The 51,301-nt window shown below is 61.3% G+C and carries 62 protein-coding genes and 2 tRNA genes (1 of these 64 cut by a window edge); 31 read left to right on the top strand and 33 right to left on the bottom strand.

Features of this window, described 5'->3' with window-relative positions:
• From FEV16_RS11990 to pyrC, 4 genes are all read right to left on the bottom strand, one after another.
• On the bottom strand, positions 1–123 hold a 123-nt coding region (locus tag FEV16_RS11990; RefSeq protein ID WP_243080190.1), incomplete at its 3' end, for a GTP-binding protein.
• A 212-nt stretch (positions 124–335) separates the two neighbouring features.
• Positions 336–971, bottom strand: coding sequence for a hypothetical protein (locus tag FEV16_RS11985; protein ID WP_210234883.1), 636 nt, complete (start codon positions 969–971; stop codon positions 336–338).
• Between the two features lie 153 nt (positions 972–1,124).
• Positions 1,125–1,469, bottom strand: a complete 345-nt coding sequence (locus FEV16_RS11980; RefSeq protein WP_138167861.1) for a hypothetical protein — start codon at positions 1,467–1,469, stop codon at positions 1,125–1,127.
• A 306-nt stretch (positions 1,470–1,775) separates the two neighbouring features.
• Positions 1,776–3,077, bottom strand: coding sequence for a dihydroorotase (pyrC, locus tag FEV16_RS11970; RefSeq protein ID WP_138167859.1), 1,302 nt, complete (start codon positions 3,075–3,077; stop codon positions 1,776–1,778).
• A 203-nt stretch (positions 3,078–3,280) separates the two neighbouring features.
• Between pyrC and FEV16_RS11965 the strand changes: the two genes are divergently transcribed.
• The 5 genes from FEV16_RS11965 to FEV16_RS11945 all read left to right on the top strand — a co-directional run bounded on the left by FEV16_RS11965 (position 3,281) and on the right by FEV16_RS11945 (position 7,846).
• On the top strand, positions 3,281–4,372 hold the full coding sequence (locus FEV16_RS11965) for a PAS domain S-box protein (RefSeq protein WP_246657300.1): 1,092 nt from the start codon (positions 3,281–3,283) through the stop codon (positions 4,370–4,372).
• Positions 4,373–4,554: 182 nt separating this feature from the next.
• Positions 4,555–5,217: a cell division ATP-binding protein FtsE gene (gene ftsE, locus FEV16_RS11960; RefSeq protein ID WP_138167857.1), complete on the top strand. Its 663-nt coding sequence runs from the start codon at positions 4,555–4,557 to the stop codon at positions 5,215–5,217.
• Between the two features lie 16 nt (positions 5,218–5,233).
• Positions 5,234–6,193 (top strand): FtsX-like permease family protein, encoded by a 960-nt coding sequence (locus tag FEV16_RS11955; protein ID WP_138167856.1) that lies wholly within the window; start codon positions 5,234–5,236, stop codon positions 6,191–6,193.
• 112 nt (positions 6,194–6,305) lie between these two features.
• Positions 6,306–6,992 (top strand): YdcF family protein, encoded by a 687-nt coding sequence (locus FEV16_RS11950; RefSeq protein WP_246657299.1) that lies wholly within the window; start codon positions 6,306–6,308, stop codon positions 6,990–6,992.
• Positions 6,993–7,057: 65 nt separating this feature from the next.
• Positions 7,058–7,846, top strand: a complete 789-nt coding sequence (locus FEV16_RS11945) for a lysophospholipid acyltransferase family protein (RefSeq protein WP_138167854.1) — start codon at positions 7,058–7,060, stop codon at positions 7,844–7,846.
• Positions 7,847–7,932: 86 nt separating this feature from the next.
• Here FEV16_RS11945 and thpR read toward each other — a convergent pair whose 3' ends face one another.
• Complete coding sequence (gene thpR / locus FEV16_RS11940; protein ID WP_138167853.1) at positions 7,933–8,502, bottom strand: RNA 2',3'-cyclic phosphodiesterase; 570 nt, start codon at positions 8,500–8,502, stop codon at positions 7,933–7,935.
• 30 nt (positions 8,503–8,532) lie between these two features.
• Positions 8,533–9,243, bottom strand: coding sequence for an arylesterase (locus tag FEV16_RS11935; protein WP_138167852.1), 711 nt, complete (start codon positions 9,241–9,243; stop codon positions 8,533–8,535).
• 11 nt (positions 9,244–9,254) lie between these two features.
• Here FEV16_RS11935 and FEV16_RS11930 point away from each other — a divergent pair, with 11 nt between their 5' ends.
• Together FEV16_RS11930 and FEV16_RS11925 are read left to right on the top strand one after the other, a co-directional pair.
• Positions 9,255–9,944, top strand: coding sequence for an ABC transporter ATP-binding protein (locus FEV16_RS11930; RefSeq protein ID WP_138167851.1), 690 nt, complete (start codon positions 9,255–9,257; stop codon positions 9,942–9,944).
• On the top strand, positions 9,941–12,499 hold the full coding sequence (locus tag FEV16_RS11925; RefSeq protein WP_138167850.1) for an FtsX-like permease family protein: 2,559 nt from the start codon (positions 9,941–9,943) through the stop codon (positions 12,497–12,499). The genes FEV16_RS11930 and FEV16_RS11925 overlap by 4 nt, the downstream gene beginning before the upstream one ends.
• 3 nt (positions 12,500–12,502) lie before the next feature.
• On the opposite strand, the gene FEV16_RS11920 is transcribed toward FEV16_RS11925, so the two are convergent.
• Entirely contained in the window at positions 12,503–12,877 is a 375-nt protein-coding gene (locus tag FEV16_RS11920; RefSeq protein WP_138167849.1) for a copper resistance CopC family protein, read from the bottom strand.
• A gap of 249 nt (positions 12,878–13,126) precedes the next feature.
• On the opposite strand from FEV16_RS11920, the gene FEV16_RS11915 reads away from it, so the two are divergent.
• The 3 genes from FEV16_RS11915 to FEV16_RS11905 all read left to right on the top strand — a co-directional run bounded on the left by FEV16_RS11915 (position 13,127) and on the right by FEV16_RS11905 (position 16,515).
• Entirely contained in the window at positions 13,127–14,113 is a 987-nt protein-coding gene (locus FEV16_RS11915) for a DUF2232 domain-containing protein (RefSeq protein WP_138167848.1), read from the top strand.
• Positions 14,114–14,165: 52 nt separating this feature from the next.
• Complete coding sequence (rplI, locus tag FEV16_RS11910; protein ID WP_138167847.1) at positions 14,166–14,729, top strand: 50S ribosomal protein L9; 564 nt, start codon at positions 14,166–14,168, stop codon at positions 14,727–14,729.
• A gap of 280 nt (positions 14,730–15,009) precedes the next feature.
• On the top strand, positions 15,010–16,515 hold the full coding sequence (locus FEV16_RS11905) for a replicative DNA helicase (protein ID WP_138167846.1): 1,506 nt from the start codon (positions 15,010–15,012) through the stop codon (positions 16,513–16,515).
• A 55-nt stretch (positions 16,516–16,570) separates the two neighbouring features.
• On the opposite strand, the gene FEV16_RS11900 is transcribed toward FEV16_RS11905, so the two are convergent.
• The 6 genes from FEV16_RS11900 to FEV16_RS11875 form a co-directional block, all read right to left on the bottom strand.
• The gene (locus FEV16_RS11900; protein WP_138167845.1) at positions 16,571–17,059 is read right to left on the bottom strand and encodes a PRC-barrel domain-containing protein; all 489 of its coding nucleotides are present in this window, start codon (positions 17,057–17,059) and stop codon (positions 16,571–16,573) included.
• A gap of 135 nt (positions 17,060–17,194) precedes the next feature.
• Complete coding sequence (locus tag FEV16_RS11895) at positions 17,195–17,611, bottom strand: PRC-barrel domain-containing protein (RefSeq protein WP_138167844.1); 417 nt, start codon at positions 17,609–17,611, stop codon at positions 17,195–17,197.
• Between the two features lie 70 nt (positions 17,612–17,681).
• Positions 17,682–18,098 (bottom strand): PRC-barrel domain-containing protein, encoded by a 417-nt coding sequence (locus tag FEV16_RS11890; RefSeq protein ID WP_138167843.1) that lies wholly within the window; start codon positions 18,096–18,098, stop codon positions 17,682–17,684.
• A 49-nt stretch (positions 18,099–18,147) separates the two neighbouring features.
• The gene (locus FEV16_RS11885) at positions 18,148–19,206 is read right to left on the bottom strand and encodes a MaoC family dehydratase (protein WP_138167842.1); all 1,059 of its coding nucleotides are present in this window, start codon (positions 19,204–19,206) and stop codon (positions 18,148–18,150) included.
• A 10-nt stretch (positions 19,207–19,216) separates the two neighbouring features.
• Positions 19,217–19,555 carry a DUF167 family protein gene (locus FEV16_RS11880; protein ID WP_138167841.1) on the bottom strand — a complete coding sequence of 113 codons (339 nt, stop codon included), beginning with the start codon at positions 19,553–19,555 and terminating at the stop codon, positions 19,217–19,219.
• The gene (locus FEV16_RS11875; protein WP_138167840.1) at positions 19,548–19,844 is read right to left on the bottom strand and encodes a YggT family protein; all 297 of its coding nucleotides are present in this window, start codon (positions 19,842–19,844) and stop codon (positions 19,548–19,550) included. The genes FEV16_RS11880 and FEV16_RS11875 overlap by 8 nt, the downstream gene beginning before the upstream one ends.
• Positions 19,845–19,992: 148 nt before the next feature.
• Between FEV16_RS11875 and FEV16_RS11870 the strand changes: the two genes are divergently transcribed.
• A tRNA-Ala gene (locus FEV16_RS11870) sits at positions 19,993–20,068 on the top strand.
• Positions 20,069–20,123: 55 nt separating this feature from the next.
• Here the strand turns inward: FEV16_RS11870 and FEV16_RS11865 are convergent.
• Both FEV16_RS11865 and FEV16_RS11860 read right to left on the bottom strand, forming a co-directional pair.
• Positions 20,124–21,545, bottom strand: coding sequence for a carotenoid oxygenase family protein (locus tag FEV16_RS11865; RefSeq protein WP_138167839.1), 1,422 nt, complete (start codon positions 21,543–21,545; stop codon positions 20,124–20,126).
• Positions 21,545–21,982: a DUF2141 domain-containing protein gene (locus FEV16_RS11860; protein WP_138167838.1), complete on the bottom strand. Its 438-nt coding sequence runs from the start codon at positions 21,980–21,982 to the stop codon at positions 21,545–21,547. The genes FEV16_RS11865 and FEV16_RS11860 overlap by 1 nt, the downstream gene beginning before the upstream one ends.
• Positions 21,983–22,254: 272 nt before the next feature.
• On the opposite strand from FEV16_RS11860, the gene FEV16_RS11855 reads away from it, so the two are divergent.
• The 4 genes from FEV16_RS11855 to FEV16_RS11840 all read left to right on the top strand — a co-directional run bounded on the left by FEV16_RS11855 (position 22,255) and on the right by FEV16_RS11840 (position 24,850).
• Positions 22,255–22,689: a universal stress protein gene (locus FEV16_RS11855; RefSeq protein ID WP_138167837.1), complete on the top strand. Its 435-nt coding sequence runs from the start codon at positions 22,255–22,257 to the stop codon at positions 22,687–22,689.
• Positions 22,690–22,858: 169 nt separating this feature from the next.
• Positions 22,859–23,041, top strand: a complete 183-nt coding sequence (locus FEV16_RS11850; protein WP_138167836.1) for a hypothetical protein — start codon at positions 22,859–22,861, stop codon at positions 23,039–23,041.
• Positions 23,042–23,373: 332 nt separating this feature from the next.
• Positions 23,374–23,856, top strand: coding sequence for an SH3 domain-containing protein (locus tag FEV16_RS11845; RefSeq protein WP_138167835.1), 483 nt, complete (start codon positions 23,374–23,376; stop codon positions 23,854–23,856).
• Between the two features lie 94 nt (positions 23,857–23,950).
• Positions 23,951–24,850, top strand: a complete 900-nt coding sequence (locus FEV16_RS11840; RefSeq protein WP_138167834.1) for an MBL fold metallo-hydrolase — start codon at positions 23,951–23,953, stop codon at positions 24,848–24,850.
• A gap of 2 nt (positions 24,851–24,852) precedes the next feature.
• Here the strand turns inward: FEV16_RS11840 and FEV16_RS11835 are convergent, their stop codons facing one another.
• From FEV16_RS11835 to FEV16_RS11815, 5 genes are all read right to left on the bottom strand, one after another.
• On the bottom strand, positions 24,853–25,182 hold the full coding sequence (locus FEV16_RS11835; protein ID WP_138167833.1) for a septum formation initiator family protein: 330 nt from the start codon (positions 25,180–25,182) through the stop codon (positions 24,853–24,855).
• Between the two features lie 41 nt (positions 25,183–25,223).
• On the bottom strand, positions 25,224–25,865 hold the full coding sequence (locus tag FEV16_RS17460; RefSeq protein ID WP_138167832.1) for a DUF2497 domain-containing protein: 642 nt from the start codon (positions 25,863–25,865) through the stop codon (positions 25,224–25,226).
• 139 nt (positions 25,866–26,004) lie between these two features.
• Positions 26,005–27,474 carry a TolC family outer membrane protein gene (locus tag FEV16_RS11825; RefSeq protein ID WP_138167831.1) on the bottom strand — a complete coding sequence of 490 codons (1,470 nt, stop codon included), beginning with the start codon at positions 27,472–27,474 and terminating at the stop codon, positions 26,005–26,007.
• A gap of 104 nt (positions 27,475–27,578) precedes the next feature.
• Positions 27,579–28,283, bottom strand: coding sequence for a protein-L-isoaspartate O-methyltransferase (locus tag FEV16_RS11820; protein WP_138167830.1), 705 nt, complete (start codon positions 28,281–28,283; stop codon positions 27,579–27,581).
• Between the two features lie 103 nt (positions 28,284–28,386).
• Positions 28,387–28,845 carry an Rrf2 family transcriptional regulator gene (locus FEV16_RS11815; protein ID WP_138167829.1) on the bottom strand — a complete coding sequence of 153 codons (459 nt, stop codon included), beginning with the start codon at positions 28,843–28,845 and terminating at the stop codon, positions 28,387–28,389.
• Between the two features lie 176 nt (positions 28,846–29,021).
• Between FEV16_RS11815 and FEV16_RS11810 the strand changes: the two genes are divergently transcribed.
• Together FEV16_RS11810 and cysK are read left to right on the top strand one after the other, a co-directional pair.
• Positions 29,022–29,825, top strand: a complete 804-nt coding sequence (locus FEV16_RS11810) for a sulfite exporter TauE/SafE family protein (protein ID WP_138167828.1) — start codon at positions 29,022–29,024, stop codon at positions 29,823–29,825.
• Between the two features lie 27 nt (positions 29,826–29,852).
• Positions 29,853–30,836 carry a cysteine synthase A gene (cysK, locus tag FEV16_RS11805; protein ID WP_138167827.1) on the top strand — a complete coding sequence of 328 codons (984 nt, stop codon included), beginning with the start codon at positions 29,853–29,855 and terminating at the stop codon, positions 30,834–30,836.
• Between the two features lie 29 nt (positions 30,837–30,865).
• Here cysK and FEV16_RS11800 read toward each other — a convergent pair whose 3' ends face one another.
• Positions 30,866–31,279 carry a hypothetical protein gene (locus FEV16_RS11800; RefSeq protein ID WP_138167826.1) on the bottom strand — a complete coding sequence of 138 codons (414 nt, stop codon included), beginning with the start codon at positions 31,277–31,279 and terminating at the stop codon, positions 30,866–30,868.
• Positions 31,280–31,313: 34 nt separating this feature from the next.
• Positions 31,314–32,264 (bottom strand): aspartate carbamoyltransferase catalytic subunit, encoded by a 951-nt coding sequence (locus tag FEV16_RS11795; protein WP_138167825.1) that lies wholly within the window; start codon positions 32,262–32,264, stop codon positions 31,314–31,316.
• A gap of 246 nt (positions 32,265–32,510) precedes the next feature.
• Here FEV16_RS11795 and nadA point away from each other — a divergent pair, with 246 nt between their 5' ends.
• From nadA to FEV16_RS11770, 5 genes are all read left to right on the top strand, one after another.
• Positions 32,511–33,611 carry a quinolinate synthase NadA gene (nadA, locus tag FEV16_RS11790; RefSeq protein WP_138167824.1) on the top strand — a complete coding sequence of 367 codons (1,101 nt, stop codon included), beginning with the start codon at positions 32,511–32,513 and terminating at the stop codon, positions 33,609–33,611.
• 39 nt (positions 33,612–33,650) lie between these two features.
• Entirely contained in the window at positions 33,651–34,271 is a 621-nt protein-coding gene (locus tag FEV16_RS11785; protein WP_138167823.1) for a DUF4202 domain-containing protein, read from the top strand.
• Positions 34,272–34,278: 7 nt separating this feature from the next.
• Positions 34,279–35,823, top strand: a complete 1,545-nt coding sequence (locus FEV16_RS11780; RefSeq protein ID WP_138167822.1) for an L-aspartate oxidase — start codon at positions 34,279–34,281, stop codon at positions 35,821–35,823.
• Positions 35,820–36,674, top strand: a complete 855-nt coding sequence (gene nadC / locus FEV16_RS11775) for a carboxylating nicotinate-nucleotide diphosphorylase (protein WP_171015217.1) — start codon at positions 35,820–35,822, stop codon at positions 36,672–36,674. The genes FEV16_RS11780 and nadC overlap by 4 nt, the downstream gene beginning before the upstream one ends.
• Before the next feature lie 111 nt (positions 36,675–36,785).
• The gene (locus FEV16_RS11770) at positions 36,786–37,568 is read left to right on the top strand and encodes a class I SAM-dependent methyltransferase (RefSeq protein WP_138167821.1); all 783 of its coding nucleotides are present in this window, start codon (positions 36,786–36,788) and stop codon (positions 37,566–37,568) included.
• Here the strand turns inward: FEV16_RS11770 and FEV16_RS11765 are convergent.
• The gene (locus FEV16_RS11765) at positions 37,565–38,446 is read right to left on the bottom strand and encodes a ChbG/HpnK family deacetylase (protein WP_138167820.1); all 882 of its coding nucleotides are present in this window, start codon (positions 38,444–38,446) and stop codon (positions 37,565–37,567) included. The genes FEV16_RS11770 and FEV16_RS11765 overlap by 4 nt on opposite strands.
• A gap of 70 nt (positions 38,447–38,516) precedes the next feature.
• On the opposite strand from FEV16_RS11765, the gene FEV16_RS11760 reads away from it, so the two are divergent.
• The 3 genes from FEV16_RS11760 to murJ all read left to right on the top strand — a co-directional run bounded on the left by FEV16_RS11760 (position 38,517) and on the right by murJ (position 41,565).
• Positions 38,517–39,491: a glycosyltransferase family 2 protein gene (locus FEV16_RS11760; RefSeq protein ID WP_138167819.1), complete on the top strand. Its 975-nt coding sequence runs from the start codon at positions 38,517–38,519 to the stop codon at positions 39,489–39,491.
• 67 nt (positions 39,492–39,558) lie between these two features.
• Positions 39,559–39,975 (top strand): hypothetical protein, encoded by a 417-nt coding sequence (locus FEV16_RS11755; protein WP_138167818.1) that lies wholly within the window; start codon positions 39,559–39,561, stop codon positions 39,973–39,975.
• A gap of 39 nt (positions 39,976–40,014) precedes the next feature.
• A complete protein-coding gene (murJ, locus tag FEV16_RS11750) occupies positions 40,015–41,565 on the top strand; it encodes a murein biosynthesis integral membrane protein MurJ (protein WP_138167817.1) in 1,551 nt (516 codons plus the stop codon).
• Here the strand turns inward: murJ and FEV16_RS11745 are convergent.
• The 3 genes from FEV16_RS11745 to FEV16_RS11735 form a co-directional block, all read right to left on the bottom strand.
• Positions 41,548–41,928 carry a DUF2267 domain-containing protein gene (locus FEV16_RS11745; protein ID WP_138167816.1) on the bottom strand — a complete coding sequence of 127 codons (381 nt, stop codon included), beginning with the start codon at positions 41,926–41,928 and terminating at the stop codon, positions 41,548–41,550. The two genes, murJ and FEV16_RS11745, sit on opposite strands and share 18 nt — an antisense overlap.
• 156 nt (positions 41,929–42,084) lie before the next feature.
• Complete coding sequence (locus tag FEV16_RS11740) at positions 42,085–42,516, bottom strand: hypothetical protein (protein ID WP_138167815.1); 432 nt, start codon at positions 42,514–42,516, stop codon at positions 42,085–42,087.
• An 84-nt stretch (positions 42,517–42,600) separates the two neighbouring features.
• Positions 42,601–43,833, bottom strand: a complete 1,233-nt coding sequence (locus FEV16_RS11735) for an aspartate kinase (protein ID WP_138167814.1) — start codon at positions 43,831–43,833, stop codon at positions 42,601–42,603.
• Positions 43,834–43,969: 136 nt separating this feature from the next.
• Between FEV16_RS11735 and ubiG the strand changes: the two genes are divergently transcribed.
• Positions 43,970–44,740 (top strand): bifunctional 2-polyprenyl-6-hydroxyphenol methylase/3-demethylubiquinol 3-O-methyltransferase UbiG, encoded by a 771-nt coding sequence (gene ubiG / locus FEV16_RS11730; protein WP_138167813.1) that lies wholly within the window; start codon positions 43,970–43,972, stop codon positions 44,738–44,740.
• A gap of 71 nt (positions 44,741–44,811) precedes the next feature.
• Positions 44,812–45,474 (top strand): invasion associated locus B family protein, encoded by a 663-nt coding sequence (locus tag FEV16_RS11725; protein WP_138167812.1) that lies wholly within the window; start codon positions 44,812–44,814, stop codon positions 45,472–45,474.
• On the opposite strand, the gene FEV16_RS11720 is transcribed toward FEV16_RS11725, so the two are convergent.
• A complete protein-coding gene (locus FEV16_RS11720; protein WP_138167811.1) occupies positions 45,475–46,020 on the bottom strand; it encodes a cupin domain-containing protein in 546 nt (181 codons plus the stop codon).
• A gap of 538 nt (positions 46,021–46,558) precedes the next feature.
• Here FEV16_RS11720 and FEV16_RS11715 point away from each other — a divergent pair.
• The 3 genes from FEV16_RS11715 to FEV16_RS11705 all read left to right on the top strand — a co-directional run bounded on the left by FEV16_RS11715 (position 46,559) and on the right by FEV16_RS11705 (position 47,333).
• A tRNA-Gly gene (locus tag FEV16_RS11715) sits at positions 46,559–46,633 on the top strand.
• A gap of 228 nt (positions 46,634–46,861) precedes the next feature.
• Complete coding sequence (locus FEV16_RS11710; protein ID WP_138167810.1) at positions 46,862–47,050, top strand: hypothetical protein; 189 nt, start codon at positions 46,862–46,864, stop codon at positions 47,048–47,050.
• Between the two features lie 40 nt (positions 47,051–47,090).
• Positions 47,091–47,333, top strand: coding sequence for a hypothetical protein (locus FEV16_RS11705; protein ID WP_138167809.1), 243 nt, complete (start codon positions 47,091–47,093; stop codon positions 47,331–47,333).
• Positions 47,334–47,592: 259 nt separating this feature from the next.
• Here the strand turns inward: FEV16_RS11705 and FEV16_RS16940 are convergent, their stop codons facing one another.
• The gene (locus FEV16_RS16940; protein ID WP_171015216.1) at positions 47,593–47,757 is read right to left on the bottom strand and encodes a hypothetical protein; all 165 of its coding nucleotides are present in this window, start codon (positions 47,755–47,757) and stop codon (positions 47,593–47,595) included.
• Between the two features lie 455 nt (positions 47,758–48,212).
• On the bottom strand, positions 48,213–48,836 hold the full coding sequence (locus FEV16_RS11700) for a hypothetical protein (protein ID WP_138167808.1): 624 nt from the start codon (positions 48,834–48,836) through the stop codon (positions 48,213–48,215).
• Between the two features lie 62 nt (positions 48,837–48,898).
• Here FEV16_RS11700 and FEV16_RS16935 point away from each other — a divergent pair, with 62 nt between their 5' ends.
• On the top strand, positions 48,899–49,066 hold the full coding sequence (locus tag FEV16_RS16935) for a hypothetical protein (protein ID WP_171015215.1): 168 nt from the start codon (positions 48,899–48,901) through the stop codon (positions 49,064–49,066).
• Between the two features lie 501 nt (positions 49,067–49,567).
• On the opposite strand, the gene FEV16_RS11695 is transcribed toward FEV16_RS16935, so the two are convergent.
• The 4 genes from FEV16_RS11695 to FEV16_RS11680 form a co-directional block, all read right to left on the bottom strand.
• Positions 49,568–49,786, bottom strand: a complete 219-nt coding sequence (locus FEV16_RS11695; protein WP_138167807.1) for a hypothetical protein — start codon at positions 49,784–49,786, stop codon at positions 49,568–49,570.
• Positions 49,783–50,448 carry an SOS response-associated peptidase gene (locus FEV16_RS11690; protein ID WP_138167806.1) on the bottom strand — a complete coding sequence of 222 codons (666 nt, stop codon included), beginning with the start codon at positions 50,446–50,448 and terminating at the stop codon, positions 49,783–49,785. The genes FEV16_RS11695 and FEV16_RS11690 overlap by 4 nt, the downstream gene beginning before the upstream one ends.
• Before the next feature lie 66 nt (positions 50,449–50,514).
• Positions 50,515–50,742 carry a hypothetical protein gene (locus FEV16_RS11685; protein WP_138167805.1) on the bottom strand — a complete coding sequence of 76 codons (228 nt, stop codon included), beginning with the start codon at positions 50,740–50,742 and terminating at the stop codon, positions 50,515–50,517.
• Between the two features lie 153 nt (positions 50,743–50,895).
• Positions 50,896–51,301 carry the 3' end of a hypothetical protein gene (locus FEV16_RS11680; RefSeq protein WP_138167804.1) on the bottom strand. It continues 749 nt past the right edge of the window, so the window shows 406 of its 1,155 coding nt (coding positions 750–1,155); the start codon falls outside the window, past its right edge; the stop codon is at positions 50,896–50,898.

Below are 51,301 nucleotides of genomic sequence, written 5' to 3'. Positions count from 1 at the left end.
CCCGCCCGTCTCCGCCAACACTTTCGTGATCGCCGCCGTCAAAGACGTCTTGCCATGGTCGACGTGTCCAATCGTCCCAATGTTGCAGTGCGGCTTCGTGCGTGAAAACTTTTCCTTGGCCATAGTCACCGTTTCCGAGTGGTCACGAGCCCGTCGCTCGCGCGCGCGGCGAGCCTTTACGGCTATTGGCGGGATTCTTCAAGAGGCGTAACCGCTAGGCTGCTTGCTCAGCCTATCCGATGCAGTCAGGGATACGACCGCCTCCGCCGCCCTTTCGCATTGCGCAAGAGCGGCCGCCCCGCGCCAACGCATGATGGCGTTTTTATCGCCCGGCTCTATTTCGGCTGGCCGTCAGACGCGGGACTTCCTTTGGCCGGAAATTCCATGTGTCTCTTGATCTCTGATTTGGGCTCGGGCGCGGTCAAAGGCACCTCTTCGCTGAGTTTTCGCTCAGGAACCACATCGACGTCCAAGGTTTCCACTTCGCCGTCGGAGTGCCGCGCCGAATATACGCCGACCACGTCCAAAGGCTCCGGACTCTTGATCACGACGAAGCCCTCAAGGAACGCAAAATCGACGCACACGCCATTGATGGGGCAAAAGTAGCCGGCAATGTTGAAGCAATTCAATTCGGTCGCGCCGTCCGCCTGGAGTTCGGCCTTTCTAAACGGGGTGACGCTGAAGGGGCCGGGAGCTGATCCGAATTCCGTCGACAGCGCCACTTTGGCGGCGATGGTGAACTTCTTCTTCGTGGGATTATGGATGTTGACGATGGTGCGATAGACGCCCTTTGCCAAAGTCCCGTCCTGATGCGGGAACATCAGCGAGCAGACGACTTTGGCGGCGTATTGATACTCCGTCTTTATCGTTTCGTAAGATTTCACCGCCTGCGCGTGAGAAGTAGCAGGAACTCCAGCGAAAGCGAGGCCCATCGCAAGGAAAGGGCCGTTGAAAGCATATCGACGTTTCATAATCGGCGCCTCGTAAAATTTGAGAAAATGATGTTCTGACTAACGCTTAAATGCGTGGAAGCGTTCCGTTATAATTGCGCGTCGCTTATGAGCGGCGCCTCGCGCGTCCGATCAGTCGAGGGCAATGCCTGCCCCGCTCTCGCGCTTTCACTCTCAATTGCAACCGGCGTGGCAGGTCACTTCCGTAACCACCGGCTGCGTTTCGCCCACCGTATTGACGTCGACCACGACGCCTTTGCGCTTCCAACGAAAAATACAATTGGCGTTTCCCGTTCCCGCGCAAGCGACGGTCTCGGGCCGATCCTTGCAGCGCGGATCGTCCTTTTGGCAAACGAAGCCAGCCTCGGGCTCGTGAACAGGCTTCCAGCCTTTTTTCAAGAGAACCTTACGCGCCTTCGCATAAGGCTCATCTTTAGGGAAACTCGGGACCTGTGCGAGAGCGCTAGAACAGAGAGAAACTGCGAGGAAAACCGCGGTTGCGGAGAAAAGCGCTTTCATAAGGCCACTCCTCTTTCTTAAACAATCATGAATGCATCAATGGCTGCACCCGTTGCGGCGACAGCCTCGCCATCAATTCAAAACATCGTGATGTACGTGAGGCGTCCATGCGGCAGCGAATTGTCGGCTGCTGAAACCGCCAGGATGGCGCCGATCTGCGTCTTCTTCACCGCGCCTGACTCTTTCGCGACGATCGTCTCGAACGAGCTGACGCAGTCTCATGTTAATGGTGAACTTTAACTCGTTTCTTATTAATTTTATTTGATTATTTCGTTAGCCTTGGTCGTGTACGCCTTCAGCGGCTCCTCAGGTCTCGTACGCGACTGCGCCGGCGACGACCGTAGCCTTGACGACCCCCTGGAGCACAGCGCCATCGAAAGGCGTGTTCTTGCTGCGTGAATGAAGCGCGTCCGGATCGACGACGAAAGGCGCGTCGGGGTCAAAGCGCACAAGATCCGCCGGCGCGCCCTTTTGCAGCCTCCCCTGCGGCAGACCGAGAATTTCGGCCGGGCGGGAGGTCATCGCGGCGAGCAGGCGCATCAGCGCGACGTCTCCCGAATGCACCAGTCGAAGCCCTGCCGCGAGCATCGTCTCAACGCCGATCGCGCCGGAGTCGGCCTCAGAGAAGGGCAGCCGCTTCGTTTCGACGTCCTGTGGATCGTGATCGGAAACGATGACGTCGATCAGGCCTTCTGAAAGCGCGCCAACGAGCGCTTTGCGCTCATCCTCGTGGCGGAGCGGCGGTTTGAGCTTGAGGAAGGTGCGATAGTCGCCGATGTCATTCTCGTTGAGCGTCAGATGATTGATCGAGGTCCCGCAGGTGACGACCAGGCCCTCGTCCTTAGCTTTCCGTAGCGCATCCAATGACAGCGTCGTCGTGACAAGGGCGGCGTGGTAGCGCGCGCCCGTAAGCGCTACGAGCCTCATGTCACGGTCGAGCATGATCGCCTCGGCTTCACGCGGGACGCCCGACAGGCCGAGTCGATGCGCGAATTCTCCTTCGTTCATGACCCCGGACCCGAGATCGGGGTCTTCGGCGAAATGCACGACCAAAGCGTCAAAATCGCGCGCATAGGTAAGCGCCCGGCGCATTACCAGCGCGTTTTTCACCGAACGCGCGCCATCGCAGAAGGCTATCGCGCCGGCCTGCTGCAGCAAACCGAGTTCGGCGATCTCTTTGCCCTCGCAACCCTTGGTCAGCGCCGCCATCGGTAAGACGCGCACGCGCCCCGTGTCGCGCGCACGACGCAATACGAAATCGACGACTGCCGGATCGTCGACGGGCGGCAACGTCGCCGACGTCGAGACGAGAGTGGTGACCCCGCCGGCCGCGGCGGCGAGAGTAGCGCTGGCGATGGTTTCGCGATGCTCCGCGCCTGGCTCGCCCACAAAGGCCTGCATGTCGATGAGCCCCGGCGCGACGACGTCGCCCGCGCAGTCGATGGCGCGCGCGCCTTCGGGCGCGTCGCCCTCGCGAACGGTTTCGCCAACCTCCGCGATTATGCCGTCTCGCGTCACAACGCCGCCGCGCATTTCGCATCCCGAAGCGGGATCGATCAAGCGAGCGTTGAAGAACAGCAGCGGCGCAGGAGCTTGGGGCGGCGACATGGCGCTTGCTTATGCGATTTCTCTGGGGATGGAAATGCATCCGCAGGGCGCCGGGCTTGACCTCGGCTCGTAAACGCCTAGCTACCGCATTGGGAGAGCGGCGAGCGTTCATTGCGCCCCTCCCGGGAAAAAATATGGGTTTCGCCCACCTCCCCGACTCACCGGTTGCGCCGAGCTCCGCAACTGAGGAGGCTTGCGACGCCGTGAGCGTCCCCGGGCATGACTCCTATCTTGCCGCGATCATGAATGCCGCCTTGGACGGCATCATCACGATCGACGAGCGAGGCACGGTGCTTTCGATGAACCCGGCGGCGGCCAAGCTTTTCGGATTCCCGCCTTCAGAAGTCATCGGACAAAACGTCCGTATGCTGATGCCCGAGCCTGATCGCAGCAGGCATGACTCCTACATAAGCGAATATCTCCGCACCGGAACGCCAAAGATCATTGGCATTGGCCGGCAGGTCGAAGGGATGCGCAAGGACAGCTCCATCTTCACGATGGAGCTTGGCGTGAGCGTTGTCGCGACCGAGGGCAAACGCGTGTTCGTTGGACTGATTCACGACCTCAGCCGATCGCGCCAGTTCGAACGGCGACTCCATGAGCTGCAGACGAACAGGCTCGATTTAATGGAAAATATGGCGGCCGGACTGGCGCATGAACTCAAACAACCCTTGTCGGCGATCGCCGCTTATATCAATTTCGCGCACCGTCAGTTGAAGCAGAAAGACTTCTCGGTTGAGAAGGTCGAGGAGTTGTTGGACAACGCGAGCGCGCAAGTCTTTCGCGCCTCTGAAATTATGGACAATCTTCGTCAGTTTATCGCGCGCGGAGATACAGTAAGATCGCTTCAAAACTTAAATGCAGTCATTAGAACCGCCTGCGAATTTACCGACGCTCTCGCCAAAGAACACGATGTAAAAACGACGGTTAATCTCGAGGCGTCGCCGGATCAGGTCATCATCAATAAAGTTCAAATTCAGCAGGTCGTCGTCAATCTGAAACGAAATGCTATAGAGGCCATGCGGGACGTGGACAGGCGGGAGATGACCGTGTCTACCCGCCTCGTCGAAGGAGATAAGATCCAGACCGATGTCGCCGACACTGGTCCCGGGCTTCCGCATTCCATAAGGGATAGGCTCTTCGAGCAGTTTACGACGACAAAGCCGCATGGCCTCGGCGTGGGGCTGTCCATATCGCGCTCGATTATCGAAGCGCATAAGGGAAAGATCTGGGCCGAGCCCAATCCCAGAGGCGGGACCATTTTCAGCTTCGTCTTGCCTTTGGCGAAGCCCTGAGGGGAGCCGCTCATCTCCGCATGGGTGCGACGCTACTGTAATAAAACGAAAATCTCCAGACCGCTCCGAGACAAGAAATCCTTAACGCTGGCTATGGTTAAGGAGGGATCAACTGCTATTGTGCGGCCACCAGTTCGTCCTGAGAGGCGTCGTCAGGAGTCACTTTTGGGAGCGTCGGCTTCGTGTTGACTTTTGAGAATGTCGGCTTGCGCTATGGCGTCGGGGCCGAGACCCTCCGGGACGTCAATTTTCAGATCGCGCCGCGCTCCTTTCAATTTCTGACTGGCCCCTCAGGCGCAGGCAAGACTACCTTGATGCGCTTGATCATTATGGCGTTGCGGCCTACACGCGGGTTGATCAACATCTTCGGCAAGGACACGGCGGCGCTCAGCAATGAGGAAATCGCGGAGACGCGTCGTAGCATCGGCGTCGTGTTTCAGGACTTCCGCCTGCTTGACCATCTGACGCTTTACGAAAACGTCGCCCTGCCTTTGCGCGTGCTAGGGCGCGAAGAATCGAGCTATCGCGCCGAGGTGGTCGAACTATTGCGCTGGGTGGGCCTTGGCGAGCGCGCGCACGCCTTCCCGACAATTCTTTCGGGCGGCGAAAAGCAGCGGGCCGCGATCGCGCGAGCGCTAATTTCGCAACCTAAACTGCTGCTTGCGGACGAGCCGACGGGCAACGTCGACCCTACGCTCGCGCGCCGGATTCTTCGGCTGTTCATCGAGCTTCACAAATCCGGAACCGCCGTCATCATCGCGACCCATGACTTGACGCTCATGGATCAATATGACGAAGCGCGCCGGCTCGTGCTCGCGGACGGCAGGCTTCACATCTTCGAATGAGCGGACGATTGCCCTAATGCGACTCTGGTCTTCGACCCGTCTGACCGCTTCCGACGTCGGCGAAGACGCGGAAGAGATTCCGGCGCAATGCGCGCTGGTGCCCGCCGATTCTGTCGCCGGCCGCTCGCTCGTCATCGTCATCGCGATCATGACCTTCCTGGCGGCGCTCGCCGCCAACGTCGCCATTCTCGTCGCTGATGCAAGCGTCGAATGGCGCGGCGACATCGCGCGCGAAGCGACCGTGCAGGTGCGCCCCGTCATGGGCCGCGACCTCGAAGCCGACGTGAGACAAGCCGCGGAGGTGATGCGACAGACGCCTGGAGTTAGCGAGGCGCGCGTCTACGCCAAGTCGGAATCAGAGGCGCTGCTGTCGCCATGGCTTGGCCAGGGTCTCGACCTTTCGGAGCTGCCCACGCCCCGAATGATCGTTTTGAGGCTCGACCCAGACAATGGCGTGGATCTCGACAGGTTACGCATGGAGCTCGAACGCGCCGTACCCAATGCCGTGCTTGACGATCACCATGTCTTTATCGAGCGTCTCGGCGATATGGCGCGAGCGGCCGTGGCCATGGCCGCTCTCATCTTCATTTTGATCCTGGCCGCTATGGCGGTCGCTGTCGCGTCGGCGACGCGCGCGGCCGTGGCGACGAACCGCGAGATCGTCGAAGTGCTGCATATCGTTGGCGCCGCCGACTCGTTTATCGCGCGAGAATTCCAGCGCCGTTTTATGGCGCTAGGGCTCCGGGGAGCCTTGATCGGCGGCGGCGGCGCGATCGCGTTCTTCGTATTGGCGCAGTTCATCGCCGAGCGATGGCGCGCCACCGGCGGCGGCGAGCAGATGGAGGCGATGTTCGGCGATTTCACAATCGGTTGGAGCGGGTTCATCGTCATCGCGCTGCTCGCAGGGACCGTCGCCGTGCTAACCGGCTATCTGTCGCAGTTTATTGTGCTGCGCCACCTGCAACGGCTCGGTTAAACCCATCGCCGAAATCGGCCCGGGCAGATAACATCGGCTTTGAAATATGCCTATATTCACGCCCGAGTCGCGCCGCGCGCTCAGGTCAAGAAGATGGGCAAGGGACCCAAAAGTGACAATTCCCGCGCGCCAGGGAGTGGATAAGAAGTTCAGCGCTGTTCGCAAGGTCGCCATAGCAATCGTGGCGAGCGGCGGTCTTCTCGGCGCGGCCTTCGTCATGGGCTACGCCGGCTTCGCGCTGTCGCTGCCGCGCGAGGAATTCCCCATTCCGGTGCAAGCTGAAGGCGTCGTTGCGCTGACCGGCGGCTCGGATCGCGTGCTCGATGCGGCGACCCTCCTCGCGGGCGGACAGGCGCGCCGCATGCTGATTACCGGCGTCAATCGCGGCACGCGCAGCGCCGTCATCGCGAAATTATTGCCGATGTCCCGCGCGCTCTTCGACTGCTGCGTGGATCTCGGCTACCAGGCGCTCGACACCGCCGGAAACGCGAAAGAAACGCGTGATTGGGCGCGCCAGCACAACATCACCCGGACGCTCATCGTCGTCACCTCGAACTACCATATGCCGCGTGCGCTGGTCGAAATCTCAGCCGCCTTGCCGAATGTCGAGCTCTATCCGTTTCCCGTCGTCAGCGAACATATCAATGTCGCGGACTGGGCCAGCGATCCGCGCGTCGCGCGCTTTATCGGCAAGGAATATGTGAAATATCTCGGGTCGTTGTTGCGCATCAAGGTCTTGAGAGACTACGACGAGTCCGAGGCGCCGCCGCAACTTCGCAGCAGCGTCGCATATGAGTGAAATCTTGTTTCAGCGCGCCGTGGCGCCCTAAAAGGCGTGCGACGACACCTCGCCCCGGCCCGCCAATGCTCTTCCTGCGCTCGCTCGTTTTCCAGATCGTGTTCTTCCTGAACATGTTCGCCCTGATGATCGTCTGGCTGCCGGCGATGCCGATGCGCCGTCAAATCAACCAGGAGCTGGGACGCACTTGGGGACGCACGACTCTCTGGTTGCTCGAAAAAATCTGCGGCACGAAGATCGATTGGCGCGGCCTCGAGAACATCCCCAAAGGCGCGGTGATCGTCGCCTGTAAACATCAGTCGATCTGGGAGACCTTCGTTCTGCCAATCAGATTTCCCGACTTCAGCTATATTTTGAAGCACGAACTGATCTGGCTGCCTTTTTTTGGCTGGTATTTGCTGGCCGCGGAGCAAATCGCGATCGATCGATCGAAGGGCGGGAAGCTCCTGCCGCAGCTGATCGCCAAATCGAAGAAGATTTTCACGCAAGGACGGCAGCTCTTCATTTTCCCCGAAGGCACCCGCCGCCCCGCCGGCGCGCCGCCGCAATATAAGTTTGGCATCGCCAGTCTCTATGCCGCGACCGAGACGCCGGTGCTGCCCGTCGCCGTGAACTCCGGTCTTTTTTGGCCGCGCCGCTCTTTCATCGTCCGTCCGGGCACGGTCGTGATCGAATTCCTGCCGGTCATCACGCCCGGCATGGAGCCGCGCGACTTTTTCGAGAAACTCTCCACGGATATTGAAGGAGCGTCCGACCGACTAATGCAGGAAGCGTTGGCGAAGGACCCTTCGCTTGCGGAAATCATCGCAAAAGGACGCGCGAGCGCGGAGATTTCCGCGCCCGCGAAGGAATGACGAAGGCTCTATCAGCGCTCTATCTTTCACTAGTCGCGATATGAAGGTTTCCTCATCCTGAGGGCGAAGGCGTTTGCGCCTTTAGCCTAAATCCCCGCGGTTCCTGTCAGCGCCTGCGGCGCCGCCATAAAGGGATATTCAGCCTCGACGATATAGGGGCCTCCGCCAACTGAATCGCGCGACGAATAAAGCACGAAGCGCTCAGCGGTAAAGCGCAGCGGCGGGAAGTAACCTCGCGCGCCGAGATAGGCTGCGACAGCGCCGGCGCTCGCGCCGCGCAGCCGGGCAAGCGTCACATGAGGAATGAATTTGCGCGCCTCCGGCGGCGCGCCGAGCCGGCGCAGCAGCCGCTCCTGCTCCGCCTGCATTTCTATGAGCGCCGGCTCAGGCCGTGCGCGCGCGACGATAGCGCGGGGCTTGTCGCCGCCAAAGGACGTCAACTGGTCGAAGGTGACCGTGACTTCCGGACGGCGAATGAAAGAGAGCGCATGCGCGGCGTCGCGCGCGAAAGCGTCGTCGACGTCGCCGATGAAACGCAAGGTGATGTGATAATTCTCAACGTCGATCCATCGCGCGCCGGGCACGCCGCCGCGCAGCCTCGCAAGGCTTTCCGCGATCTGTCGGGGAATCTCCAAGGCCGTGAACAGTCTGGGCATGACATCCTCCCCGAACGGGATCGCGCGGCCTCATTGCGCGCGCGAGGTCTTACTCGCCCCCATCGAGACGAGCGTCTTTTCGACATAGGGCGCAAGCTTTTTGACGATCTTCGCGACGCCGGCCGCATTGGGATGAACGCCGTCTCCAATGAGTAGCGCGGGCGAACCCCAGACGCCTTCCAAGATAAAGGGCACGAGCGGCGCCTCATGTTTGGCGGCAAGATTCGGATAAATCGAATCGAAATCCCGCTTATAAGCTTGCCCGTGATTGGCGCTCGACACCATGGCCGTCAGCACCGGGCGAACGCCTTTTTGCTTCAGGGTCGCCAGAATCTGATCGAGATTGGCGCGGGTCACCTTCGGGTCGTGCCCATTCAGCATGTCGTTTGCGCCGAGCTCGACGACGGCGATGTCGAACGGACCCGCTCCCAAAGTATATTCGAGGCGCGCGAGCCCGGTCGTCGTGGTGTCGCCGGAAACGCCCCCTTGCACGACTTCAACGTCGAACCCATCCTCGCTTAGGCGTCTCTTGAGTTGCGCCGGAAGCGAGTCCTCGGCGGCGACGCCGGCGCCGGCTGTGAGACTGTCGCCGAACGCAAGGATTCGGACCGGGGCCGCCTGGGCCGGCGCAACCGCGAGCGTGAACAGCGCGAGGACGGCGGTCGCCGCGACTTGGAGCGGACGGCGGAAAGCGCAATAAAGCGACTGCACTTCGGGCGTCGAATGCGGCGCATCAATCAAGGTTTTCCTCCTTGCGGCGACAAATTATCGAGGTTGAGCGCGTCGATCTCACGCTCGGCGAAGGCGCCGCCCGCGTACATGTGCTCAAGAATGTCAGCTTGAGTGTGGCGCAGGGCGAAACGGTCGCTCTTCTTGGACCCTCCGGCTCAGGCAAATCGACTTTGCTCATGACCCTCGCCGGACTTGAGCGACCAGACGCCGGCAGCGTCAGGATCGACGGGCGCGATTTGAGCGCGCTTTCGGAAGACGCGCTGGCGCGTTTCCGAGGGGAAAACATAGGGATCGTGTTCCAGTCTTTCCAGCTGATCCCCACTATGACGGCGCTGGAGAACGTCGCCATTCCACTCGAACTGGCTGGAAAAACTGACGCTTTCGGACGGGCCGAGACGGAGCTTGCCGCAGTTGGGCTCGCCGAACGCCTGTCCCATTACCCGGCGCAACTTTCGGGAGGCGAACAGCAGCGGGTGGCGCTGGCGCGGGCGCTGGCCCCCGACCCTCTGATCCTCGCGGCGGATGAACCCACCGGCAACCTCGACTCCGAGACTGGCGCGGCCGTGATCGATCTCATTTTTGCGCAGCAAATGCGCCGCGGCGCGACGCTAATGCTCGTCACCCATGATCCGGCTTTGGCGGCGCGCTGCGGCCGGCGGGTGATGCTGCGCTCGGGCCGCGTCGAAGCGACCGAGCCGGCGACATCATGAGAGCCTTACGCTTCGCCGCCCTGCCCTTCGCGTTGCGCTTCGCCCTGCGCGATCTCGTCGGCGACCCGCGCGGCTTTGGCGTCTTCACCGCCTGCATCGTGATCGGGGTCGCTGCGATCTCCGGCGTATCCGGCCTCTCCCATTCGCTGGCGCAGGGACTCGCGCGCGAGGGCAGGACGATCTTGGGCGGCGACGCCTCCTTCAGCCTCGTTTCGCGAGATTTTTCACAAGAGCAACGCGCCTTCTTTGCGGCGCGCGGGCGGCTTTCCGAAATTTCGCTGATGCGGGCGATGGCGCGGCGCGATGACGGCGAAGCGGCGCTGGTGGAAATCAAGGCCGTCGATCCACAAACCTATCCCGCCTTTGGCGCGGTAGCGCTCGAACCTGACATGGCTTTGTCCGCTGCGCTGGAGGAGCGGCAGGGACCCCCTGGCGTCGCCGTCGATCCCATGCTGCTGGCGCGCCTCGACGCCAAGCTCGGCGACGTGGTCATGGTCGGCGCTTCGCGCTTCGTGCTGCGGGCGCTGTTGCGCAGCGAGCCCGATAAGCTCGCTGGCGGCGTGGGCTTCGGACCACGCCTGATGATGACTCGCGCCGCGCTCGTTAGCGCGGAGCTTGCGACACCGGGCTCGATCGTCAGGAATGTCGTGCGGGTCACTCTCAGAGGGGCTGCGGGCGACGCTGACGCAAGGGCCTTCGCCGCCGAAGCGGCGACCGCATTTCCGCAAGCCGGATGGGAGGCGCGCACGCGCGACGCCGTGTCGCCGCAGTTCTCGCGCAATCTCGACCGCTTCGCGCAACTGCTGACGCTCGTTGCGCTCACGGCGCTTGTCGCCGGCGGCGCCGGCGTCGCCAACGCCGTGCAAGGCTTCGTCGAGCGCAAGCGCGCGCAATTCGCGATCCTAAAGGCGCTCGGCGCAGAGGGGTCGCGCGTCTTTAGGATCGCCCTCGCCCAGGTCCTGGCGGCGGCGTCTTTCGCCATTTTGCTTGGGCTTATCGCCGGCGCGGCGATTCCATGGGCGGCGGCGGAAGCGCTGCGCGATCTCGCCGACCTCCCCGTATCCGCCTCGCTCGACGCCCGCGGCGCGCTTTACGGCGCGCTGTATGGTTTCCTCGTCGTTCTCGTCTTTGCGCTCGTTCCGCTTGGGCGCGCGCATGAAGTTCCAGTCGCGGCGTTGCTGCGCGACGATCAGCGCACTCCAAGTCTCGCGCGCTATCGAGCCGCCGCATGGGCTGCAGGCGTCGCGCTTGTCGCGCTGGTCCTGGCGACGTCCTTCGACGTCAAGCTCGGCGCGGCCTATGTCGCCGCCGCAGTCGTGGCTTTCGGATTGCTTCGCGGCGCCGCCTGGAGCGTGATGCGGCTGGCGCGCGCCCTTCCCCGCCTGCGCGACGCGCGGCTGCGCTTCGCGCTCGCCAACATTTGGCGGCCGAAAAGTCTCACGCCGGCGCTGATGATCTCTATCGGCCTGACGCAAACGCTGCTCATTGCGCTCGCGTTGGTCGAAGGCGCGATTCACAAGGAGCTCGCGCGCGCCGACGCAGGAGAGATTCCCAACTTCTTTTTCATCGATATTCCGAAGGCGCAAACTCAAACCTTTCTCGATTTCCTTTCCGCCGAAGCGCCCGGCGCGCGCATCGAGCATGTGCCGATGATGCGCGGTCGCATCGTCGCCGTGAAAGACACGCCCGTCGAAAAGATCGCGGTGGCCGACGACGCCAAATGGGCGCTCGAAGGCGACCGCGGCGTGACGTTTTCCTCCACTGTTCCGACGAATTCCGCGCTCGCCGAAGGCGAATGGTGGCCGGCCGATTACGCTGGTCCGCCGCTCGTCTCGCTGGAACAGAAGATCGCCGAAGGATTGGGTGTGGGAATCGGCGACGCTATTCGGGTCAATGTGCTCGGCAGGGAGATAATTGCGAAGGTCGCCAATCTGCGCAGAGTCGACTGGCGGAGCTACGCCATCAATTTCGTGATGGTGTTTTCGCCGAATGTTTTTTCAGGAGCGCCTTACACGGAGCTCTTCACCGTCGCTTATGGCGCGCCCACGATTGCAGCGCGCGACGCGTTGGATGCGCACCTCGCACGAGAAGCAGCCAAGCGTTTCCCAAGCGTCGTTTCGGTGCGGGTCAAGGACGCGCTGGCGGCGATCGACAAAATCGCCGGGCAATTGGCGCTGGCCGCGCGCGCTGCCGCAGGACTCGCTATCGTGACGGCGGTGCTGGCGCTGGCAAGCGCGCTCGCGAGCGGCCAGCGGGCGAGAGTGCACGACGCAGTCGTGCTGAAGACGTTAGGCGCAACTCGCCCTTGGCTCGCGACTGCCTATGCGCTGGAATTTGGACTCGTGGGCCTCGTCGCGTCCCTGATCGCCGTCGCAGCCGGCGCCGGCGCCGCCTGCGCCATGACCAGCCTGGTGATGAAGATCGATTTCGCCTTCCTGCCATGGACGGCGGCGCTCATCTCGATGGCGACGCTCGCCGTGACTATTGCGCTCGGCCTCGCCGGGACCTGGCGCGCGCTATCGCGTCGTCCAGGTCCAGAACTGCGTGAGCTTTAGGCCCTAGGCGGAGAGCGACGCTTGAATTAAGAAGGGGAAACACCCCTCCACAATCTCCCCATCGGTCGCGAGCACCCGATAGTCGACCTCGTAGAGACCGGGCCGCAAGGCCGGCGTGTCCAACAGCAACTCCCTCGACGCTTCCTTTTGCGTAGCCTTGGCGATGACCGTTCCATTCTGGCTTTTGAGCGTGATCGTCGAGATCACCGCATCCGCCTTGCCTTGGAACACCAGTTTGATCTGCCGGACTGGCCCCGCAACCACCTGTTTCGAAGCTGGAAACGACGCGACCAGAAATTGATGATGCGCCTGCGCGGGCGCTGCGATGGCCAGCCCGCCGGCCAAAACCGCGACCCAAGCATAAGACATTCGGCTCATTTCGGTTTCTCCTAAGCCGGCTAGGCTTCAAAGGCCTCGACGGTCTTAGGAAGTAACTTTTCCTCGCTCTGTTTGTTCGAGCTCGAGCGTAATGCGCTACGGGCGGCGACGGCTTATTTTCATAACCCCAGCGCCGCCTTGCCCTTTGGCTTGCGACCTCCTAAAACCCCAATGCGTCGACGGTCTGCCGAGCGGCGCCTTTCGCGTCATCCGCCAAATGCGGCGACGCGCCGTCAGCGGAATCCAATTTTGCCCGACAAGAGCGTCCTCTCCTGGCCGAATGTCGCCGTTTCGGTTCTCGGCGGCGTCGCCGCTGCGGTGATCTTCGCCGTCGTGACGCGAGGCGGGCTTGGCGGCCTCCTTTTTGCGCATCTCGCGCCGCTGCCGATCATGATCGTCGCTTTCGCCTTCGGTCTCATCCATGGCGCGACGGCGGCGATACTGGCGACGGTGATCCTTTCCTTCTGGCCGCATCCGGTGATCGGAATGGCCTATGCGCTGTTGGTGGCGGCGCCGGCGTGGTCCGCCGTCTACGCGGCGTCCGGCGCGCCGCGCGGCGGGAGGGACAGGCTGACGAGCAATCTGCCGGGCTGGGCGGCTCTCGCGCCCGCGACCTTTTTGGCGACTGCGATCATTCTCTGGCTGGTCGTCGCGACCCTCGTGTTCGGCTCGCTCGACGAAGCCTTGAACCCGATCCGGGCGCGCGCCTTCATTCTCCTCGACCTGATGGTCAAGGAACGAGACCTTGGCGATAAGATTGATCCGACGACGCTATCAGGGTCGGTGGCGCGCGCCGTTCCGGCGTTTTTCGCCGCCTATGGCCTTTTGATCCACGTCATCAATCTGTGGCTTGCCGCAAGAATTGCGCAGGCGTCCAAGCTGCTTGGCCGGCCCTGGCCGGACATCGCCAAGGAGTTCCGCGTTCCAAAGCCGGTTGGCGGCCTTTTCTTAAGCGGGATCGCGCTGGCGTTCTTCGGCGGCCTAGCCGGCCCGATCGGCCTAGTGCTCTCGACGACCACGGGAATGCTCCTGGCGTTTCAGGGCCTTGCCGTCGCGCATATTTTTCTGCGCGGTTCGCGCTCGAGCGCGCTTGTGCTCGCGATCATCTATTTCACGCTCGGACTTTTGGGTTGGCCCATCCTGTTTTTCGCGGCGCTCGGCCTCGCCGACCTCATATTCAACTATCGCGCCCGAAAGACCGACGCAGATCCGGCCGCAATGCAAAAACCGGATTGACTTTTCACCGGTTTTTCTCGACATAGCCCGCAATCCTGGAGACATAGAAAAGATGGACGTCATTCTGCTTGAACGCGTGGCCAAGCTTGGCCAGATGGGCGACACCGTGCGCGTGCGCGACGGCTACGCACGTAATTTCCTGCTGGCGCGCGGTAAGGCGCTACGCGCGACGGAAAACAACAAGAAGCATTTCGAGACCCAGCGCGCGCAGATCGAGGCCCGCAATCTCGAGGCCAAGAAGGAAGCCGAAGCCGTCGCAGAAAAGCTCAACGGCCAAAGCTTCACCATCATTCGCCAAGCGGGCGAGAGCGGCCAGCTATATGGTTCGGTTTCGGCGCGCGACGTCGCCGAGGCGGCGACCGCCGGCGGGTTCTCGGTCAATCGCAACCAGATCGTCCTGGTGCACCCGATCAAGACCTTGGGCCTTCATCCGACGCCCGTGCATCTGCACCCGGAAGTCGACGTGAGCATCACGATTAACGTCGCCCGCTCGGAAGAAGAGGCCGCGCGTCAGGCGCGCGGCGAAAGCGTCACGCTCAAGGAAGAGACGTCGATGGACGATCTCGGTCTCGAAGTCGGCGCGGCTCTGGCCCAAGCCGGCGACGTGGAACTGTAATAGCTCGCAAGCTTTTCGTGATTCATCCGGCGGCCTTCGTGGCCGCCGTTTTTGTTCGTAGGTCGATTCGAACTGCGCAAGAGCGACGCGAGCTGCAAGCGAGAAATCTTTTTTTGCGATGTGGACGAATGTGCAAAGGACTCGCAACCCGGCGTCTACGTGCGGCGACTCGAAAAGCCGGTGGCGGCGGACGCATTTTAATGTATCGTTGATCGAGCCCCAACGACTCGCGCGTCGCGTTCGGAGCTGAGGGGCGCACACTCGCAAAGTCAAAAGATCGATGCCGCCAATCGAACAATTGGCGGGCCGGCGCGCGATTCAGATCGCGCAGCCTGAAGCGCCCGCCTATCGCGCGCCGCCGCACAATATCGAAGCCGAGCAAGCGCTGCTCGGCGCCATTCTGGTTAACAACGACGCTTTCGACAGAGTCTCGGACTTCCTGAAGCCCGAGCATTTCTCGGAGGAATTACACCGCCGCATCTATGAAGTCGCCGCGCAGCTTATTCGCGCCGGCAAGCTCGCAACCGTCGTGACGCTAAAGACGTTTCTCGCCGACATCGAGCTTCCGGCTGGGGTGACGATACAGGCCTATCTTGCGCGGCTCGCCGCGGAAGCGACGACGATCATCAACGCCGAGGACTATGGCCGCACCGTGCATGATCTCGCGGTTCGCCGCGAGCTCATCGTCATCGGGCAGGATATCGTCAACACGGCCTATGACTCGCCGATCGATTCGCCGCCGCGCGCGCAAATCGAGGAAGCCGAGCGGCAGCTCTATTCGATCGCGGAAACCGGTCGCTACGACGGCGGCTTCCAGCGATTTGCGGATGCGCTCACGACTGCGCTCGACATGGCGAGCAGCGCCTATATGCGCGACGGCCATCTTTCGGGCATAGCGACGGGCCTTCTCGATCTCGACGAGAAGATGGGCGGTCTGCAGAAATCCGATCTTGTCATCGTGGCGGGGCGTCCCGGCATGGGCAAGACGGCGCTTGCGACCAACATCGCCTTCAATGTCGCGAGCGCCTATCAATTCGAAACTGAGCCCGACGGCGCGCATAAGACGATCAATGGCGGGATTGTCGGCTTCTTCTCGCTCGAAATGTCTGCCGAACAACTGGCGACGCGCGTTATTGCCGAGCAGTCGGGCGTCGCAAGCTACAAAATTCGCCGCGGCGACATCAACGAAGACGACTTTCGCCGCATCGCCGACGCCGCGAGGCAGATGCAAAGCATTCCCTTCTATATCGACCAGAGCGGCGGCATTTCGATTGCGCAGCTCACCGCGCGGGCGCGGCGACTGAAACGCCAAAAAGGCCTCGACCTGCTCGTCGTCGACTACCTGCAATTGCTCGCGGGATCGCGCACGCGCGCCGATAATCGCGTTCAAGAGCTCACGGAAATCACGACAGGCTTAAAGGCGCTGGCGAAGGAGCTCAACGTGCCGATCATCGCGCTGTCGCAGCTTTCTCGCCAGGTCGAGAATCGCGACGACAAACGTCCCCAGCTTTCGGATTTGCGCGAGTCTGGCTCTATCGAACAGGATGCGGACGTGGTCCTCTTCGTGTTCCGCGAGGAATATTATTTGCGCAACCGCGAGCCGCGCGAAGGCACTGAAGAACACATCCAATGGATGGCCGATATGGAGCGCGCGCATGGTCGCGCCGAAGCGATCATCGGCAAACAGCGTCATGGCCCGACGGGGACGATCCAGCTCGCCTTCGAGGCGGAAGTGACGCGCTTCTCCAATCTTGCCGACGAAGACAAGCTGCCAGCGCGGATGTAAAGAAGCCTCGCCGGCGGACGGCGAGACTTCTCACAATACTGAGAAGGATCGGCGGTTACTTGGCGCCGAGCGTCCACAGGCCCTTATTCTTGTCGAAGCGGAAGCCCGTCGCGTTCTTCAGCTCGTCCTTCGTGGCGTTCAGGGTGAGCCACCATCTGTTGTTACGCTCGGTGGCTTTAATGTCGCTGAACGGCACTGCGACATCCTTTTCACCGATGCCGAGGAAGCCGCCGACAGAAATGATCGCCGCGGTGACCTTGCCGCCGCGATCCATAATGAGATCCTTGATCGCGCCGAGCTTATTCTCTTGCGGATCATAAATGTTCTGCTCGTGGATATTCGAGACCAGCAGCGCGTTCTGTGGAAGCGCCGTCAGGAATTCCGGCCGTGCTCCGGTCGCGCCAGTCGTAGAGCGGTCCATAGCCCCGGTCGTGGAGCGGTCCATTGCGCCGCCAGGCCGGTCCATACGATTCATCTGTTCGGCCAAAGCCGCGCCTGACAGGGTCGCGACGAGCGCGCCAGCGAAGACGTAGGACTTAAGCATTGTACTCTCCGTGCGAGTTACGCTTCACAGCGAACGAAATGTTCCTGTGCGCCTAGAACAAGCATCGGAGACCGATGTTCCAACCTTCGCCGCAGATATCCGTACGTGACGCTGCGGCGCGGCTTGAGAGTTCAGCTAAATCGGATCCCAAAGACCGGTGGTCTTATCAAACTTATAGCCGGTGGCCTTCTTCAGCAGATCCTTCGTCGTATTGAGCGTCAGCCACGACTTGTTGTTCTTCTGCGTGATCGTGATCGACGAAACCGGAACCGCAATATGCTTCACGCCGAGGCCCAAAAAGCCGCCGACGTTCAGCATCACCGCATTGATGGAGCCGTCCGCGGAAAAGAGCATGTCGGCGATCGTGCCGAGCTTCTTTTCGTTGGGATCATAGACGGGCTGCTTATACCAAGCAGAGACCACCGAACCATAGATCGGCAGCTTCTCCATCGGAACAATGACGATGGTTTCGCCTCCGGCCTGCTGCGCCAAGGCCGGCGGGGTTGCAAGCGCGAGGGCGAGCGAAGCTGCAACAACGACATGTTTCAGCATGAGAAATTCCCTTCTGAAAGAGCGCGAATGAACGAACGCGGATTAAGCGCACTACTCGCGGCGGCGTTTCTTACATCTGCTTCCAGGCGTGTTCCTTCGCGTCGTATTTGTAGCCAGTCGCCTTCTTCACGATGTCCTTCGTCGTATTGATGGTCAGCCAGGTCTTATTGTTCTTTTCGGTGACCGTGATGTCATTGGCGGGAATGGCGACATGCTTGGCGCCGATGCCGAGGAAGCCGCCGACGTCGAGCATGATCGCGTTGACCTCGCCGCCGGAGAACAGCATATCGGTGATGACGCCGACTTTCTTCTCATTGGTGTCGTAAACCGGCTTTTTGTACCAGGCCGAAACGAGCGAGCCGTAGCGCGGCAAAGCCTCCATGGGAACGGAGAGTTTGCTTTGCGGGGCGGCGCCTTGCGCGGCGACAGGCTGCGCGATCGAAATAGCCGCGCAAAAGGAGAGCGCAACAAGAAAAGTTCTGTTCATTCGACCAATCCCCCCAAGATCGCAGATACGGCTGTTTATCATAGCCGATTCATCGCGGCAGCACGCCCCAATAATCAAGATCAAGCAGCACCGCCGGGTCGGGCTTGCCGTCGGCCCCCTGGAGCGGAAATTCCGCACAGGGTTTGTCTTTAGTGGCGACGAGCCGCAGGCGCAGCGCGCCGATATCCTTACGCCCGGGAATCTCCGCCTTATCCAGCACTTCCGACCAGGCGAAGACTGTCCCTCCCGCGAACAGCGGATTGACGTGGCGCCCGCCGTTCACAGCAGAAATATGGAAGACGTTTTCCAGTCCGTTGAAGGAGAGCGCGCGGGCGAGCGAGATGACATGGCCGCCGTAGATGATGCGTTTGCCGAAGCGGCCCTGCGACTCATAATACTGATTGAAATGGACTTTTGAGTTGTTCTGATAGAGCCGCGTCGCAAGTTGATGCTCCGCCTCCTCGACCGTCATGCCGTCGATATGATCGATCTTCTCGCCCTTATCGTAATCGCCCCAGAAATAGGGAGAGCCGGCCAGCGCCTTGTCATAGGCGCCGACATTGATCGCCGGCGTGGCCTTGCCCAGTTCTGACGGATCCACGGACTTCGGCAGATTGGGCGTGACCTCCGGCCCGACGGGAGCGTCTTTGTCGCGCTTCTTCACCATCACCCATCGCGCATAACTCAGCACGGTCTCGCCGCGCTGATTGGCGCCCGTCGTGCGCACATAGACGACGCCGGTCTCCTTGTTGGAGTTTTCCTTAAGGCCGATGACTTCGGAAGTCGCCGAGAGCGTGTCGCCCGGATAGACGGGAACGAGGAATTTGAAATCCGCGTAACCCAGATTGGCGATCGCGTTCAAAGAGACGTCCGGCACGGTCTTGCCGAGCACGAGATGAAACACGAGAAGATCGTCGATCGGCGCGCGCTCATAGCCGATGGCTTGCGCAAAAGCCGTCGACGACTGCACGGCGAAGCGCGGCAAATAAAGCGCTGTGTAGAGCGCGACCTCGCCGACCGTGACGGTGCGTGGCGCGGCGTGGCGAATGATCTGGCCGATTTTGAAGTCTTCGAAGAAATTGCCAACGTTGATCTTCGACTTGCTCATGTCCTAGCCGTTAGTTGGGCGCCAGCTTCGCCAGCGCGTCGAGATAAAGCGCGGGCGCGCCCGCAACGAAAACTGTTTTGACGCGGCTGGTCGCGCCAGCGCGGATCGAAACCGTGCTTTTAGGCGCCCGCAGCGCCGAGGCGATCAGCGCAATGAGCGCCTCGTTGGCCCTGCCATTCTCCGGAGCGGCGCGCACGCGCGCCTTTAGAACGTTGCGGCCATCGGCGAGAGCCTCGACGCCTTCGATCGCGTCGCGTCCGCCCTTTGGGGTCAGGCGCACGTGAAGCGCGACCCCTCCCGGCTCGACCGCCCAGGCGGAAGATGCTTTCCCCGCGCCTCCTTCACCCAAGCGTATAGGCGCCGGCGCTGCTGGCGATGAGATCGCGCAGGAATTGCATGAGCAGCAGCAAAATGAGCGGTGAAATGTCGAGACCGCCGACGCTTGGCAGCACCGAGCGGATCGGTCCGAGCAGCGGCTCAGTGAGGGCGTTCAGCCATTTCCAGATCGAATAGGCGACGTTCGAGCGCATGTTGATGACGTCGAAGGCGACGAGCCAGGACACAATCACCGTGGCGAGCAGAATCCACCAGTAAATATCGATGATCGTGAGAAGGAGTTTGACCACGGCGTAGGACATGAGGGGCTTCCAGCGGATGAGGTTGCCGACTGTCTAGCCTCCCCGCCCCGCCTCGGCAATCCTTAGTCGTGCGGGCGCTTCTGGCGCGTCAAAAGCGCAGCATACGATTGACAGGAAATCGCCCCCCGTGTACCCCACGCGCCGGAGCGGGGCTGTAGCTCAGATGGGAGAGCGCTGCAATCGCACTGCAGAGGTCGGGGGTTCGAATCCCCCCAGCTCCACCACGCTCCGGCCTTACGAAAACGCATGGCGTAGCCGAACGGCCCCCAACTCTTCCCCCTAGAAAAGCCTCTCGGTGAACTGCCCGTGCAGCGCGAAGGGCACGTGATGTTTGAGGCGCGCGACGAACAATGGCCGATCCGACAGGTCGCGCGCGTCGAGGCCGACAATCGCCGTGCGGCCATCGGCCGCGTCATACACGAAAGTGAGAACGACGCCCTCGTCTTCGTCGCCATCGGCGCGAGTCGGCGCGAAGACCGGTTCGCCCACATAGCCGTCGGGGCCAAAGTCATGAGAGACGGTTGCGCCGCTTTCTAGATCGACGCGCGTGATGCGCTGCTGCAGCCCGACTGTCCGGCCTGGCGCATTATCCGCCACATAAGCGTAGCGATAGGGCTTCGAGACGACGCGCGGATCGACCCTTGGAAATTCGACCGCGGGACCGGTCTCAAAGACGCGCTTTTCGACGGCGCCTGTCGCAAGATCGACGCGCAAGCGCATGAACTCCGCTAAGCCCTGCGCGCTAAAGTCAGAGCGCCAGAAATTGCGCAGCGCGTCGCCGATCGCGGCGTAGTCCGGGTAGCGCGCGAAGTCGAGAACGACAGAGTCATCCTCCTCGAAGCCGTTGGCGAAGTGAAACTGGAAGAATGGCTCCGTCTCGATGAAACGTGGCGAACTCGAACCGTCGCGCGAAACGAGCAGGATCAGGGTCGGTCGCCCGCCGTCCCAAGAAAGCGCGCCGTCGAAACTCGAAAAGCCCAACATAAACTTCAACGGGCTTACCAGGATCGGACCGATGCAAAAGACGAGGAATCGTTCCGTCAACGCGAAATCGTGATTCATCACCGGATAAGGCAGCGTGACTGGCGCAAGCCGCGTCAGGCCGGAAGAATCGATGCGATACGGCGTGAGCGTCGTCTTCAACCCGTAATCGATTCCGAAATTGAATAATTCTCCGGTGATCGGATCAAACTTAGGATGCGCGGAAAAGGCGCGGACCTCGCCGCCGAAATCCTCCAACCCGAACGTCGAGAGCGTCTTCGGATCGAGCGCGAAAGGCGGCCCACCCTCCCAGAGCGTGAGCAGCCGCTCGCCAAGCATCGCCACCGACGTGTTGGAGACATTCCCCGGCCAATGAAAAATATTGGCGAGAACGCCGCCGGGGCGCATCTTGCCGAAGCCGCGATAAAGGATCCGTCCCGCACGCGTTTCATCAACATAATTGTCGGTGCGGACGTATCGGTTCTGATAGCGAACGCCCGTCTCGTCGAAGCGGATCGCCGAGATCATGCCGTCGCCGTCAAACCAGTGCGGAAACCATTTGCCAGCGAGGTCGTTGCGGCCGGAGCCATTGCGGAACAGCGTCCCACGCAGACTAGCCGGCACGCTGCCGTCGATGTCCTCTATGCGGTAGTCGTATTCGTTCGCAAGGCTGCGGAATCCAGCGCTCCAGGGCCGATCGCCGAGAGCGGGACGCATCATCAGTAGTTGACCCGAACGGTCAGCGCCTTCTGGCCGCCTGCGTAATCGAAGGCTGCGTCCGAGAAGGAGGGCGCGCCGAAGGTCATCGACGGATTATTGGAGACGCCAAAGCCCTCCTGCGGTTTGCCGAATGCGCCGGTCGTAATCTCAGACTCGTTGTGCTCGGCGTGGAACAGGGCGACGGCGTAATTGCCCGCTGGAACGGCGGCAAACACGCAATTCGCCTGCCCGCCGTTGATCTTCGCGATCACGCCCTTGTACTGGGCGCCTGGCTGGCGAAAGGTGCTTGCAGAATTGTAGAGCCCGCAGCGCACGACGCCATCGTCATCGCGCAGGCCGACGACATTGACCGAGATTTTGTTTGCCGACTGTGCGGCGGCCGTCGCCGCGAGGCCCACGCTCAGCAACAGGACAAAGGTAGCTTTTGTGAAATGCATCCGTCTTCTCCTTCCATTCTACGGTTCGCCCTCGGCAAGATCAGACCGCATGGTCCGGCCGAAGATTGCGTTATGAAACCTCAGCCGCTCCCCTGGAGACTGCTTTTTTTAAGTTGCGCTCAGACGGGCTGCAAGGTCCATAGTTGAAATCGACGTAACAGCTTAGTGGCGCAATCGATTTATATTCCCCGCTAAACGAGCTTCGGCTTTGTTTGTTGTTTCGAACGCCCCCTGCGCCATATCCCTAAAGAATCTTCTGATGGAGGGTGCCGATGTATCGCAAGATTCTTCTGCCCATCGATATTACCGAACCTGAGATGACGGACCGCGCGCTCGCCGTTGGGCAGGCATTGGCTAAGGCCTTCAACGGCGACATGCGGCTCGTCAACGTGCAATCGCTGTTACCGATCGCCTTTCTTGATTACGTGCCGGAAAATTTTGATCTCCAAGTGCGTCGCGGTCTCGAGAAGGAGATGGCGGCGGTCGCCGCCAAGATTCAGTATGCGCCTGAACGCATATCAACCAAAGTGCTGTTCGGCCCTGTCTACCAAAAGGTTCTGGCCGAAGCTGAAGACTGGGGCGCAGACCTTATCGTACTGTGCTCGCATCGGCCGGGAATGGATCGTTTTCTCATCGGCTCTAACGCCACGACGATCGTCAACCACGCGCAATGTTCGGTGCTGGTGGTGCGAGGCGTCGCTGCGTAAGCCTCCAGAACTCCCCGCCTGTAGCGTCGCTTCAAGAAAGCACGGCGATATTTCGCGAGATGATGAAGCTAACATGGCGCCGCGGTGACGGCGTATTCACGAAACTCTCATCGCTCTCTCACATGACTCTGCTACCGACCCGTCGATGCGGCGAAGACGGGAGGATGCCATGTCGAAAGACGCGATGCAGACCGAAAAGTCCGAAAGCAATACCGGCAAAATCGTCGGCGGCGCGATTGCCGCGGCCATCGGCGGCACGATCGGCGCGCTGCTGTTGGGCGGCTATGCCGTCCTGCCGGCCGCCATTGTCGTCGGACTGCTCGGCGTTGCGCTTGGAGCGGTGTTCGACTGAAAGCGAGTTCGCGCCGGGCGACGTGAAATTCGGGTCCGGCTCGAAGGCGTAGGTTTCGAGTTCGCGCGTGAAACTTGGCGGCTTCAAAGGCGAAGCCGCTTTTTCTTTTTAGGGAGCGTCGCTCCGACCCGCCAATAAGGGGAATGAGATAACCTTAAATTGAACTGGCGCTGGTCTTCTTGGCTGTGGCTTTGCTAAACGGAAGCGTAGGAATATGAAATGCGTGGCGTGGAATATGGCCTTGGGCGGAACCGTTTTGCTCCGATTTCGTTTCTCCCCCAGAGCCAGAGCCTCGCGCTAAAAAAGGCTTAGTTTTAACTGGGAGGTAGAAGATGAATAAAATTCTGGGATTTGCTGCCGCGGCCGCCGTTCTGTTTGGAGGCTCCGCTTTCGCCGATCCGGTGACCAGCCCTGCGAACGTCCGGTCCGGGCCCAGCCCGAAATGGCGCGTGGTCGCCACCCTGCCGGCGGGAACCGATGTGACGGTGGTCGACTGCGGCGCCGGGTGGAAGCGCGACTGGTGCGAAGTTCAGGCGGGCTCCGTCCATGGCTTCGTCGCCGCGGGCGTCCTTGGAACGCAGGGAAATAATGTGCTTATCGCGCCCGTCGTCACCAACAACCAGGTCGCGATCTACAAGGGCCCTGGCGTCAACTACAAGATCATCGGAAACATTCCGGAGAACCAGACGGTCAACCAGGGCGCTTGTGTCCAGGGCACCGGCGGCGTCGTCTGGTGCCAGGTGAATTACGGCGGCAGAACGGGCTACGCGATCCAGTCCGAGTTGCAGCGCCAGAACGCACTCTTCCCGATGTAATCTGCGGCGGCGCGGCATGGACATTCCGCCGCCGCGCCGCTCTTTCGAGCCCTTCCCGGACGCCCTATGATGCCGCTGCGGCCACGCAGCCGCAGTGAGGGCCGCCACCATTCGAGCCGAAAATTCACAAGCTGCCGCAGCGCGCGTCTCGCCGCTGGTCCGGCGCGCGCTCGCCCCTAATCCCGGTCCTTTCACCTATACTGGCACGTGCAGCTATATCGTCGGATCCGGCGACGTGGCGATCATTGATCCCGGACCTGACGACCCGCGCCATGTTGAAGCGCTGCTCGCGACGATCAGCAATGAAAAACTACGCTATGTGCTCGTCACCCATACGCACCGTGACCACTCTCCGGGGGCGCACGCACTGAAAGAGGCGACGGGCGCCATGATAACCGGATGCCGGCCCTATGCGCCTTCCGAGTCCAACCGCGTCGGCGGTTTTAATCTCGACGCCGCGCATGACTTGGCGTATGCGCCGGATATTGTGCTCAAGGACGGCGACGAACTCGAAATTGGCGATACGTCGCTCGTGGCCCTGGAGACGCCCGGACACACCGCTAACCACGTCTGCTTCGCGCTTGCTGAAGAACAAGCGCTCTTTACCGGCGACCACGTAATGGCCTGGGCGACGACCGTGATTGCGCCGCCCGACGGCTCGATGCGCGACTATATGGCGTCGGTCGAGCGGCTGCGCGCGCGCCGCGACAGCATTTACTGGCCGGGTCATGGCGAACCAATTCGAGATCCCCAGCGCTATCTGCGCGCCTTGATACATCATCGGCGCGCGCGAGAAGCTGCGATTCTCCAACGTCTCGAAGCCGGGGACGAGACGATCGCCGAGATTGTCGCCCACATTTACGAAGGCGTCGACAAACGCCTCCACCCCGCCGCGGCGATGACGACGCTCGCCCATCTCGAAGATTTAATCTCGCGCGGTCTCGTCGATTGTGCGGGAACGCCTGGACTGCAGTCGCGTTTCGGGGGCCGCTGAACTTAAGGCGCTTGCGACGCCTGCAGAAAGATCACGACGTCGTTTTTGTGCACGCGGCCCAGCCGCTTGCGGGCTTCCTCGTCAAGAATGTCGGCGTCGACGGCATTACCCTTGATGAGCGCCAGACGGCTTTCCCAGTGCATGCGTTGAAGCTTGAGCAGATTGCGCTCCAGACGCAACTGTTCGAGCTTTTGCTCATATTCTTCGCCGGTCTTCAGCCCACGCTGACCGTTAACCCCATGCCAAATGAAGTAGGCGGCCGTAACGCCAGCCGCCGTATACAGAGCGAGCGGAAGTATGAGCGCGCGGAGAAAAACACGGAGACGATGCATGACCGCCAACATAAGTTAGGCGGGTTTAAGCGCCGTTAAGGCTAGATCGCTTTTTTTGTTCCAGACCGCGCCAGCCGCTCGATTTCGACACGAACGAGCCGCTCGACAAGCGAGGGCAGATTGGCGTCGAGCCATTGCTGCAGCATTGGCCGCAGCATTTCTTCAACGCCGTGATTTAGAATTTCGCTCTCACTAAGCGCCACACTGGCCGCAAGGGCCTGAAATTGCGACGCGACCGCGGCTGCAGCCTCGGCCGACAGCAGCGACTTCTCGGGCCCGGCGTCGGGGACCCCTATACTCGAATATTGCTGCTCGAACGCGCTTTTATCATCAATCTCCGCTGGCGCGCCTTCCATTTTCTGCTCGCTCTCGCGGGCGGCGAAACGCAGCAACCGCGCGTCGCCCGTCTCTAGCTTCTCGCGACGTGGGTCGAACGCGAGCGATGACGGCGGTTCATCCTCACGTCGATCAAGCACGGGCGCGGGATAGGCTTTACCCGCTAATGACGGCGCATCGACATCCGGGCGAATGCGGCGACGGTCGTCGCCGCGCAAGCCGGGGAGGCCGTCATCATCTGCGATGATGCGACGGATCGAAGCGAGAATTTCCTCCATGGAGGGCTCATTCGCGCGCGCTTCGTCCTGGAACGAGTGCGACGGGGCTGATGCGTTCGCTGCGCTCATGGAGTTCTGCCGCTTTGCGCGGAAGGCGCCGCGCATGAGGGTGGACCGCATTTCTGACCACGCCAAACCCGCGAATCAATTCGGCCCGAATGAATTCCACACTTTTCGCCCTATGATGTCACCCGCATTCGCGAAATTCTTATCGGCCGTCCGGCGTGTCGAGACCCAACCATTGTTCATGGACCTGATAAAGATGAACGCTCGGATCGTAGACCACGACGGCGAGGTTAATTTCTTGCGCCGACAAGCGCCCGATCGACCCTAACGCAGCATAGGAAGCAACGACGCGATCGCGCTGGGACGTGACGAGATTGACCCGGGCGTTGAGAAGCGCCTGCTGCGCATTTAGCACGTCAAGGGTCGTGCGCTGTCCGACGTTGGCCTCCTCGCGCACGCCGGCGAGCGCCGTCTCCGCCGCCTTAACCGCCGCCTGGCCTGAGATGATCGACGCCTTCGCGGTCTCGAGGAGGCCGTAACTCGAAACGACGCTGGCGCGCACGCTGTCGCGCTGAACATCGGCATTGAGCCGCGCTTGCCCAAGTTGCTCTTTGGCCTGCCGAACTGAGGCATATTCTGCTCCGCCCTGATAGAGCGGCACGTTCAATTGTCCTATCGCAGACGCAGTGAACTGCCTGGATCCGGGCAGTCCAAGAAATGAATCAAATTGATTTGAAACCTGGGTATTGACCGAGAGGCTCGGCATCAACGCGCCTTCGGCGACCTTAACGGCGAGTTCGGCGGCGTCGACCTGATGCAGGGCGGCAGTCACGCCAGGATGCTCAACGAGAGCGATGGCGATCGCCTCTTCCAGCGACTTCGGCAGCAGCGGCTCGAGGCTGCGCCCAGGCTGCAAATGCTTAGGTTCGCTGCCAATGATTTGGCGATAGTTCGCCATGCTGTTTTTAAGCTGCGCCTGCGCGGCATAAAATTCGGAGCGGGCCAGCGCCACGGATGCCTCCGCCTGAGCCACGTCGGTTCGCGTCACCTCACCGACCTGGAAGCGATCGCGCGTCTGCTTGAGCTGCTCCTCCAGAACCGAAACGTTGTTCTTGCGCAGCGAGACGACCGCGGTGTCGCGCAGCACGTTCATGTAGGCGGTCGCGCCGTTCTGAAGAGTCGCCTGTTCAGTCAGACGCATCGTCGATCGCGCCGCGAAGACGCCTGATTCCGCCTGCCGCACAGAATTTTCGGTGCGGAAGCCATCGAACAGCGTCTGCGACACGTTCAAAGTCGCGCCGCGTGGATAGCCAGTGTAGGTGCCCTGAATGTCGCCGCTCGCGCCCGACTGGGCGCCGGATTGCTGATTGCTAAGGACGCCAAAGGGAATTCTCACTGCGGCATATTGGGCGCCGTATTGCGCGGTAATGCTGGCTTTCGGTCGAAGGCCGGACTTTGCTTTCGGCGCGTCCTCGTCGCGCACCCGCACATTGGCTCGACTCTGGTTGAGGTCCGGATTGCCATAATAGGCGCGGGCCAAAGCCGAGAGCAGGGTTTCGGCCGAAGCCCGACCAGGCGAGACGGTGAGGAAGGCAAGCGCTAATGCGGCGGACGCGCAGGACAGGAAGCGGGCTGTTCGCCGCCTCCCGAGGCCAAACCCGTCAGTCGCCATTGTTCCCCAACCTCTCCTCGCGCGGCCGCTCTCCGGCTGCGGTGAGTCGCTACGATGAACGCTGAATGCAACGCTAGAAATGTGATTGAGGCGAAATGGCGGCGCTAAAGGCTAAACGCTGGGGTCTGAGCGAAACCTTCAAGAACCGGCGCGCTGGCCGAGAAGAGCGGCCGCTCACCGGCCGCGCGGCCTTCTTGACGCTCGAAGCGCACGACTTGCTGGCCGGCGCGCGGCTCAGGCCTGACAATCGCAAGCAACCGTCCGTCGGGCGTCAGCTGCTCAAACAAGGCGTCGAGGCCCGCCTGAGCATGTCCCTGAACGATGATGACATCATAGGGCCCATTGCTAGGGCAGCCTTTTTCCAGCGGTCCCAGCGCCAATTGCACGTTTTCGCAGTTCAGCGCGTCGATCCCTGCCTCGGCGCGCGCATAAAGCTCAGGGTCGCATTCGAGCGCGACGACCTTCTCCGCAAGTCCAGAGAGCAGTGCGGCCGAGTAGCCGGCCCCGCCGATATCGAGCGCCTTTTCGGTTGCCTTGATCTCGGCCTCCTGGAGCATTCGTGCGAGCACGAGCGGCGGCAGCAGGCTGCGCTTGTGTCCGCCAGCGGATTTCACGGAGACCGCGAGATCCGAATAGGCGAGCGACGCGAGGGAATCGGGCAGGAAAAGCTCGCGCGGGACGCTGAGAAAGCGTTCCAGCAAAGGCACGTCGGTAACGTCGAAAGGACGAAGCTGGCGCTCAACCATGGTGTGCCGGAGCGTCGCCGTCGCCTCACGCGCTTTCGCCACTCGCGTCACCTTGTCCAACATTCGATATCCGGCTTGCGCCGGCCCCTCGCAGGAGATGCTGCAGCGCAGGAATTCGCCGCCGGCGCTTTATAGGAGCCGACTCACGTCATGTCCATCGCTCGACTCACAACTCGGCGCCCACGAGCATACGGACGCCGTCGTCGCTTTCACCCAGTCGACGCATTTGTTCGAGCGAGGTCTTGTCGAGAACGTCGGCGATGGCCTCACGCGCCTGAAGCATGACGAGGCGCACCGCGCACCGCGTCTCGTCCACGCAATCGTCGCAGCGACGATAAACCGTTTTGCTCGCGCATTGAATGGGCGCGAGCGGCCCGTCGAGCGCGCGCACGATATTGCCGACCCCAATCTCCTTTGGGGGGCGCGCCAGCATATAGCCGCCTCCCTTGCCTTTTTTCGAATAAACGAAGCCGGCGTTGCGCAATTCGCCCAAGATCGCGTCGAGAAACTTTTTTGGAATTTGGTTCGAGGCGGCGATATCCGCGACTAGCGCCGTTTCGCCCGGCCGCACTCCGGCCAAGTGAACCATAGCCTTGAGACCATACTTGGCTTTTTTCGTCAGCATTCCCTGTTTGACCTTTAGGGGACCCGGCGAATGACTCGCGCAATTCCCTTATTCACCGGCATTCTAATGGAATTCTGCCGGTTTTCTATATTTATGGGCGACTCAGGTCGGACACCAGAATTGACAAAGTCGACTCACTTTATAGAGTAAAATTCGGTCTCGCCAGGAAAGGGAAAATGGCGACAGTCTTCGACGCTCTGAGCACAATTAATCCGCTCTATTCCATTTCTGGCTTCGCCGTCGGCGCGCTCGTCGGCTTCACCGGCGTCGGCGGCGGCTCGCTGATGACGCCGATACTTATGCTGGTTTTCGGCATCGCCCCAAACACCGCGGTTGGGACCGACCTGCTCTATGCCGCCATCACCAAGACAAACGGCACGCTCGTTCACGCCCTGCACGGCACGGTGGATTGGCGCATCACGCGCCGGCTGGCCTATGGCAGCGTGCCTGCGACCATTGCGAGTCTGGTCCTTCTCTCTTGGCTCGGCAAGGCGGGCGGTCACGCGGCCAACGGCCTGATTACTTCGGCTCTCGGATTCGCTCTGCTGCTCACCGCGTGCTCAATCCTCTTTCGGCGATGGCTCCTGGATCACATCGCGAGGCACACTAGCAATATGAGCGACAGACGCTCGCTCTGGTTGACGGTGACCCTCGGAGTCTTTCTCGGCGTGCTGGTGTCGATCTCCTCCGTCGGGGCCGGAGCGATCGGCATGACCGTGCTGCTGGCTCTTTATTCGCACACGCCGACCGCGCGTCTTGTCGGCTCTGATATCGCCCATGCCGTGCCGCTGACGCTGATCGCCGGCTTCGGACATTGGCTGATGGGCGGCGTCGACTGGTTGCTGCTTTTCTCGCTTCTTATCGGTTCAATTCCGGGCATTGCGTTGGGGGCCCACTTCGCGGCGCGGGTTCCCGACCGCTATTTACGGCCCGCCTTGGCGAGCGTCATGGCCTTCGTCGGAATCAAACTCTCGATATAGTCCACAATTCTCCCTCAGGAGCGCGACATGTTGCAGACAGTGCCGAAGTTCACGCCGCCGACGAAACCCGGCCGAGGCCGAATCTACGACTCAATAACCCAAACGATTGGCGATACGCCGCTCGTTCGGCTGGATCGATTGGCGCGGGAGCGCGGCGTAGAAGCGAATCTCCTCGCCAAGCTCGAATTCTTCAATCCAATCGCGAGCGTCAAGGACCGCATCGGCGTCAGCATGATCGAGGCGCTCGAGAAGAGCGGCAGGATTACGCCGGGCAAATCGGTGCTGATTGAACCGACGTCCGGCAACACCGGCATCGCTCTCGCGTTCGTTGCAGCTGCGCGCGGTTACCGACTTATCCTCGTCATGCCGGAGTCGATGTCACTGGAGCGGCGCAAGATGCTGGCGCTGCTCGGCGCCGAGCTCGTCCTCACGCCGGCCTCGCAGGGCATGAAGGGCGCGCTCGCAAAGGCCAATGAACTCGCCGCCGAAAATTCCGACGCGGTCATCCCGCAGCAGTTCGAGAACCCTGCAAACCCGGACATTCACCGCGCGACCACGGCGGAGGAAATCTGGAACGACACGAATGGCGAGGTTGATTATTTCGTTTCGGGCGTTGGGACCGGCGGCACGATTACGGGCGTCGGCCAGGCGCTCAAGGCGCGCCGGCCCGGCTTGCGCGTCGTGGCCGTGGAGCCCGAAGATTCCGCCGTACTTTCCGGACGCCCGCCCGGCCCGCATAAAATTCAAGGGATTGGCGCAGGCTTCGTGCCGCCCATTCTCGATCGAAGCGTCATCGACGAGATCATCACTATCGGCAATCAGACCGCGTTCGAGACCGCACGCATGCTGGCTCGCGTGGAGGGCATTCCGGTCGGCATTTCGTCCGGCGCCGCGGTCGCGGCCGCATTGGAGATCGCCAGCCGTCCTGAAGCGGCCGGCAAAAATATCGTCGTGATCATCCCCTCCTTTGCGGAGCGCTATCTTTCGACAGCGCTCTTTGAGGGACTGTAACAGTCACGGCGCGGGCGCCGGCGCGCGTCTCAGGTTTTGGAAGATCCGTTTCTGTTGCGCTTTTGCGGCGGCTTTGGCGCGGGGTTCGGCTTTGGCGCGGGCGGCGGCGGCGCCTGTGCAATCTTGCGACGATGCAGCGCATGACGCGAATAGGCGCCGACGACATAGCCCACAGCGGCGATAACGATATAGACAATTACTAAGAAGCCGCCCCGCTGATTGGCGGAAGCCGCCCGTTCGAGAAGGGCGATGACTTCGGTCTGGTCGATAAATTTGTCGGCGATCACGCCGCAGATGATGCCGACGATAGGCACGAGCCAGGACGGCAACCGGAAAAAGCCAAGCGCTATCGCTATGACGAATGCGACGAGCCCGAAGACGTGCAAGAACTCGATCAAGATCGACTGAATGATGAGTCCTACAAAGCGGACGAGCTTGATCATTTCACTTCCCTGCTCTCATTGATTTTGGGAAAGCTTACACGTTCGGCAAATGCTGCGCGAGCGCTTCGAGCACCGCCATGCGCACCGCAACGCCCATCTCCACCTGCTCTCGAATGAGAGAGCGCGCGCTGTCGGCCACCGCCGTGTCGATCTCGACGCCGCGGTTCATCGGCCCGGGATGCATCACGAGCGCATCCGGCGCCGCGCAGGCGAGCTTCTCCTCGTCGAGGCCGAAGAAATGGAAATATTCGCGCGCGCTCGGCGTCAGCGCGCCGGCCATGCGCTCGCGCTGAAGGCGCAGCATCATGACGATGTCCACCCCTTCGAGTCCGCGCTTCATGTCGTGGAACACCTCAACGCCCAGCCGCGAGAGTCCGTCGGGCGCAAGCGTCGAAGGTCCGATCACCCGCACGCGGGCTCCCAGCGCGCCAAGGAGCAAAATGTTCGATCGGGCGACGCGCGAATGAAGAATGTCGCCGCAGATCGCGACCGTCAGTCCCTCGATGCGGCCCTTGTTGCGCCTGATCGTCAGGGCGTCGAGAAGCGCCTGAGTGGGATGTTCATGCGCGCCGTCGCCAGCGTTGACCACTGAACAATCGACCTTACGCGCAAGAAGATGGACCGCCCCAGCGTGCGCATGACGGACCACGATAATGTCCGGGCGCATCGCGTTGAGCGTGACCGCCGTGTCGATCAGCGTTTCGCCTTTCGACTCCGAGGAGCGCGCGACCGACATGTTCATCACGTCGGCGCCCAGACGCTTCCCAGCGATCTCAAAGGACGCCTGGGTGCGCGTCGACGGCTCGTAAAAGAGATTGATTTGGGTTCGCCCGCGCAAACTCGAACGCTTTTTGTCGACGCGGCGCGAAACCTCGATCGCCTCCTCGGCCATGTCGAGAAGGGTTTCAATATCGGGACGCGTCAGCCCTTCAATGCCGAGAAGGTGGCGGTGCGGGAAATAAGCTTGCGTCGCCCCTATTTGCATGCGCCGTCTATAGCAGCTTTGACCAACGCCGGAAGCGCGATGTCGCCGGCGCGCGGAAGTTGAGTGATCATCCTCAGAGTCCTTGACATATACTCTAGGCGAGCACATGTCTTGCGCAATGTAGGTTGCGAGATCCTAATCCGCAGCTTAGTCTTGAACGCTTGAGCGCTCCGAGCGGGAACCCCTCTCGGAGATTTTATGGGGGTTACTTATACTCAAGCTGAGTATAAGTAAAAGGTTCCGAGCATGACCCTTCTGACAGCCGACCTGCGCAACGTATCGAGCGGCGCGCGCGAGCTACCCGGGAACGCCCTCGGCGGCGGCCCGAGCGGCCGCTTTCCGGCCCTGCCCCGGCCTGCTCTCGAATGGACGCGGGAAATCCAGGCCGCGACAGCCCATCTTTACGAGCGGGTGGCGAGAGTCATTCCGCCGGTCGAGTGGCCGTTCCACGCGCCTTATGTGAAGGCGATCAACGATCTCAAACATGTGCGCAACGCGACCATCCTTGCGCACAACTACATGACGCCAGAGATCTACCACTGCGTCGCCGACCATATCGGCGACAGCCTGCAACTCGCCAAGCTCGCGGCGAAATCCGACGCCGACATCATCGTTCAAGGCGGCGTGCATTTCATGGCCGAAACCTCGAAGCTGCTTAATCCTGACAAGGTGGTGCTCATGCCCGACCTCAAGGCGGGCTGCTCCCTCGCGGAATCGATTACCGGCGCCGACGTGCGCGCCCTGCGCAGGGAGTGTCCGGGCGTACCGATCGTCGCCTATGTGAACACCTCGGCCGATGTGAAAGCTGAGGTCGACATCTGCTGCACGTCATCAAATGCAGTCAAAGTCGTCGAGAGCCTCGGCGCCGATCGTGTGATCATGGTTCCCGACCGCTATCTGGCGCAAAACGTCGCCGCGCAAACCAAGGTGAAAATTATCGCCTGGCATGGCGCCTGCGAGGTGCATGAGCGCTTCACGGCCGAAGAGATTCAGAACTACCGCGCCGACAATCCGGGCGTGAAGGTCCTCGCCCATCCCGAATGCCCGCGCGAAGTGATTGAAGTTTCCGACTTCGCCGGCTCGACGGCGGCGATGATCGACTATGTCCGGACCAAGAAGCCGGCCCGCGTGTTGCTCGTCACCGAATGTTCGATGGCCGATAATGTCGCGGCCGAGACGCCGGAGACCGAATTCGTGCGGCCCTGCAACTTCTGTCCGCATATGAAGCGCATCACGCTGCCGAAAATCCTCGATAGCCTGCTTTACGTCCGAGAAGAAGTGACGGTCGATCCGGCGGTGGCCGAGCGCGCGCGCCGCAGCGTGCAACGCATGATGGATTTGGGCTAGACTGCGGGCCATCTGGGCCTGACTTGAACAGGGCGGACCATGCCGGCGCTCGATGCGATGATTGCGGCCATCGACGCCGCCAATGCCGACGACCCCCGTCAGATTGATGGCCGGGCCTTCGAGCTGGTCTACGCTGAGCGCATGAGCGCGCGGCTTGTATCGCTCTATCCCGGCGCCTCAGATCTCCTCAAGATTGCGACTCGGGCGCAGCACCTGCGCCGCTGGGAAATCGAACGCGCGAAATATGAGGAAGGACGCCGCGGCTATAACGACTGGCGGCGCGCCTGCCGCATCCATCACGCCAATCTCGTAGCGAACATCATGCGCGCCAATGGTTACGACGATCGGGCGGTCGCGCATGTCGGCGCGCTGATCCGCAAGGAACAGCTCAAGAAAGACCCTGAGTCGCAGGCGCTCGAAAACCTCGCCGCCATCGTCTTTCTTGAGCACTACTTCGACGACTTTCTGGAAAAGCACCGCGATTACGAAGACGACAAGCTCATCGACATTCTCGGCAAGACCTTGTGCAAAATGTCGCCCAAGGGCCATGCGGCGGCTCTTGCTCTTCCTTTCGCCCCACGCGCGCGCGGCCTAGTCGAAGCGGCCCTGGCCCGCGAGGCCGATGCGCTCGCGCGGCTCGCGGCAGTCGCAGTAGATTAGAGAGTCGATGCGCGAGCATTTGCCTCCCATCATTATTGTCGGCGGCGGACTCGCGGGCGTGTTCTGCGCGCTTAAAATGGCGCCGACGCCAGTGGCGATCTTCGCGCCGACGCCGATCGGATACAGTGGCTCATCCTTTTGGGCGCAGGGCGGCATCGCCGCCGCTGTCGAAGAAGGCGACACGCCGGAAAATCACGCGAACGATACGGTTGCGGCCGGCGGCGGCATTGTCGATCGCGACATCGCGCTCACCATGGCGCGAGAAGCGCGCGCGCGCATCGAAGATCTCGCAGCGATGGGGACGCCTTTCGATCGATCGGCGCTCGGCGGCTTCGCGCCGTCGCAAGAGGCGGCGCATTCGCGGCGGCGCATCGTTCGCGTCAAAGGCGACGTCGCCGGGCGCGCGATCATGGACATTCTGGCGAAGGAAGTCGCCAGAACCCCATCGATCCACATCGTCGAAGGCTATTCGGCACAGGAAATCGTCATGCGCGACGGCCGAGCGGTCGGCGTCCACGCTCGCGATAACGACGGCATGATCCATGAGACTCCCTGCGCGGCGCTCATTCTCGCGACGGGCGGCATCGGCCATCTTTATCGGGTCACGACCAATCCGTTGGAGGCGCGCGGAATAGGCGTCGCCATGGCGGCGCGCGCCGGCGCGTTGATCGCCGATGCGGAATTTGTTCAGTTTCACCCGACGGCAATCGATATCGACGCCGACCCGGCGCCGCTTGCGACCGAAGCTCTCCGCGGCGAAGGGGCGACGATCGTGGACCGCAACGGCCGACGCTTCTTGCTCGACATCGATCCGAATGGGGAGCTTGCGCCACGCGACATCGTCGCGCGCGGCGTCTTCGCCAGCATCAAGGCTGGCGATGGCGCCTTTCTCGACGCGCGTTCAGCAATCGGTGCCGAATTCTCGGCGCGCTTTCCAACGGTTTACGGAAGCTGCATGAGCGCCGGCATCGATCCCTCGCGCGAACTCATTCCGATCGCGCCGGCGGCGCATTATCACATGGGCGGCGTTTGGACGGACGCGCGCGGCCGCACGAGCCTCGATGGTCTCTGGGCCGTCGGCGAAGTTGCGTCGACGGGCGTCCATGGCGCAAACCGGCTCGCTTCCAACTCTCTCCTAGAGGCGATCGTTTTCGGCGCCCGCGTCGCAGAGGACGTGCGCGCAACGCCGTTCGCTTCCATCGAATGGCGGCCCCAGGCGGATCGAATCGAGCCGATACCGCGCGATCGCGACTTTGCGGTCATCGAGGAGCTACGCGATCTGATGTCAGCGAATGTCGGCGTCATCCGCAACGGCCCCTCGCTCGCGGTCGCGGTAAAATCGATCCGGCGCATGATGTCGTGGACGAGCGATATCGAGGCGCGGAATATGTTGACGACGGCCTTGTTCGTCGCCGCGACGGCGCTAGAGAGGCGTGAGAGCCGCGGCGCGCATTTCCGCTCGGATTTTCCGCAGGCGGACGTCACGCTTGCGCGACGCTCGCTCAACACGCTCGACGCCGTTCTGCGCGTCGCCGACGAGGTTGAGGCGTGACCTTCGATTTGCCGCCGATATTGATCGAAGAGGCGGTCCGAGCAGCGCTCGCCGAAGATCTTGGCCGCGCCGGCGACGTCACCACGCAGGCGACCATCCCCACGAGCGCGCAGGCTCGTGCGGCCATCGTCGCGCGCGACTCGGGCGTCGTCGCCGGACTTCCCGCGGCGCGCGTCGCCTTCGCCATGATGGGGCCCGAAATCCTCTTTGAAGAACAGGCGAAGGACGGCGACTCCGTTGAACCAGGAACGCAGATCGCCATTGTGTCCGGCTCGGCGCGCGCCATTCTCTCCGCCGAGCGCGTCGCGCTTAATTTTCTTGGCCGGCTGTCGGGCGTCGCCACGCTGACCGCACGCTACGTCAGCGCCGTCGCCGGCGCGTCGGCGCGCATCTGCGACACGCGCAAAACGACGCCATCGCTGCGCGCCTTGGAAAAATACGCGGTGCGCTGCGGCGGCGGCGTTAATCACCGCTTCGGCCTCGACGACGCCGTGCTCATCAAAGACAATCACGTCGCCGTCGTCGGCGGTGTCGTTCCAGCGCTCAGAGCGGCCAAGGCGCATGTCGGCCACCTTGTGAAAGTCGAGATCGAAGTCGACACGCTGGACCAGCTGCGTGAGGTCCTCGACGAAGGCGCCGACGCCGTGCTGCTCGACAATATGACGCTTGACGATCTGCGCAGCGCCGTCACGCTCGTCGCCGGCCGGATGATCTGCGAAGCCTCGGGCGGCGTCACGCTCTCGAACGTCGCCGAGATAGCGAAAACAGGCGTCGATCTCATCTCCGTCGGGGCGCTGACGCACTCCGCCGCCACCTTTGATATCGGTTTAGACATAGAAATCAGTCGATAACTTGTTCCAGCGAAGCTTCGCCCGGGCGCCCCCGCCGGCCGGCTTCCTTGGCGCCGCTCGCGCTGTTATAACCCCCACGCTTTCACAAACCCTCGAGCAACGTCAGGAGCCATGCCTTCGTCCTTCGTTCGCAAGCTGATCAGCCGAGTGCGGCGAAGGCTTTGGAGCTCCCCAATCTCGTCGATGCCGCTGCCGTTACGCCCCGAGGCGTCGCGAGACAGCTCTCTCGCCGCCGAGATCAGCGATTATGAGCGCACTGTCGGCTTTGCCCACAGCGCGGGCTCGATGCCGTTGCGCACCTTGCTGCGCATTGAGCGGCTGCTGACCGGAACGTCGATTTTTTCGGCCGAAACCGGTTGCGGCAAGTCAACGATCTTTTTCTCCCGCATCGCCGAACGGCATAAGGTTTTCTGCTATGACGATCGCGGCCAGGAGGCTTCGAGCGTCGACTATTTCATGAACTGTTCCGCGACCCGGCGGGATCGCCTCGAACTTGTCTTTGGTCCGACTCAGCTCACGCTGCCGCGCTACGAGGGCCATGTTCCTTATGATCTCGTCCTGATCGACGGCCCACACGGTTTTCCATTCCCGGAACTCGAATATTACTACTTCTATCCGCACCTGAAGACCGATGGGCTGCTGATCATCGACGACATCCATATCCCAACCATCAGCCGGCTCGCCGACTTCCTCAGCGAGGACCGTATGTTCGAGAAGGTCGAATTCGTCGGCTCGACGGCCATTTTCCGCCGTACCGACGCGCCGGTCTTTGATCCGTTGGGCGACGGTTGGTGGCTGCAGGATTTCAATCGTCGGCGCGCGTCGTTCCTCAAAGACATCTATCTGCAGGACGGGAAGCGCCGGGCCCCGATCTCATTTGAGAAAATCTACTAAGCTGACGCTTGCGCGACGACGGGCGTTCCATTCGACTGCGACAAGCGTCCCAATCGCAGGCCGCGCTTCTCCAACATTGCCGGCAGCTTGGACGAAAGCAGAAAGGCGAGCTCCTGCTCGCGCGTGATGGTCACCGTATCGAGCTTTCGCAGGTCCTCGTCGACATGTCCGGGATGGCACATGATGAGGTGTCTGCTGCCCGGCGCTCGTAAGTAGCTCTGAAAGGCTTTCGCGTAATCGAAGCTCGGATGAAAATCCGAAAATCCCGCGAAACCGTCATTTACGTCAAAGCCACGGTAGCGCGCCTCCCGTCTGAAGCCGCTCGCAAGTGAGACGGCGGCGAGCGCCTTTCGAGCGTTGGCGCCCCGGGTAAGAATGCGATGCAAGACATCTCCAGCGTCGCGCACCCAGGTCCGGCCCTTAAGATTTCGAGCGGACATGGCGTCGAGCAGCGCCGTTCTTATGCCGGGGAGGACATGAATATGCTGATGTCCGTCGACATGGTCGGGCGGGCGATCCATCACCGCTTCGAATCTGTCGAACTGCCGATCAATCTCTTGGCGAATTTCGTCAAGCGGCAGCTCCTTCTTGAAGGCCATCCGGATGACTTGCGGGAGCGGGGGAAATTCTCCGTTCGGCGCAAATTTCGGCATCGAGGAGAGAGGCCGTCCTAGGGTCAGATTGAAATGCAGGCCGATGTCCGCGTCTCGCCCCCGGCGAACCAGCTCCAAGCCCATGGCCGGCCAACGGGGCCCATTTACGAGCGCCGAAACTGCTGTAATCCTTCCCGCATCGAGCGCTTCCAGAATGCCGGCGCTGACCCCATAGGACAGGCCGTAATCATCCGCGCATAACGCAACAATCTGGTCTTTACCCATCGGCCCGCTTCCTCCGCCGCTCGGCAATTATCCCTATGCTACTCCAATAAATATTGGTTTAAACCGCTTCATGAACAGTCCCGACATATCGCTCGTGATCCCCATTTTTAACGAAGCGGCGAATCTTCGGCCGCTGGCGGCCCGAATCGGGTCCGCCCTCGACGTCTGCGACGTCTCCTATGAGGCGGTCTTCGTCGACGACGGCTCTAGCGACGAGAGCCTGGACATCTTGCGAGACCTCTGCGCTGAGGAGCCACGCTTTCGCGCCCTGTCGCTTTCGCGCAATTTCGGCAAAGAGGTTGCAATCGCCGCCGGGCTCGACCACGCCAAAGGACGCGCGGTCGTGATCCTGGACGCCGATCTCCAGCACCCGCCGGAAGCGATTGCAAAATTCATCGAGAAGTGGCGTGAAGGCTACAAGAATGTCTACGGCCAGCGCATCGACCGCGCCACCGATCCTAAGCTGCGCGTCGCGCTCACCCGCCTCTTTTACCGTTTGCTGGAGAATTTCGGCGACGTGCGGCTGCCGCCCGGCGCCGGCGACTTTCGCCTCCTCGATCGGCAGGCGGTCGACGCGCTGCTGACGATGCGCGAGCGGGCGCGCTTCAATAAGGGCCTCTTCGCTTGGATCGGCTTCAAATCGATCGGCGTGCCTTTCGAAGTTGAGGAACGGGCCACCGGAAAGTCGAAATTCAATTTCTCGAGGCTGGCGCGTTTCGCGCTCGACGGGCTGATGTCCTTCTCCTCAATTCCACTCAAGGTTTGGACCTATGTCGGAATGGGCATATCGGCCTTCGCCCTCGCCATGGCGGTATATTATTGGGCGCGCACCATGCTCTTTGGCGTCGACACGCCGGGCTTTCCCACGCTGGTGGTGTCGATCGCCTTTTTCTCCGGCGTTCAGCTGATTTCTCTTGGCGTGCTCGGCGAGTATGTCGCGCGCATCTTTAATGAGGTAAAGGGAAGGCCGCTTTATCTCGTCGCAGAAAGATTGGGCGGTGAGGAAACCAGCGCTAGAGAGGTTAATAATACTTTAAAAACATGAAGATACAAACGCTTATTCAACCGTTACATTCACTGCTCGCCGCAACTAATAGACGAGGCGCAAATTAATGAACCTGGACGCCGGCCGTCCGCCATTGCGCGGCAAAAACCTCATCATCGCCGCGGCGCTGATCGCGCTCTTTGCCGCCTTCGGCGTGCGCATCTGGCGTTTCGCGGCGGCCCCCGGCGTGCCGACCCTGCTCGAAGGATTGCCGGAGTCAAAGACGGAAACCGATCAGCAGGTTTTCCAGTCACGGCTTACCGAACGCTTCCATGTGGGATCGACCGAGGTCGACGATCTTATCGACGAATTGCGCGACGATGGCTTTATGGTCGACGCCGAGAAGGACATCGCGACCTATGAGCGCGGCGCGAACATCTCGGATAAATGTCGCCGCAGCGCCAATATTCGCTGGTCGCGGGGAGAAGGCGACGAACTCGCCGCGATAACCGGCGGATATACCCTCCGCTGCCCTGAGCACTGAAGAGCGCAGGCTTAACGGAATCCTGCTAGGACGATTGCGATGATTCGCAATCTGCTCTCGGTTGGGGGCTTCACCCTGCTTTCGCGCGTGACGGGATTTCTGTCGCTCGCGATGCAATCGGCGATCATGGGCGCTGGCGCCGTGTCCGACGCCTTCTTCATCGCCCAGCGATTGCCGAACAGTTTTCGCGCGATCTTCGGCGAAGGGGCGTTCAACGCCGCCTTCGTTCCTTCCTATTCGATGGCGATCGAGCAGGAGGGCGACGCGGCCGCCGAGGAATTCGCCGGCGAAGTTTACACGTTACTCCTTGCCTCACAGATCATATTGCTGGCGATCGTCTGGGTCCTCACGCCGCAATTCGTTTCGTTGTTGGCTCCAGGCCTCGATGACCGTCCGGAAAAATTCGCGCTGGCCGTCAATCTGACGCGCATCACCTTTCCCTATCTGCTCTTCATCACGCTTTTTGTCCTGCATATGGGCGCGCTGAACGCGCACGGCCGGTTCGCGCTTCCAGCCTTCGCGCCAAATCTAATGAATCTTACGGTGATGGCGGCGCTCGCCGTCGCTTTTCTTTTTCCAAACGCCGGATATGCCGCGAGTTGGGGAATTACGGTCTCCGGCGTTCTCGAACTCGGATTGTTGATGTGGCAAGCGCGGCGCATCGGCGTTCTTCAGCGCCTGCGGAAGCCGCATTGGCCGCGCGTGCGCGATTTCTTCATCCGCCTTGGGCCGGCGATCATCGGCTCGGCAAGTCCGCAGATCGCCGTGCTCGCCGACACGATCCTTTCATCGATGCTTCCCGACGGCGGAGTGTCATCGATCTCCTATGCAGAGCGGCTCTATCAGCTTCCCGTCGGCGTGATCGGCATCGCCGCAGGCACTGTGCTGCTGCCGGAAATGAGCCGACGCCTTGCCGCGGGCGACGAAGCGGGCGCGCTTCACGCGCAGAGCCGAACAATGGCGCTCACCGTCGCGCTCGCCGCGCCATTCTTCATCGCCTTCGACACGATTCCGGAGCTGATCGTCGCAGGGCTCTTCCAGCGCGGCAAATTTTCAGCCGCAGACGCCTACGCGGCGGGCGACGTGCTCGCCGCCTATGGCGCCGGTCTGATGGCGCTCGTGCTGATCGCCTCGGCGCGCGCAAGTTTTCAGGCGCGCGGCGACACCAGAACGCCAATGCTCATCGCGCTAGCCGCCCTCGCGGCAAATGTCGCGTTGAAAATCGTTTTGTTTCGGCCGCTCGGCGCCGTCGGGCTCGCGACAGCGACGTCGGTCGGACTGTGGATCAACCTCGCCGCGCTCGTCGGAATCGCACTCGCTCAGCAATGGATGCGTTTTGACGCCATTTTCGTAAAGACGCTCGGCGCGACATTTGTCGCCTGCGCCTTTCTATCCGCTGTCGCGATCTTCGGCCGTTCGTCGGCGCTGGCGCTCGGCGCCAATTTCGGCGTTCTCGCCAATCTCGTCGCGCTGACGGCGCTCGCGACCGTTGGCGCGTTCGTCTACGCCGGCGCGCTCATCGGCGCGCTGCACGCCGGCGGCGTAACAATTCGCAGCCTTAGGCAGCGTGCGTCAAACGAACTGAGCTAAGCCAGGGATCGAATCAACAATCTCTCGCAGCTTTTCTGGGCCCAGTTTAGCTTCGGCATAGCCGAAAATCTCATGGCCCAGCGCCGGGATTTGGCTCATTTCGATTCCGGCGCCGTTGAGCTTGGCGCCAAGCCCCATCAGTCCGCCCATGCCGCCCATCAATCCGCTGAGGCCGCTGCCGCCGCCGGCGGATTCGGCAGACGCGATCGCCTCCTGTGCGCCGGGAAGCGTGTCGAGAAATTCGGCGACGGCGCCATCGGGCGACTCTTTTTGAAGGAAGCCCAGGACGAGGCCAATCGCGGTTCTGGCGACCTCCGCGTCAACGCCAAGGGCCACAGAGACGCGCGCCACCAGTTCATCCATATCGGGCCTCCCACACTTCCTAAGTCGGAAAACGCGAGGACTGTCGCCGCGACGGGGATGAAAATCAAGGCCGCTCCGCTCGCGCTTTCGCACGAGGTAGGTTGGATTTGGCGGGACGGCTGACGCGCGCTTACCGCGCGCGCCATCTCCGGAACCTTACGCTGATCGGCGAAGATCGGTCCGCGTGCCAGTTCGCTCGCGCAAGGCAGGCAGGATGCTTCGGATCTTCTCGACCCCATCGGCTCCAAGGATCGTTTCGGCGCAATTTAGAACTTGGCGCACCAAAGCGTCGGTTTGAACTTCGCTGATCCCCAGTTTTTCGAGCTGTCCAGCGAGAATGTTCACATCGGCGCGGCCACGACCGAAAAGACTCGTCATGCCTTCTATGGTCTGAGTGACGCCGCCGTCGCCGACAAACTGCGCCGTGTCGACGGCCTCTTGGGCGCTCGGCATCTTGGCGATCATGACCTGCATATTGCCGGTCTTATCCTTGTCGCGAAGAAAACGAAGCACGAGCCCAATCGCCGCCTTGGCGACGTTCGGATCGAGCTTCGTCTCGGCGATGACGTTTTTGGTGAGATCTTCCATTGGACGTCCTCCCCCGCAAACACTGCGGTTGCGGGAGAGATGTCGCGGCGACGCTAGGCTTCAAGCGTGGCTATATGAGGCATGCTATGCGGCGTCGAGGCCGTAAAGCGAGTGCAGCGTCCGAACGGCGAGTTCGGTGTAGGCCTCGTCGATCAGCACGGAAAATTTGATCTCCGACGTGGTGATTGCGCGGATGTTGACGCCCTTCTCCGAGAGTGCGCGGAACGCCTGAGCGGCGACGCCGGCATGGCTGCGCATGCCGATCCCGATCGCCGAAATCTTGGCCACGTCCTTTTCGCCGGTCATGTGCGCGAAACCGACCGCATCCTTGACCTTTTCAATGATCGCAAAGGCGCGCTCATAATCGGCTGTGCCAACTGTGAAGGTCATGTCGGTCATTCCCTCCTCAGAGACGACCTGCACGATCATGTCGACGTTGATCCCCGCCTCAGCCAGCGGCATGAACACCGCGGCCGCGACGCCCGGCTTGTCCGCGACGCGCCGAAGCGTGATTTGCGCCTCGTCGCGCGAGAAGGCGATGCCTGTGACGACTTGGGCTTCCACGATGTCCTCCTCGTTGCAGATCAACGTCCCCTGCCCCGGATTTTCCGGGTCGTCGAACGACGAGCGCACATAAGTCGCGACGCCGTGCACCATAGCGACCTCGACTGAGCGCACCTGCAAAACCTTTGCGCCGAGCGACGCCATCTCCAGCATCTCTTCGAAGGAGATTTTGTCCATCCGGTGCGCCTTCGGCACAACGCGGGGATCAGTGGTGTAGACGCCATCGACGTCCGTGTAGATGTCGCAGCGGTTGGCCCTGATCGCCGCGGCCAGCGCGACGGCGCTGGTGTCGGAGCCGCCGCGGCCGAGCGTCGTGATCCGTCCGCTGTTCTTGTGCACGCCCTGAAAGCCCGCAACGACGGCGATTTCTCCGCGGCCGAAACCGTCAACGATGCCCGAGCCGTCGATCGATTCGATGCGCGCCGCACCATGCGCGGCATTGGTGTAGATCGGCGCTTGCCAGCCGAGCCAAGAACGGGCGGGCATGCCCGCCTTCTGCAAGGCGATGGCGAGAAGTCCGGCCGTCACCTGCTCCCCGGAGGCGACGACGGTGTCATATTCGCTCTGATCGTAAAGCGGCGCCGCCTCTTTGCACCAAGCGACGAGTTCGTTGGTCTTGCCGGCCATCGCAGAGACGACGACCGCGACCTCATGCCCGGCGTCGACCTCGCGTTTCACGTGGCGCGCGACATTATGGATGCGATCGACAGTGGCGACCGACGTGCCGCCGAATTTCATGACCAAGCGTGACATGAGGACCGGGAAATGGGCGAGACGCTCGCGTCCCGCAGAAAGCGGCGCTATATGTGTCCGCGCCGGCGGGCCTGTCAACGGCGACGCTCGCCTCCAAGATTTACCCAATTTATCCGCATATTCGCGAGGCCTCCTCTTGCCCGAACGCTCCACTCCTCATTCCGCCAGCGTCGACCCGGAGGATGTCGCGCGCTTCAACCGGTTGGCCGAGCTTTGGTGGGACAAGAACGGCAAGATGGGGATCCTCCACGAGATCAACCCCGTCCGCGTGGACTACATCCGCGACCACGTCCGCCGGTTCATCCGGCATGACGCCGGAGCCTTGAATGCGCCCGGACACCGTCCTCTTGAGGGCGTGCGCATCGCCGACATCGGCTGCGGCGGCGGCATATTGAGCGAGTCGCTGGCGCAGCTCGGGGCGCGCGTGACCGGCGTTGATCCTGCGCCAAACAACATCGCCATTGCAAAAAAGCACGCCGAGAAGTCCGGCCTCGATATCGACTACCGCAATATCACCGCCGAAGACCTCGCCGCGGCCGGCGAGCAGTTCGACGCCGTGGCCGCCCTCGAAGTCATCGAGCATGTCGAAGGGCCGCGGGAATTCATCGCCATGCTGGGGCGGCTGCTGAAACCCGGCGGGCTCCTCTTCCTGGCGACCATAGACCGGACGATGAAGAGCTATCTGCTGGCGATCGTCGCCGCCGAATATGTGCTCGGCTGGGTGCCGAAGGGCACGCACAATCATGACAAATTCATTCGCCCCGACGAACTCTCGTCGTGGGTGCGTCAAGGCGGCATGCGGGAAATTGACCGAGCTGGAATGAGCTTGCAGCCGCTGACGAAAACCTGGCGCAAAAGCCATGACACCGACGTCAATTATCTGATGGCCGCGAAGAAAGAGGGCTGATCTTGCGCCGCGTTTGGGGCCTCGCTTCAGGCTCTTGTTCGCGCCATGAGGCGACAGTAGACTCTGAGCCTATGCCAATAGACTCCCTTCCGCGCTTCCGCGTTTTCCTTTCGCTCGCCGCAACCCTGGTCCTAGCCTTCGCTTTTGGCGTAGCCGAAGCGAAACCTAAGGCGGAGACCAAACCGAAGGCCGAAGAAGCTCCGGCTGAAGACGCCGGCTCGAAAGCCGCTAGTAAGCGCAAACCGGCCAAGAACGAAAAAGCCGAGAAGCCGGCGGCCGACAAGGGATCCGACAAGCCGGAGCAGATCGGCAGCTTCGGAGAATGGGGCGCCTACGCCGCTCAGAGCGGGCGCAATAGAACCTGCTATGCGCTCGGGCAACCGAAGGAGCGCACCCCGAAATCCAAGCTCAAAGACTCCTCCGCCTATATCTTCATCTCGACGCGGCCCGCCGAGAATATTCACAACGAGGTCGCAATCAGTCTTGGCTATCCGACGAAAGACGGTTCGGCCGCAATGGCCGACATCGACGGCGACAGTTACGAATTGATCACCAAAGGAACGAACGCCTGGGTGAAAGATCAGACTCGTGAGCGGGAATTCGTGGGCGCGCTGCGTGGCGGCTCCAAGCTCATCGTGAAGGCTTCTTCGTCCAAGGGCACAAGCACGACCGACAGCTACTCTCTCAAAGGATTGTCGGAAGCGCTCGCCCGCGCCGTGCAGGAATGCAAATAGCTACCGCGGCACAGGCGCGGTCGGAACCTCTCTGACCGAAGCCGCAATGGCGCGGATCTCGGGCGCCACGCCAGGATATTGCGTCGCTAGTTGATCCAGATCGCCGATCTCGACATCCTGCGGCGTGACGCCCGGCCACTCAGTGCTCGCGCCAAAAAACCAGCGTCCGCTCCCTAAGAGCCGCGCCGTGTGAAAAGTGTCGCCGGGAATGAGCAGCTGAACGCGGTGGCCGGCGCGTAGATCGGGTCCGACGACGATGCGCTCGGTCGAGCCGTCGTTATGCAGCATGAACAGCTCCAGCGGATCGCCCAGGTAATAATGATAGAGCTGATCGTTGCGAATTCGGTGCAGCCGCACCGGCGCGTGCGGCGTCACAAGAAAATAGAGCGCCGAACCCACTGGCCCGCTGCGTGCGAAGGGCGCCGGCAGCGCGTCGGCGGCGAAGGAGAGCTTGCTCGTATAAGTGATGCGGACAAATCCGCATGTCGCGTTCGGCTCAAGCGCGAGCAGATCGATGATGTCTTGATAGCTCAGCGCGTCGGACATGGCGGGCGGCTCCTGGATCCATCCAGTATAAATCTAATGATACCAAGTATTTGACCATAGAAAATACAGCTTGTGGTCCTTGTTCTTGGCTCCCGCCTCCGCAGACTGCGCGTTAGCCACGGCAGCGCCCCCTGTTGGCTGTCTTGGCGGACGGCGACGGCGCTCATCGCTGCATCGTCCGTCGCCGTCCCTGTCCCTCCGGCGAACACCGGACAACAGAAAGATGGAGAGGCAAATGGCCGTTAATGTTCACGGAGGCGCGGAAGTCGGCAGGATCCTCGCGTATCTTATTGGCTTCGCCGCATTTGTTGTCCTCGCTCTTACCTGGGTCCCGCATTGGATATCGCCAGATAGCGCAAACATCACCGGAAACACCGGCGGCACAGCGCGCATGATCCAATGACGCAGCGACGCTCCGGGAGTCCGTCCCTTCTGTAGCGTCGACTTCAGGCGCGCCGCGCCTGTTGCAAAGCAAATTCGTTTCCGGCATAACGACGCCCGCGACGGTTCGGCGACACGCTTTGCCGGCGCGACGGATGCGGGTGTAGCTCAGGGGTAGAGCACAACCTTGCCAAGGTTGGGGTCGAGGGTTCGAATCCCTTCGCCCGCTCCAAAAAATCAAATACTTAGCTAAAAAATCAATGGAAGCCGGAAGGCTTCGGAAGCGAATCGGAAGCCGGCGAAAGCCGGCCGCCGCTATCCTGTCCGCGATGCGCTACCCTGCCTCTCCGACCATCGCCGACTTCGCGCCGAGCGCGTCGTCAAGTGCGGTCTATCCCTGCGGCTCAGCTTGCCTCCGTCCGATCGTTGAGAATAAAAGCCCCGACGACCACGGGGTGTCATGAAAAAACAAGAATGTAACGAATGGCGGAGCGCTCTCGACCGCGAGGTTCAAGAACAGTCTGCCGCTGCGCTGGAAAATGTCGGCACAGAGCTGCAATTTAAGCTTGCCAAGATCGTCGGCGAGCCCCTGCCAGCTGAGGTCCACGACCTATTGAACGCGTTGGAAAAAAAGCTCGACCGCGATTGACCCCTGAGCTTAGCGCCTTCGCTGTAGCCTTGTCGGGTACGTGCGTCGCCAGCTTCCCGTCTTTGACGCGCTGGAAAACCTCCGGCGCCTTGCGCTTCACTTTGGCCGCCGCTTCGACGCGGCGCTGCGCCACGTTCATCATCTTGGCGGCTTGAGGCGTAGAAACTTTTTCAGCCCGCAATATTGCGGACTGATCGGAACGACGATCACCGCCATTCATGATATTCGCGATCTCTGCCGCAGCGGCCGCGCGCTGATCTTCGTTGAGATGACGCCGCGCTAGATTCTTGCTGACGACAAAAGCGAGCGCCGCTTCGTCGTCGCCTTCATACGTGACGATCTTCGCGCTGAGAGCGCCAGCGCCAAACGAAAAGCCCGGTCGTTTCCGGCCGGGCTTCGAAGTTCAAGGGCGGTGCCAGCCCATAGGGCCAACGGCCTGCGGCTCAACTAGGCGCGAACACACCTAGGTCAATCGCGGTGCTTTGCCGCTGACGGCGCTCCCTAGCAGACGCCGAGCCAAGCCCTGCGTCGGCTCGTATTGATTAGAAGAAGAGGCCGAGGCAGCCGCCCGCAAGGCCGCCGACGACAGCAGCGGCGAGTGTGTTGGCAAAGCCGCCAAGAGCAAAACTCGCAAGGGCGCCGATAACAACAGCGCCGATTCCAGCGAAGATGTAGACGTTCGATGTGATTTCGAGTTCTTTAGCCATGACCGCCTCCCTTTTGTTTCTCGCACAAGTCTTTGTCTTCAGACATTTTTCTATCACCCATAAGTGGTGACGTGCGTCATTTCGGCGCGGCCGAAGGTTAGCATAAGAAGGGATGCTGTCCAGCGGGATGAGGCCCCATTACGAGGCGAGCCGGATGAATGGCGCGGCCCACGGTTCGCCGCCATTCTCCGGGATGAGGATCACTTCCGTCTGGACGCTTGCGGCGACGTGCCTAATCGACGTTTGGTCCACTTGCGTTTAGAGATTTTCGTATGACCCGCGCTCCGATCGCCCCTCCCATTGCTAACGCAGTGATCGCGTCCGTCGTGGTCGCCGTGATTTTGGGCGGCGCCATGCTGCTGCTTCAGCACTGACGTCTCGCCGCCTTGCCCTCGGTTCATGGCCGCGGGCCTTTTTTCAGCTTCGCGCCTGGGGCATCCGGTTAACTATCAGTTTCAGGGATCGTCGCTAAGCAGACTCGTGCTTGAATTACGCATCGATGTGATTCCATCGAATGGATCTGAGCCCAGTCCGGAGTCAGGAAATCGACCTCTGGCGGCGGGGTGGATGAGATCTGCAATTTTTCTCACATCATCGCGCGCTAGAAGCGCTTTTTCGTGACTGACGAGTGTTTCTAGGTGCGTCGGGGAAAATATTTCCGGTTCTTGACCATCAGTGAATTTGGTTTCCTCTTTTGCCCTGTGTGTTTTCGGATGCGTCATTTTATTGCGCAAATCCTTCAGTGCCTCGATCGTGGAGTACGGACACTTCGACTTCTCTGGGGGGTCGATCTCACAGCGCTCACATATCGCTTTGAGTTTCTTGTAGAGGTCGTTTCCGAATTCGTGTTTTTCGTTTTTCCATAGGTCCGGAGCGATCTTCTCTCCGACGAAATTCAAATAGCCTTCAATGCTGTGGAACGCGAAGACCATCGCTACAAGGTCGTCATAGAGAGCACCCCGACGTTTCTTTTCCGCTCGTCGGAGCTGCCGGTTAACTACAGACCAAGCCGCTTTATGCAGATATTCCTCGCTCTCAGATCTCTCGATAAACTGCCTGGGGTGACGGCGACGTTCCATGCTCGCCTCCGCGCGCGCAAGTATGGGTTTGAGGTTGTGGACCTTAGCGGGGAGCCGCTGGCATGACGAGTTACGACGGCCTCCGCCGCCTCGCTTGGGCGGTGCTTGCGGAGGGCCTACTGCGGGCCGCCGAGGGCGCTAACGCCTGCCGTTTTCTCGCCCTTGCGGAGTCGCTTTTGCGGGCGAGCAAACGGCCAGGCGCGATTGCATTCGTGCGGTCGCGCACGTAGATTCACAACAAGCCGACGGCCCCCCGCCGTCGCACTTAACGCCCCGACGCCGGATGTAAGCGGGGGGCGTTTTGGCTTCGTCGGGAAGGCGGGCGAGCTAGCTTAGGCGGCGTTCAATCCGATACGATCACGTCGCGGACAACGTTCTTCGCTAGCGCGCGATGCAGTTAGAGCGGCAATCGTGACGGAGCAAAGGGCAAAACAATGAGTAAGTGTGTCTATTGCGGGTCAATCGCTTTTGGCTCTGGGTGTCCGAATAGCCCGAACAAGCGCCATCAACATGCAACAGATTCTCGACATTGCGAGTATTGCAACTCAATGGCCTACGGTCAGGGCTGCCCAAACAGTCCAACGGGTCGACACCGTCATGGCAGCGGGAACAAATGCAGGTGGTGCGGGAGCATGACTCTTGGACCTGGCTGCCCAAACAGTCCAACAAAAACTCACGAGCGATAAAATTAAGACACTACCGCGTTCCTTTTCCTTCCTTTTTCGGCTTTCCTATGAGCCATTCTTCGCGTCCTCCGTCAGCGCCCGAGCGATCGTCTGCGCAACCGCCTTGGCGTCATCCGAAGTGAGCCGTTTGGCGATTCCACGCCGGGTCGGCTCGTCTTCGAAATAGACATAGGCGAGCGCAATGCCGTTTAGGTCGGCGACGACGTAGGACTCGCCGATCTTGCGCACGCGCAACGGCAGGGCGTAAGGCGCTGTCGCCGTCACGCGACCGGCAGGATAAGCGCAGGATCATCGTCGGCGACGCCCGAGCGGTTGACGCGCGACGAAACAACCCACTCTTGCAAGGCGTCTTCCAGCGCAGGCCGCAACAGCGTGCCGGGATCGTCGCCCGTCATCCATGCGCTGACGTCGCGCCAGTCGAGAATGACCGGCATTCGATTGTGAAAGCGCTGCATCCATTCGTTCGCCGGTCCGACGATGATGGTCGCCGAGTCGACCTTCGCGTCGCTCTCGGGATCACGCCAGCTTTCCCATAGAGCGGCCAACGCAAGCAGCCGGCCGTCAGGCGATGAGAAATAATGCGGCGTCTTCGCGCCGGGCTTGCCGGTCCATTCGTAAAACCCGGACGCCGGGATGACGCAGCGTCGCGACTTGAACGCCGATCGGAACATCGGCTTCTCGGCGACCGTCTCGGCGCGGGCGTTGAACGTTGCAGGAAGCGCGCCCAGCGGCTTTTTCCACCAAGACGGCGCAAGTCCCCAGCGCATCGGAACGAGCTCGTTGCCGGCTGCCGTAGGCCGAATGACCTCAATCTGCGTGGTGGGGGCGATGTTATAGCGCGGCGCGAGATTGCGCGGCTGGCCGATCAGATCGGCGAGGCGCTGGAGCTCTTCCCAAGACAGATGCTGCGTAAACCGGCCGCACATGCCGGCAGCATAGCAGACCTCAAAGCCCGACCGTGGATGTAACGGCGGGACGTTTTTGTTGTGGGATCACGCGGCGAGTCTGGTATCCCACGCCTCGACAATCTTGCCGGATTGCTCTTTTAGGCGACCGAAAATGAATTCGATCGGCGGCGCTTCATAGTTTGGATCATCGCGCCACGGGTCAGTGATTTCCAGGCTTGCGAGCATAGCCGCATTATATGTGACGCCCGGCGCCTGCTCTTTGAGTTCTTCGCAGACGACGAGGCGCAGGACTTTCTCCGCGGAAGCGCCCATCGGCTGGGCCTCACTCTCCCATCTCGATACGGTTTCCCCCGCCGCTCGAACTCCGCCTACGCGCATCGAAACGCTGAATTCGGCGGCGATCGTTCTGTGAGCGATGGGTCATCGACGACGTCGACAGATCGAGACGATCTTTGCGTCGCAGGCTCAGAGCCGCTTTTTCCGGCGCTTCGGTTGTTCTGGCATCTTAAAGCGTTCACACTTCAATGACGGTTCGACTGCTTTCAGGAGATCGTTTGAGGATGGTGCCGAAGCGAACCTTTCAGCGGAAATATCCTTCCGCTTGCCAACGATCCGGAATGAAAAGCGCGCGTTGCTTTTTCCGCGTTGGCTCTCACGCACTTCAAAGCCTGTCTTATCTCTTCGTGAGACATAGAGACCATTGCAGTCACTGCAGGCAGTCAGAAAGACATGATACCCTTTGGCTTTGATGCAGGAAGCGAATTTAGGGTCCAAGTCCACCCTCGCCTTGCCAGATTCAAGCTGGGCATCGCCGAAGTCCTCGAACCAGCTTTCAGGACTTTCTACCGCGTATAACAGACGATACGTGCCA

It is taken from the genome of Methylocystis sp. B8 (genome assembly GCF_005771425.1).
Classification (GTDB): domain Bacteria; phylum Pseudomonadota; class Alphaproteobacteria; order Rhizobiales; family Beijerinckiaceae; genus Methylocystis.
This window is presented reverse-complemented; position numbering and strand designations above follow the sequence as displayed.

Excerpts from the sequence above, each read along its gene's own strand:
- FEV16_RS11985 (WP_210234883.1), bottom strand. The coding sequence starts at position 971 with ATGAAACGTCGATATGCTTTCAACGGCCCTTTCCTTGCGATGGGCCTC.
- FEV16_RS11980 (WP_138167861.1), bottom strand. The coding sequence starts at position 1,469 with ATGAAAGCGCTTTTCTCCGCAACCGCGGTTTTCCTCGCAGTTTCTCTC.
- pyrC (WP_138167859.1), bottom strand. The coding sequence starts at position 3,077 with ATGTCGCCGCCCCAAGCTCCTGCGCCGCTGCTGTTCTTCAACGCTCGC.
- FEV16_RS11955 (WP_138167856.1), top strand. The coding sequence starts at position 5,234 with ATGCGACTCTGGTCTTCGACCCGTCTGACCGCTTCCGACGTCGGCGAA.
- FEV16_RS11945 (WP_138167854.1), top strand. The coding sequence starts at position 7,058 with ATGCTCTTCCTGCGCTCGCTCGTTTTCCAGATCGTGTTCTTCCTGAAC.
- thpR (WP_138167853.1), bottom strand. The coding sequence starts at position 8,502 with ATGCCCAGACTGTTCACGGCCTTGGAGATTCCCCGACAGATCGCGGAA.
- FEV16_RS11925 (WP_138167850.1), top strand. The coding sequence starts at position 9,941 with ATGAGAGCCTTACGCTTCGCCGCCCTGCCCTTCGCGTTGCGCTTCGCC.
- FEV16_RS11920 (WP_138167849.1), bottom strand. The coding sequence starts at position 12,877 with ATGAGCCGAATGTCTTATGCTTGGGTCGCGGTTTTGGCCGGCGGGCTG.
- rplI (WP_138167847.1), top strand. The coding sequence starts at position 14,166 with ATGGACGTCATTCTGCTTGAACGCGTGGCCAAGCTTGGCCAGATGGGC.
- FEV16_RS11905 (WP_138167846.1), top strand. The coding sequence starts at position 15,010 with ATGCCGCCAATCGAACAATTGGCGGGCCGGCGCGCGATTCAGATCGCG.
- FEV16_RS11900 (WP_138167845.1), bottom strand. The coding sequence starts at position 17,059 with ATGCTTAAGTCCTACGTCTTCGCTGGCGCGCTCGTCGCGACCCTGTCA.
- FEV16_RS11895 (WP_138167844.1), bottom strand. The coding sequence starts at position 17,611 with ATGCTGAAACATGTCGTTGTTGCAGCTTCGCTCGCCCTCGCGCTTGCA.
- FEV16_RS11890 (WP_138167843.1), bottom strand. The coding sequence starts at position 18,098 with ATGAACAGAACTTTTCTTGTTGCGCTCTCCTTTTGCGCGGCTATTTCG.
- FEV16_RS11885 (WP_138167842.1), bottom strand. The coding sequence starts at position 19,206 with ATGAGCAAGTCGAAGATCAACGTTGGCAATTTCTTCGAAGACTTCAAA.
- FEV16_RS11875 (WP_138167840.1), bottom strand. The coding sequence starts at position 19,844 with ATGTCCTACGCCGTGGTCAAACTCCTTCTCACGATCATCGATATTTAC.
- FEV16_RS11865 (WP_138167839.1), bottom strand. The coding sequence starts at position 21,545 with ATGATGCGTCCCGCTCTCGGCGATCGGCCCTGGAGCGCTGGATTCCGC.
- FEV16_RS11860 (WP_138167838.1), bottom strand. The coding sequence starts at position 21,982 with ATGCATTTCACAAAAGCTACCTTTGTCCTGTTGCTGAGCGTGGGCCTC.
- FEV16_RS11855 (WP_138167837.1), top strand. The coding sequence starts at position 22,255 with ATGTATCGCAAGATTCTTCTGCCCATCGATATTACCGAACCTGAGATG.
- FEV16_RS11850 (WP_138167836.1), top strand. The coding sequence starts at position 22,859 with ATGTCGAAAGACGCGATGCAGACCGAAAAGTCCGAAAGCAATACCGGC.
- FEV16_RS11845 (WP_138167835.1), top strand. The coding sequence starts at position 23,374 with ATGAATAAAATTCTGGGATTTGCTGCCGCGGCCGCCGTTCTGTTTGGA.
- FEV16_RS11835 (WP_138167833.1), bottom strand. The coding sequence starts at position 25,182 with ATGCATCGTCTCCGTGTTTTTCTCCGCGCGCTCATACTTCCGCTCGCT.
- FEV16_RS17460 (WP_138167832.1), bottom strand. The coding sequence starts at position 25,865 with ATGAGCGCAGCGAACGCATCAGCCCCGTCGCACTCGTTCCAGGACGAA.
- FEV16_RS11825 (WP_138167831.1), bottom strand. The coding sequence starts at position 27,474 with ATGGCGACTGACGGGTTTGGCCTCGGGAGGCGGCGAACAGCCCGCTTC.
- FEV16_RS11820 (WP_138167830.1), bottom strand. The coding sequence starts at position 28,283 with ATGTTGGACAAGGTGACGCGAGTGGCGAAAGCGCGTGAGGCGACGGCG.
- FEV16_RS11815 (WP_138167829.1), bottom strand. The coding sequence starts at position 28,845 with ATGCTGACGAAAAAAGCCAAGTATGGTCTCAAGGCTATGGTTCACTTG.
- FEV16_RS11810 (WP_138167828.1), top strand. The coding sequence starts at position 29,022 with ATGGCGACAGTCTTCGACGCTCTGAGCACAATTAATCCGCTCTATTCC.
- cysK (WP_138167827.1), top strand. The coding sequence starts at position 29,853 with ATGTTGCAGACAGTGCCGAAGTTCACGCCGCCGACGAAACCCGGCCGA.
- FEV16_RS11800 (WP_138167826.1), bottom strand. The coding sequence starts at position 31,279 with ATGATCAAGCTCGTCCGCTTTGTAGGACTCATCATTCAGTCGATCTTG.
- FEV16_RS11795 (WP_138167825.1), bottom strand. The coding sequence starts at position 32,264 with ATGCAAATAGGGGCGACGCAAGCTTATTTCCCGCACCGCCACCTTCTC.
- nadA (WP_138167824.1), top strand. The coding sequence starts at position 32,511 with ATGACCCTTCTGACAGCCGACCTGCGCAACGTATCGAGCGGCGCGCGC.
- FEV16_RS11785 (WP_138167823.1), top strand. The coding sequence starts at position 33,651 with ATGCCGGCGCTCGATGCGATGATTGCGGCCATCGACGCCGCCAATGCC.
- FEV16_RS11780 (WP_138167822.1), top strand. The coding sequence starts at position 34,279 with ATGCGCGAGCATTTGCCTCCCATCATTATTGTCGGCGGCGGACTCGCG.
- FEV16_RS11770 (WP_138167821.1), top strand. The coding sequence starts at position 36,786 with ATGCCTTCGTCCTTCGTTCGCAAGCTGATCAGCCGAGTGCGGCGAAGG.
- FEV16_RS11765 (WP_138167820.1), bottom strand. The coding sequence starts at position 38,446 with ATGGGTAAAGACCAGATTGTTGCGTTATGCGCGGATGATTACGGCCTG.
- FEV16_RS11760 (WP_138167819.1), top strand. The coding sequence starts at position 38,517 with ATGAACAGTCCCGACATATCGCTCGTGATCCCCATTTTTAACGAAGCG.
- FEV16_RS11755 (WP_138167818.1), top strand. The coding sequence starts at position 39,559 with ATGAACCTGGACGCCGGCCGTCCGCCATTGCGCGGCAAAAACCTCATC.
- murJ (WP_138167817.1), top strand. The coding sequence starts at position 40,015 with ATGATTCGCAATCTGCTCTCGGTTGGGGGCTTCACCCTGCTTTCGCGC.
- FEV16_RS11745 (WP_138167816.1), bottom strand. The coding sequence starts at position 41,928 with ATGGATGAACTGGTGGCGCGCGTCTCTGTGGCCCTTGGCGTTGACGCG.
- FEV16_RS11740 (WP_138167815.1), bottom strand. The coding sequence starts at position 42,516 with ATGGAAGATCTCACCAAAAACGTCATCGCCGAGACGAAGCTCGATCCG.
- FEV16_RS11735 (WP_138167814.1), bottom strand. The coding sequence starts at position 43,833 with ATGTCACGCTTGGTCATGAAATTCGGCGGCACGTCGGTCGCCACTGTC.
- FEV16_RS11725 (WP_138167812.1), top strand. The coding sequence starts at position 44,812 with ATGCCAATAGACTCCCTTCCGCGCTTCCGCGTTTTCCTTTCGCTCGCC.
- FEV16_RS11720 (WP_138167811.1), bottom strand. The coding sequence starts at position 46,020 with ATGTCCGACGCGCTGAGCTATCAAGACATCATCGATCTGCTCGCGCTT.
- FEV16_RS11710 (WP_138167810.1), top strand. The coding sequence starts at position 46,862 with ATGAAAAAACAAGAATGTAACGAATGGCGGAGCGCTCTCGACCGCGAG.
- FEV16_RS16940 (WP_171015216.1), bottom strand. The coding sequence starts at position 47,757 with ATGGCTAAAGAACTCGAAATCACATCGAACGTCTACATCTTCGCTGGA.
- FEV16_RS11700 (WP_138167808.1), bottom strand. The coding sequence starts at position 48,836 with ATGGAACGTCGCCGTCACCCCAGGCAGTTTATCGAGAGATCTGAGAGC.
- FEV16_RS16935 (WP_171015215.1), top strand. The coding sequence starts at position 48,899 with ATGACGAGTTACGACGGCCTCCGCCGCCTCGCTTGGGCGGTGCTTGCG.
- FEV16_RS11690 (WP_138167806.1), bottom strand. The coding sequence starts at position 50,448 with ATGTGCGGCCGGTTTACGCAGCATCTGTCTTGGGAAGAGCTCCAGCGC.
- FEV16_RS11685 (WP_138167805.1), bottom strand. The coding sequence starts at position 50,742 with ATGGGCGCTTCCGCGGAGAAAGTCCTGCGCCTCGTCGTCTGCGAAGAA.